Genomic DNA, 57,671 nt, shown 5'->3' with positions numbered 1-57,671 from the left:
CGATCAACCCTTTGTGCAGCTTTCGCATTCGTTAATAGCAGACGTTTATTCGTTGGAGATCATGACCTTGAGCGCTTTATTCATTGCCGCATTTTTGAATACGTCATAAGCCTTCTCAATCTCATTGAACGTGAAATGATGCGTGATCAACTGCTGCGGTTTGATCTTCCCGGAAGTGACGGTCTTCAGAAGCATAGGCGTCGAATTGGTGCCGACGAGTCCCGTCGTGATGGTGATGTTGCGGATCCACAGTCTATCGAGGTGAAGATCGACGCTCTTTCCATGAACGCCGACATTCGCAATCCGTCCGCCCGCACAAACGATCTCCTGGCAGAGCAGGAAGGTTGACGGAACGCCGACGGCTTCGATTGCCACGTCAACGCCTTTTTGATGGGTAAGTTCCATGATCTTCTCGTACGCTTTGCCATCGGAAGAATTGACTACCTTGGTGGCGCCGAATTTCTTGGCGACTTCCAGGCGATTGTCGTCCAGGTCGACCATGATGATTTCGGCGGGAGAGTAGAACTGGGCAGTGAGCAGTACCGCCATGCCTACGGGGCCGCTGCCGATGATCGCAATCGTATCCCCAGGCTTCACTTTCCCGAACAGCACGCCGATTTCGAAACCGGTAGGCAAAATATCGCTGAGCATGACCATCGCTTCCTCGTCGGCACCTTCCGGAATAGGATACAAACTGTTGTCGGCATGCGGAATCCGTACGTATTCGGCTTGCGTGCCATCGATTAAGTGGCCCAAAATCCATCCGCCGTCTTTGCAGTGGGCGTACAGGCCCTTTTTGCAGTTCTCACATATGCCGCAGGCTGTAACGCAGGAGATCAGCACACGGTCTCCAACTTTGAAATTATTGACGGACGAGCCGACCTCCTCGACAATGCCGATGCCCTCGTGGCCCAGCGTGCGGCCAGCGGTAACGGCCGGAACGTCGCCTGACAGAATATGTAGATCCGATCCGCAAATCGTTGTTTTCGTCATCTTGACGATAACGTCCGTAGGTTTTTGAATAGACGGCTTGTCTTTGTCCACGACTTTTATACTGTTCTTCTCATCAAAAATAAGTGCCTTCATATGATAACCTCCTGGGATGATTAAGAAAATTTTAACAATACAAATTATAGCTTAAATTTAGACAAATCTCAATAAAGCGCTTACAAAATTATCAAAATATCCTCGTATATCTTTGACACATGAGATCGGTACATTAAACGTTTTCAAATTCTGGATTCCATGTAATATAATGAACTGGAACTCGTTATGAATTTTATGGAAACGAGGTATGACCATGATAATCAGAGCAACGGATGACAACGAGTATTACGAATTGACAAGCCCTACGCTTCTACCTAAGGCTTCAGGGTTTCTCTGGAACGAGAAGATGATGATCCATATGAACTGCCGAGGATACGCGGTAGCTCAGTTCATGCAGCCGGAGCCGGCCAAATACTCCCATGCGCCCAATTTGGAGGCTAAGACGTTCATGCAGCCCGAACAGCCGTACTATGCCCATCATCCGGGCCGTTTCGTGTACGTGAAGGACGAGGAGAGCGGCGAAATTTTCTCGGCTCCGTATGAGCCGGTTCGCGTTCCTACGGATCGCTACACGTTTGCCGTCGGCAAGAGCAGGATCGTCTGGAGAGTGGAGCTGAAGGGCATCTTGATTGAAATGAGCCTCAGCCTGCCGAAGGAAGAGCCCATGGAGTTGTGGCGGATCAAGGTGAAGAATCTTTCGCAGAAGAGCCGGAAGCTCAGTATTTATCCATATTTTACGGTGGGCTATATGTCCTGGATGAACCAGTCCGGGCTTTACCGGGAGGATTTGCAGGCCATTGTCTGCTCCAGCGTTACCCCATACCAGAAATACCAGGATTATGACAAGATCAAGGAATTCAGCGACAAGACGTTCCTGATCGCGGAGCGGGCGCCGTTGGCCTGGGAAGTGAACCAGGAAGCCTTCGAAGGGGAAGGTGGCATTATGATGCCTTCTGCGATTCAGTGCGAGGAACTGGCCAAAGGCGATGCGCTGTATGAAACGCCGACCGCTGTCATGCAGTATCGTATCGAGCTTGAGCCTGACGAAGAGGAAGGCTATCGGTTCGCATTCGGTCCGGCCCAGGACGAGGAGCAGATCGCACGAATTCGAGGCAGCTTGTTCTTAAGTCAAAATGCAGCCGGCGAAGATGGCTTCACCCTGGCCGAGCGGGAATACGATGCTTACATTCGGGAGGGCAAGGGCTGCATTGAAATTTCGACACCGGATCGGGATCTCGACAATTTTGTGAATCACTGGCTGCCGCGCCAGATGTACTATCACGGCATAACGAACCGCCTGACGACTGACCCCCAGACCCGCAACTTGCTTCAAGACCACATGGGGATGAGCTATATTAAGCCGCAGACTACTCGCGAGGCTTTCCTGCTCGCGCTAAGCCAGCAGAATGCAAGTGGGGCTATGCCAGACGGCATCATCCTGCATAAGGATGCTGAGCTCAAATACATCAACCAGGTTCCGCATACGGATCACTGCGTCTGGCTGCCGATATGCCTCAGCACTTATCTGGACGAGACGAACGATTATACCATCTTAGAAGAACAGGTACCCTATGCGGACGATTTCAAGACGGAATCCGTCTACGAGCATATTCACCGGGCGATGCATTGGCTGATGAACGACCGCGACGAGCGCGGCCTGAACTTTATTAAGCAGGGCGACTGGTGCGACCCGATGAACATGGTCGGTTACAAGGGCAAAGGCGTCTCCGGATGGCTGACCATCGCCACCGCTTATGCCTTCCGGGTATGGTCCGAAATTTGCGAGAACAGCGGCCGTACGGAAGCGGCCAAAGCGTTTCGGATGGCCGCCGAGGAGACGAACGAGGCGGTCAACAAGCATTTGTGGGACGGCGATTGGTATGCGCGCGGCATCACGGACGAAGGCGTTGCCTTTGGAATCAGCGCGGATCGGGAAGGCCGCATCTTTATCAATCCGCAGGGCTGGTCGATGCTGAGCGGAGCGGCCGACGAGGAGAAGCGCGCAAGGCTGATCCGAGCGGTCGAAGAGCAGCTAGAAACGCCTTATGGCGTGGAGAAGCTGGCACCCTCCTACACCTCGATGCGGGAGGATGTCGGACGTGTCACCCAGAAGCATCCGGGGTCGGCCGAGAACGGCGCGGTCTACAACCATGCCGCCGCCTTCTACATCTACGCGCTTTACGTGGTTGGCGAAAAGGATCGGGCTTACCGTTTGCTTCGGAAAATGCTCCCGGGACCGAGCCTGGAGGATATCATACAGCGGGGCCAGCTTCCGATATTCATCCCGAACTATTATCGGGGGGCATATCGGCAGTTTCCACGCACGGCCGGGCGATCCAGCCACCTGTTCAACACGGGTACAGTGCCGTGGGTATACCGTTGCCTGATCGACGGCCTGTTCGGTGTGCAGGGCACCCCCGAGGGAATCCGGATTGAACCGCAGCTGCCTTCCGATTGGAAGGGGGCTATCGTAAAACGGGACTTCCGCGGAGCCAGACTGCACATTGAAATTAAGCGGGAGATAGGTGTGAACTCCGCCGAGGTATACGTAGACGGGACTCGTCTGGAAGACGGGATTCTTCGAGACGTGCAGTCGGGGACTGAATATCACGTCGTGGTCAAAATCCCAGAATAGGTTAAACAGCCAAGCGGCCTTCGTCCTAATTTTCATCGGACCTAAGGCCGTTTAGCTTTGTTAATAAAATTGTATGGAAAATACTCGCATTGTGTTGTAAAAAGAATAGTATGAGATCAAAATTGAGTCCGACATGGACCTTTTTTTACCCGTTTGTTCAAACGTTTGCACAATCTGATTTTCGAAATGCGGTAGAGGACAAAAGGGAGTTAATCAAGATGATAGAGGGTGTGAAAACTATGTCAGCCAGAAAAAGTTTCTACAAAGCTGCGTACAAAATAGCGGTGCCGGTTACGCTGCAAAGCTTGCTGATGGCACTGCTCAACCTTACTGACCAATTGATGGTCGGACAGCTGGGAGATGTGGCCGTTGCCTCGGTCGGGATCTCAACGAAAATTTACGGAATTATCTCCGTTGTATTGACGGGTTTATCGATGGGAGTATCGATTTATGCCGCCCAGTTCTGGGGAAACAAAGAGACCAAAAGCGTGTCCCAGGTGCTAGGTCTTGGACTGATCGTCGGCTTTGTCTTCTCATTTTTGTTCTCTGCCGCGGTGTTCATGGATTCGCCGCTTTTTCTAAGCATGTTCACGACGGACGCGAATGTGTTGGAGGACGGGGATATTTACTTGCAAATTATGTCGCTTGGTTTTGTACCCGTCATGCTCACGCTGATGTACTCTGCTATCTTGCGCAGTACCGGGCATGCCAAGTGGCCGATGTACGTAAGTTTCATATCTGTCGGATTGAACGTCATTCTGAACTATGTACTTATTTTTGGACATTTCGGCGCCCCTGAGCTTGGTTTGAAGGGTTCAGCCATAGCTACCCTAATTGCCAGAGTGACGGAATGCTTGCTCATTATTGGTGCAGTTTATCGCAATCGTTTGCCGGGAGCTGTGGGACTGAAAAACTTGTTCATCATTCCTAAACCGCTGATTCGCCGTTTTTTTGGAACGACTTATCCGCTTCTGCTGACCGAATTGTTCTGGGTACTCGGCGATACGGCCTACGCGATCATTTATAGCCGCATGGGTACAGTGGAGATGACCGCCATGACCATTACGTTCCCACTGCAAGGGATTTGTATCGGTTTGTTATCCGGTCTGGCCAGTGCAGCCGGGGTCATGGTCGGCAACCGTCTAGGAGCGAACGAAACCGATCTGGCACTCGATCACGCCAAACGCTTTATTCGCTTGGGAATTGTGGTTTCTCTAATCGTTGGGGGTGTTATTGCGGCAGGCTCGTGGCTTTATGTCTCCATGTTTAACATCTCCGCGGATGCTAAACAAATGGGCATTGATCTCGTCATCGTATTCGCCGGATTTCTATGGGTCAAAGTCTCCAATATGATTATGGCCGGCGGGATCTTGAACAGCGGGGGAGATAGCAAATTCGTGTTCGGCATGGAATCGACCGCAACGTGGCTAATCGGCGTCCCGTCCGGACTACTGCTGTCGTTCCTTTGGAAACAGCCTATTTTTCTGGTCTATCTCGTCATATCGCTTGAAGAGGTTGTCCGCTTTGCCTTCGGTTATGCCCGTATTCGCTCTCGCAAGTGGATGAGAAATCTGGTCAGCGATTTGGCTGCATAAGGCGAGTCGAGCAAGTGTGGATACATTGCTTGGAAAACAGAAGAAACCGGACTCTTTTGGCAAAAAGAGAGCAGCAAAGCCGTCGCGACAAGACCGTAGCGACGGCTTCTTGCGTTTTGGGTCCGGCCATACGGTCTAAGAGGTACGCCGGGCAAAGGACAGCACGATATCTTGCGGATGATCGCCGAAACCGCTGCCGAACAAGTTCAGCCCGCGCTTGTTTACGGCATCCTCCCGCACCTCGAAGCGGACGCGAATCGGCTGGTTGAATGCGAGCTGGAGCGCGGCGATCGAGACCGTGGAGGCAGGGAGCCCGTTAACGAAGCTTCCGTCCCGGGTTACGCGCCATTCGGTAAGCTGCCCGTATTCGGTGCCGTTTTTCCACTTTTCAGGCGTCAGCTTGCCTTTCCGATCACCGAAATCGGCGGGGCTCGTCCAGGTCCCGACCGCCAGGCCGTTGATGCTTACCGTGATGTCGGACGGCCATGCTTCCTGAAATCCCGGTGCTTCGGAGCAAACTTCGGCCCGGATGCTAAGCTCCTCAAGCTCGACGCTCGGCGGCAGCGGATTGGCGAAGCAATACTCGACGTATCCAGTATCGGCGAACCATAACAGCTCGGCCTCCGCACGCTCGGGCATATAAAAAACCCGCGGATCGTCCTGGGAGCCGATCAAGCTGCCGTCGCGGCCAACCATGCCGCAGGGGGGCTGCACTGAACTGATCGAATACATGCCGATCGGCATATGGATCTCTTCAATTTGGTGCAGTCCCTCGCCCGGCTGCGTCGGCAGCTCAAGCAGGATGGAGCGGCAGGTGACGGAGCAGATTTTTTCCCGGTTCGCTCCTTGGACGGATACGACCAGGCCGGCTTGCTCCAGCGTCTGCACATTGATGGAGATAGTCGGCTGAGCGGCGCCAAGCGCTTCGGCCAACTGGTTGATGCTCATCGGCTGTTTGCCGAGAGCTTCGAGAATGCGGAGGCGAATGTCGCCGGACAGCGCTTTGGCCACATCCAGAATCCGGGAGGCGGGATAACGTATCGTTTCCTGACGATGAGGTTCACTCATGATAAAAATCCTTTCTAAAAGCGGGATGAAACCTGAGTTCAGTGTACACTAAAACCTTTATATTGTAAATTTATAATATACATTGAGATAACACAATATATATGCTATGATGGGGGCGAAATCAACCAGCTCTTAAAGAAAAGGTGGCAAATGAATATGTTGAATCAAGCCTTAACAGCGGAGACGGTAACGGTTCCTCGCCCGGAGTTTCCCCGTCCCGATTGGCAGCGGGCAGATTGGTTTAACCTGAATGGAACCTGGTCGTTCCGTTTCGATCCGAACGACGAGGGAATTGGCCTGTCTTGGCAGAGCCATGAGGAAGCGGCATACAGCGGCAACATCCAGGTGCCGTTTTCCTGGTCGAGCCCTTTGTCGGGGATCGGTAAAAACGAAGCGGGAATCGGATGGTACCGCCGTGCATTGACGTGGCGGCCGTCTTACGCAGGGGCGCGAATTTTTCTGCGGTTTGGCGCCGTTGACTACAATTGTGATGTCTGGGTGAACGGCGTCCATGCCGGTTCGCACCAAGGGGGATATGGCAGCTTCGAATTTGAGGTGACGGATAGCTGGAACCCCGAAGGCGAAAACGTGATCGTCGTCCGCACGGAGGACAACGATCACGATTATCAGGCGCGCGGCAAGCAAGGGTACGGCGAGATTCGCGGCATCTGGCAGCCGGTATGGCTGGAGGCGCGGCCTGTAAACTATGTGCAGGATACGAAGTTCCGTACGTATATCGACGGTCGGGTTGAAGTCACGGCACGCATCGTTGCCGGTGGTGAGGGCTCGGCGGAGTTGTCCTTCCGATTTGCCGAAGGCGGCGTAATGCATACGGAACCGCTGAAGCTCACGGCCGGCGAGAACACCGTGCACACCGCCTTTACGGTGGCGAACCCCCGGCTCTGGAGCCCAGAAACGCCATATCTATACGAAGGAGAGCTGCGGCTCACGGGTGCGTTCGGAACGGATATCATCCGTACTTATTTCGGGATACGGGAAATCGGCGCTGCTTGCTTCGGAGAACGGAATTACCGCTGGGTGACACTGAACGGGAAGCCGGTTTACCTGAACGGCACACTGGATCAATCCTTCCATCGGACCGGTTTTTTCACTTACCCGACCGACGAAGAAATGCGTGATGAAATTTATCTCATGAAGCGGCTGGGGCTGAATTTCGTGCGCATTCATATCAAGCCGGATGAGCCGCGCAAGCTGTATTGGGCCGATAAGCTTGGCCTGCTTGTCATGGAGGATATGCCCAGCTTCTGGGGCGCGCCGGATGAGCGGGCAAGATCTTCCTACGAAAGTGAAATCCGTGAAGTGATTGCCCGGGATTACAATCATCCTTCGATTTTTTCCTGGGTGATGTTTAATGAGACGTGGGGGCTGAAATCGGGGAAGGCCGCTGGCAGCTTGACCGGTGATGCATTCGGTAATATGAATTATTTGCCGGATACCCAGGAATGGGTGCGGCAGATGTACCGCTGGGCCAAGGAAACCGACCCGACGCGTCTTATCGAGGACAATTCCGCCTGCAACTGGGACCATGTGGAAACGGACCTGAATACGTGGCATTTTTACATCAATGGTTATGAACAGATTCGGGAGCATGTAAGCGAAGTGGTGGCGAAAACTTATCCCGGGTCCGAGTTCAATTATATCGGAGGAAACGTGCAGGCGGATGCGCCGCTAATGAACAGTGAATGCGGCAACGTGTGGGGCATTGAACACGGAGCGGGCGACAGCGATCTGGCCTGGCATTACCGGTACATGCTGAACGAATTCCGCCGTCATGACAAGATGTGCGGCTTTGTATTTACGGAATTCCGCGATGTGATCAATGAGTTCAACGGCTACTACCGATTGGACGGGACGGATAAGGATTTCGGCTACGGCGATATGGTGCCCGGTATGACAATAGCCGATTTGCATTCGCCGGATTTTATCGTGATTGATGCGCCTCCAGCCCAAACGGTTTGCTCCGGTGAAAAGGTTGCCGTCCCACTGCTCCGTTCCAGCTACTCAGACCGTTACCACGGTCGAACGATGAAGCTGGACTGGGAGCTGTGGTACGACAAGCTGGGCGTCCGTACTGTGGCCGACAGCGGTGCTGCCGCTATCGCCTGGGACGGCTACGGCGTTGCGCCGCTGACGCCGCTTAGCGTCACCATGCCCAAGCAGGATGCCGTGGCTGTGCTGGCCGTGCGGCTGCTGGATGAAGCGGGGGACGTGGTGACCCGTAACTTCATCGCTTTTGATGTGCGCGGCGGAGCGGCGGATAGCGGTGTGCACAGCGACGTTTCCACCGGCGGTGCCCGCACGGTCAGCATCCCGGTGGCTGGCTTCGCGCAGCATTCTTTTGCGTACCAATGGGAGGCGATTCAAGGAGCCAAGGTGAACGGCGCGGGCAGCGGCGCATTCGCCTATCAGGTTCAGCTCCCGGATCGCGCGGAGCAGGAGTTGATCGGCGAAATTGAAATCGTGTTTGAAGCGAGCGCCAAAAGGGTGCTGGCCCGTAACATCGAAGGCGTAAAGGCTCGCGAGACGGGCATCCACTTTATGCACGGCGCTGCTGCCGATGTGGAATACAACCCGAATACCTACTACATGACGGACGAAGAGCGACACGAGTCACAGGTGACCGTAATCGTTGACGGAGAGATGGTCGGAACGGTCCGCCTGCCCGATGACCCGGCCGATAGCCGCGGTGTCCTGTCCTGGCATTATCAGCCGGTAGCCAACCGCCTGGATGAAGCGGGGTCGTACGGCTATTTGTGCAAGGTGAGGCTGCCGGGGCGTATCGCCGCCAAGCTGGACCGCAGCCGGAGTTTTCGGCTGGAACTACAGGCCAGCGAAGGCGGGCTGGCCCTGTACGGCCGCAATGCCGGGCGTTATCCGCTGGACATTTTGGTGCGCTGCCGTTAATAAACTATGACGTATTTTTGAAGGAAAGACGCAAGTTAAATAATTGAACGTATATAAGTATTACAAATTATTGTAAAACGGATGTAGTTGTTGTATAGATTTCATATGCATCCAAGGTGAGGCCTCTCATTTTCCGTGCTGAAAAAGAGAGGTCTATTTTTAGTACATACTGTAATTTAAGGACAGGAGGCAAAATGATGGAATGGATCGAAAGATTGAATCGGGCCATCAATTATATTGAAGAACATATTTGCGAGGAAATTAATCTGGATGAAGCAGCTAAGATTGCTTGTTGCAGTGTGTATCATTTTCAACGGATGTTTGCTTATATGGCCAATATTCCGTTATCGGAATATGTGAGACGGAGAAGAATGTCCCTTGCCGCTGTAGATTTACAGAGCGGAGATAAGGTAATTGAGGTTGCCTTGAAATATGGCTATGATTCGCCGACTGCATTTAACCGGGCTTTTCAAAGCGTTCATGGAATTGTTCCGTCTTTAGCTAGACAGGGTGGCATTATACTCAAAGCATTTCCGTCAATTTGTTTCCAATTAACAGTTAAAGGGGATGTGGAAATGAATTATAGGATTGAAAAAAGAAATTCTTTTAAAATTATAGGCGTGAAAGAGCACTATGAAATAAACATTAAAGAAAATTTTGCAGATGTACCGCTGTTTTGGCAAAAAACGGCTCAAAGCGGAATGATACCTAAAATATGCTCTTTCATGGACAGTGAGCCCAAAGGCATTTTAGGTGTAAGCACCTGTATGAACGGAAAGGATTTCGACTACTATATAGCCGCTGCATCGAACAGGGAAACGCCTGCTGATCTGGTAGAGTATACGGTTCCTGAATGCACTTGGGCCATTTTCGAGTGTGTGGGAGCTATGCCAATTGCATTACAAAATCTCCAAAAAAGAATTGTATCGGAATGGCTGCCTACATCCGGTTATGAGTATGCAAATGCCCCTGATATTGAGGTGTATTTTGAAGGGGATCAGCAAGCTGACGATTACCATTGCGAGGTGTGGTTGCCTGTTGTGAAAAAGAGTAATTAGGATCGTCGATGAGGGAAGAGTACAATCTTGCGGCATAAGAAATGCCCATGCCAAGTTCAGGTTTAAGGTGGAATATATCATGGCCCTATGGAATCCGTGGCGTGGCTGCCACAAATACAGCGAGGGATGCAAATATTGCTATATTCATAAAGGAGATAATAAGCGTGGAATAGATACAAACGTTATCGTAAAGACGGCTGACTTTTATGCACCTATAGCGAAAAACAAAAAGGGCGAATACAAAATAAAAGCAGGACAAATCGTATATTTATGCTTTTCAACAGATTTTTTAATTGAAGAAGCTGATGAATGGCGTACGGAATGTTGGGACATGATGCGTGAGCGATCTGATTTAACTTTTATCTTTCTTACTAAAAGAATAGAAAGGTTTACGCAGTGTATTCCGGACAATTGGAACGATGGATACGAAAATGTGGTCGTAGGCTGTACGGTGGAGAATCATTCGATGGCGGAATACAGACTTTCTATATTCAACAACCTCCCGATAAAGCACAAGAACATTATTTGTCAGCCACTTATCGAACAAATCGACATTTCAAGGTATTTGGATGATGTTGAACTGGTTGTTGTCGGAGGAGAGTCTGATCACAATGGAAGACCTTTGAATTATGATTGGGTATTGTCAGTCCGGGAGCAATGTCAAATCAAAAATACCCATTTTCAATTCAGACAATGTGGAACCCATTTTATTAAGGACGGTAAGGAATATACTCTACATGTAAGAGAATTAAGTAATCAGGCAAAAAAAGCTAATATTAATTTTTGATCAGAATATAAACGCGATTATATCGACGAATGAACTAACAAGTGCTGCAAAGTAACAAAATATGAGTACAAATATAAATATTTTATTTTTAAAAATAATGGGGGCTTTCTTTGCTTTGATTTTTAGATAGTCGGTTATAGCCAAAGATAGCATTCCAAGACAACCAAAAAAGTACAAGCATAGCTTAATCAGTTCTATCATAGCACCCTATCCTTATGAATTATTTTACACAAAATCAGGAAAATTTTATCAGTTTAGAATAGATTTATCAAGTAAGGGAAGATAGATTTTTTCAGTGAATTTAAAAAAAGGAGCCGAGAGCGGCTCCCCTTTTGCATTCTGATGATATTAAAACAACAAGTCCTTCGCGTAATTCTCTCCAGCAATCATATCGTACTGAACCAGCTCATAATCCTTCAGGAGCTCTTGTTGCGCGGAAGTCAGCTCTTCCTTCTTCATCACGCCGTTAGCGTTTGTCAGCACATTTTTGCTCAAGCCCTGAATCTCGGATTTGACCTTGGCCAGTAGCTTATAATAGGTCGGCATAGGTTGCCCCGAGAGCTCAAAAATCGTCGGCCCGATAAAGGCGGGACTCATCGTTCCGACAGGCGTATGTCCAATATCAAAATTGGCGAGAAAGAGCAGCTTCGTCTCATGCTTCAATCGGGGATTGTTGTCAAAGTCGGCTCCTGTGTAAATACCTGCGGCCAGAGCAGGCAGATGATCGCCCCAGAAAGCAACAACCGTTGGCCGTTGAATCGTCTTCAGCTGTTCGCTCAGATATTGCAGCGCTTCGTCGGTCAGCTTCGTGTCCTGAACGTAGGTCTCCAGCTCATCTTTATATTCCTGCTGTACTCCCTCTACCGTGATGGTATTCGGACCATTGGGTCCCTTTGTAAAAGGAAAATGGTTCTGCATGGTTACCAGATGAAAGAACGTGGGCTGATCCCCGGATTGTTTGAGCTCCCGAATAAGTTCACCGAAGGCCGATTTATCGGAGATGTAGCCTTCGGGCGTCATTCGCTCAGGAGATGTCAAATCTTTCTCCCCGGTGAACCGATCGAATCCTAGCATAGGATAGACACGGTTCCGATTATAAAACGTTTTGTCAAAAGGATGCAGTGCCAGCGTCTGATACCCTCGGTCTTTAAGAATGCTGACTATCGAAGGCAAGAAGGACATTTTGGTGAGCTTCTGCTGAAAAGGAATCGAACCGTCCTTCATAAAATACATCGACTGCCCGGTTAGGGCTTCGAATTCGACATTGGCGGTATTTCCTCCGAACTCAGGGGAGAGAAGGAACCCGGAGGGTGTATTGGTTTCGGCGCTATGGATAAACTTCAAAGGATCTTCGCTAAACTTGTAGCCTGGCAGGCGAGTCGGATCGAAAAAAGCCTCGTCCATAATGTATACAATATTCGGTTTGTCTACGGCGGCTTTGGCGGCAGATGGATCTGGCAGACTGGCGTATTTTTTGGCAATTTCAGCGATTCTATCTTTGCTGTAGCCGTCAGGCTTCTCTATCAATTTCTGTTTCAGGTTGCCTGTGAAAGCAAAAAGAAACCCGTTCTGGGTATAGTTTACCTTCTGATTCCAAAAGATATTCTGGTAGTGAATCGAAGCCGCAAGCTTAGGTGGGTTGCTAACCAGATTCACGAATCCGAAGATCATGATACAAGATACTATGGCAAACACGGCTCGAAGCGGCCACTGGATTTTCACTTTAGGAAGCTTGATCACAAGGAGCACTAAGGCTGCAATGATAACGACCGTTAGAACTATCGCTAGAGGGGAGATCATTCCCTTGGTGATCCGGCCCATCTCTTGGGCGTTTTTGATTTGAAGGAGGTCCCAAGGGAAAAGTGGCTCTCCTGTCGTAGCCAGCTTTTTATAATCCGCAATCCCGGTGACGATCCAGATGATCATGGCTATGAGTGCTCCCGAGTATACATTAGGCAAAATCGAGGCACAGACCAGCAGCGTAAAGAAGAAAAACAGGCTTCCGAACAAGTACAGCAGGTAATATTTCGAAATCCAGTTCAGTACGCTAGCAAAATCCATATTCAGCGAGGCAGCCTGCATAAAGAAATTCAGCGCAAAGCCACCGATCAATAAATAGAGCAGCAGAAAGACTGTCCGCTTGCTGGGCAACAACATTCGACGCATACTAGTTCACTCCAATCTGTTCAAAAAAATAGTATACGTCATATTTTTAAAAATAGCTTAACAAAACGATGGATTTAAAGGATATTTTTTAACATTGTGTAAAAATAGACGGGATGCTTCCATTGCGGGTGCTGATATTCACCATAAAAATCAACAGCAGATAGAAAACGGAAAGAAGTATAAAAATGATTCGCGTTAGATCATCTATACTAAGCTTGGCGGGAACATCCAAAATGAAGAGGCTTGGCTGGTCTTCCGTGCCCACAAAATTAATGAAGAAGCAGCACGGAAGACAATTGGTAAAGGTCGTTATATCTGGTACAATGAAACATGGAAAAAATGATCGAGCTAACGATGAGCCCGAACGTTTTCCCTTTATATTTGGCTAAATACTGAAGTAAAACTCCCCTAAAGAATACTTCTTCGCACACACCTGCAAAAAAAGCTCTGATAAACAGGCTGATTATAAAAAGTAAAACGACGGTTGCATGATGGTATTGGAAACCAAAGCCTTCAAAAACGCCAATTTTCGAGGCGAATACCGTTATGTATATAAGCACAATGCCTGCAAGCCCTATGAAACTTCCAACAAGAGCATGCCTTACACCATTTCTTTTACGACGCAGACCTATGGATTCCAGCCGTTTTCCTTGACTATACTTGTTTAGGATGCCTATTTGGACCCCGAAAATCGTAGCTTCCAAGAGCACATTTCCCACCAGACTATCCGCTAAAAGATGCAGGCCGAGTCCTCTTGCAAATGACAGCAGCAATTCCAAGGCAACGATGGCCACCAAGGTGAAGACCAAAGATTTGATGACGATAACCAAGTTTTGACTCATACCTATGCTCTTTTTCATTATGTACCGCCTTTATTGATAGGGATTTTATGGAAGGGCGCTCCTTATTCTATCGGCTATTTTTGAACAGAGCTAGGACATATATCAAATGAGAAAAGGAGGCGAAATGTATTCAGTCATCCATATTAAAAAATAAATCTTTTGTATTTGTTTGGCTTGGAAATGCTATTTCAGAATTGGGCGGGGCCTTCGGAACCTTCAGCAATTCCGTACTGGTTTACCAGCTGACGGGTTCCTCCCTAGCGTTAGGCAGCATGTGGATGCTTTATTTTATCCCCTCGCTGCTCCTTCAATTGTTTATCGGACCGTTTATTGATCGTTGGAGCCGCAAATGGGTAATGATAATCTCTCAGTGGACAAGAGGCATTGTCTTCCTTATTCCACTTATTGCAATATATACGGAAACTCTTTTGCCCTGGCACATATACCTAGTTCAGATCGTAGTCGGCTTAATTACGCCACTGTATGTTCCCGCAAACCAAGCCATTACGCCTACTCTCGTGTCAAAAGAGCACCTACAGACCGCAAATGCCTACATCGATGGAACGGTTCGACTCATGACTTTTATGGCACCGATCGTAGGCGGTCTCGTGGTTGAATATATTGGTGTAACACTAACCATTTCCCTGGTCAGCATCCTGCTTGGGATCAGCGGTTTTGCACTTCTTTTTATTCAAGAATCACGTACGATTCAAAACATCAGAAAATCATGGCTAAAGGAATTTGGCGAAGGGATTTCCTACTTCTTTACACAGCCAGTGGTTGTTTGGTTAGGCGTGTTTTTGGCGTTTGTGCAATTTGGGGTGGGTGTTACCATGGTTACAACCCTCCCATATATTACGGGGGAATTAAAGGGGAGTTATGCGGAATACGGGTATTTTATGGCAGGGTTCCCTATTGGGTATATTTTAGGTGTTTTTCTGGTTGGCAAAATAGTCTACAAAAGTCGCAGAGTGCTTATGCTGGGGGCATTGTTCATCGGCGGCCTGACCTTTATTACCTTGTTTTTTAATACCAGTATTGCTTTAGGGATTGCAACGGAAATCGTAGGTGGGGTAGTGATGGCCGTGTTTGGTGTACACAATACGACAATATGCCAGCAAACGGTGCCCAATCATTTGATGGGCAAGGTAGTCTCTGTTCGACTGCTAATCATCAGAGGAGTTATGCCTTTAGGGGTCCTGGTTGGAGGGCTTCTAAGTGATATGTGGGGCGTGCGCCCATTGTACCTATTCATAGGCACTATCATATGTACAGTTTCTTTGTTGGGGATTATGCTTCCGTATTTTAAATTTATAGACGGGAAAACGGTCATTGTAGAGCGGAATATGGTAAATAGATGATTGGTCGCATTTTATATATTTATTTTGACGTTTTTTCCGGGATGGGGAGAAGTAAATGTAAAAAGTGCATCTAAATGGACCAAGTAGACCGATAAACACGATATAGGCTGCTTTTAAATGTACTTTCTGCAGTTAATCTGGAAGAATTGGCGGTATTGAGCAAAATAGCTGCACTTAATACATTTAGACGCTGTGCAAGCAAGTTGGTTGGACGGCGAGATGGTGCTGTTGTTTGCAGAGAAAGGTGGACTAACCCATGGAAACGAAGAAATCATTCAAAATCGCTCTAGTACAAATGAAAAGCGAAAAAGCGGCGATTGACCAAAATGTGCAGTTGATGCGGGAGTATATTGCGGAAGCCGCTCGTGATCACGGGGCAGACATCGTCTGTTTTCCCGAAATGAACATCACCGGGTACATCGATCCCGGAAAATTTCCGCAGGCGGTCATAACTATGGATCACGCAGCGGTGAGTCAGGTAATTGAATTAAGCGGGAGATATTCCACTTGTGTGATCGCCGGATTTGTGGAGCATAACCCGGAGGGTAAGCCCTACATTAATCAGTTTGTAGCTCACAACGGGAAACTGCTTGGATTTTACCGGAAAAAGACGATCCATGACGGGGAGGAAGAGTGGTTCTCCCCCGGTGACCGGCAGCCGTTATTTTCGATTCCCGGTTTGACCTTCGGCTTATCGGTTTGTGCAGACATTGACGATCCGGCCATTTTTGCGGAATATGCGGACAAAGGTGCTGTCATTGTACTGGAGAGCGCGGCTCCCGGATTGTATGGAGAGCAGGAGACTCGAAACTGGTCCTCCGGTTTTGAGTGGTGGCGGGGCAACTGCAGAGACAAATTAGGAAAATACGCGGCCAATTATAGGGTATACATCGGTGTGGCTACACAGGCTGGGCGAACGGTCGATGAGGATTTCCCCGGCGGGGGATATCTGTTTGATCCAAGCGGCGCAAGTACGGCCGAAACGCCGGACTGGAGCGAAGGCGTTCTGTACGTGGAAATTGACACTTGATCGGATATGTGGTGAATAAATACTTTAAAGTAATGGAATTATGGAATAAAATAGTCTAACAGCACGGATTTACATACAGAAACGAGGAATCATAACATTGCGAACTAAGACGATTTTTTTCGATATTGACGGAACGTTGTATGATCATGAGAAGCAAGTACCGGCTTCAACCAAAGAGGCCATTCGGAAATTACAAGAGCTCGGCCATCAAGTAGCCATTGCGACCGGGAGAGCCCCGTTTATGTTTGAAGATCTTCGCCGGGAGTTAGGGATTGATTCATATGTTTCTTTAAATGGGCAGTACGTAGTTTATGAGGGGAACGTTATTTACCAAAATCCGATCGACCGTAGCACATTGAAAAACCTAACCCTGTTTGCGGAGAGCAAGGATCATCCGGTAGCTTATATGGATGACAAAGCGATGAAGCTGAATATAGAGCATCATGTTGATGTAGAAACCAGCATGGGGACCTTGAAATTTGATGTGCCGGAGCATGATCCGGAATATTACCTGGGTCACGACATATATCAGGCGATGGTTTTTTGCGCGGAAGAATATGAAGAGGCCTACCGAAAAGAATATCCTGCTTTACGGTTCGTTCGGTGGCATGTTGTATGTATGGACGTCATGCCGGGGATCGGCTCGAAGGCCCACGGAATCGCCCAAATGCTAAACTTGGTAGGAGTCGACAAGGCGGATACCTATGCGTTCGGGGACGGACTGAATGACATTGAAATGCTGCAATATGTAGGTCATGGCATCGCGATGGGCAATGCCCACGAAGAGGTGAAACGATCGGCGTCCTTTGTGACAAAAAACGTGGATGACAACGGAATACAATTTGGTCTGCAACATATGGGCTTGTTGTAAAACAAAAGGCTGCTACCGCTGGCGGGTTCAATCCTGCTCGGCGTGTATGCAGCCTTATTTGTGATGAATGTACAGGGTGAAAAGCAAACTCTATTTTAAAATAAACCGGTACAATATACTGCCTTCCATATTGATGGAAACGCAGAAAATCGCATCTCCATCCGGACTCCATTTCACAGAGTCTAGATTTCGCAGTCCGCCGTAAATCAGCCGATCGCCTTCCAGCTTCCCATCCCGCAGCCAAGCGGCGTGCAGTTCCCATACTCCGCTGCCGTTTTGCAGCGCGTAGGCCACCTTGTTGTTGCTGGGAGCAACATCAAACGACGACATCACTCCTTTTCGCAGCAGGACATGCTGATGGTTTGTCCAGTCGAAGGCATAGATGCCTTCAGTTTCGTTTCGGCTGCTAAGGTACAGAAGCATTCGTTCGTTTAACGGGATAAAGTCGTTGATATTGTCGCCTTCCATGATTTTGCTGGTTCTGGTCTTATTTTGTCGGCGGAGATTGTAGCGGTATATTTCCTCGCTTCCGTCAGTGCTTTGGGTCATGAGGTAAAATTGGTTCGGAGTTCCTGCCGATTTCAGACTACGCCACCATTTACCATCAACTTTGAGAGAAGACATACTGACCACAGGATTGGCATTCGATATATCCTGTATCGTAAAGGTATCGGCTGTAAAACCCATGATCGTATCTTGGTCGATAAATAGATTGGCAAAGCTCTCTGTATCAAACCGTTGCAGCGTTTCCCCTGAAGCAAGCTTGAGCACCAGCGTTTCCAGTTTGCTGGATTCGTGACCAAAAGCGGAGTACAACAGCAGACTTCGGTCAGGGGAAAGGGCCACACTTTCCGGTATGATATTTGTATTCAGAAAGGTAGTATGATCGTCGTTGACGTTCATTACCCCGATTCTGGCGCGCTCTATCGACATCCACTCCGGAGTTGTCGATTGTTCATCCTCGGCCAACCGCTTGGATAACAAGCTTAAATTCGTCTGATTGTCCGTAAAAACAAAGCGATCACGATCGACCGGCATCAGATTATATACGGGATAACCGACATTACGCTTAATGACCTGTTCAATTTGGAAGCCGTCGGCACCGCTGCCCTCACCCGAAGGAGCCTGATCAAGCGTCACGGTCTCCCCATCTGTCAATCCGAACGGGGAGAACCGTTCCAGGGCATAGAAACCGAGGAGAAAGAACGCCAGCAAGACAAACGGAACCAGTGAATTTCTCAGTATGGTCTTTAGAGCTCGTTTATTCACGATTCTTCCCCTTTAATCGCAAAGTAACCTTCGTTCCTTCATGAACCTTGCTCGTCACGTTGACCGTCCCTCCATGCTTCTCCATAATGCTCCTTACAATGGCCAGCCCGAGACCTGCGCTCTCACGATCTCTCGACGCACACATGGGCGCACGATAGAAGGGCTCAAACAAGCGCTCCAGATATTGCTCCGGTATCCCTTCTCCCCGGTCGGTCACAGTAACCATAACCGATCCATGATCATCGGTAGCAGCCTCGACCAGGACGTCCGAGCGGACTGAGGCATATTTAATCGAATTATCGATTACGTTGATCAGTGCTTCTTTGAGCTTATGTCGATCCCCGTTCACATAAATCGCGTCCTCCACCTGTTCGCTGTTGATTCGGATGTGGTATCGTCTGCCTCTGACGTTCATTTCCTCGCATGTTTCTCGAATCAGTTCCGACAGGTTCACTTGCTCAAACCGGTAGGTGAATTCGGCAGAGGAGGCTTTGGACAGCTCCAGGATATCCATGACCAGACGGTTCAGCCGCTTACTCTCGTTCATGATATAAGCTGTTCCTTTATCGAAGAAAGCCGGGTCTGAAAACCCGTTCTCCCGCATCATCTGGGCATATCCGAGAATGGTAGTGAGCGGGGTTTTCAACTCGTGGGTCACGTGGTCGAAAAACGCTTTGCTTTCTTCCTGTGAGGCTTGGAGCGCATCTCGGTCTCTTTTGATAATGCCAATCTGCTCCTTAATCCTATCCACCATTTGCTGAAAACGGTCGGCAAGCTCGCCGATTTCGTCGCGGGAACGAATATCGACGTCCAGGTCGAAGTCTCCCTCGGCTACCTTCTCCGAATATACGGTAAGTCGCCGGATCGGCTTGGTGATTTGTCTAGCCAGTACAAGAGAAGTCACAAAGATCAAGGCAAAAATCCCGGCGGCACAAGCAGTAATGAGCTCATTGAAATTTCTAGAATTCTTGTATGCCCCGGTGTAGTCGCTCGTAAACCGGTAAATGCCAACAGCTTGTCCGTCCGATAAAATCGGCCCGGTCAGGATAACATGGACAGTTCCTCCCGACTTTTCGACCGTATATGAGCTTTCCCCGGCAGCCGCCTTGGAGAAGTCTCCGCTAAGCGGTTGTTTCCAAGAGGCTCCCGATAGTAATCTGCCGTCCAAGCTGTAAATTTCAATGGGATTCCCGATTTCGGCGGCCAGCTCGGCGGCTACGCTATTTGCCTCCACTTCAAGCATGGAGGTCGTATTCCTCGTATTGCGAATTAGAAAATATTGCTTCACGTATAAATCCACATTTTTTGCGGTTTCCAGCATGTCTCTGTGAACCGTCCGGTTAAAGCTGCTTTCTGTGAGGCTGTAAGCGGCATATAGCAGCAAAGAGAGTCCCATAAAGAGAATGATAGAGAAGGATATCAGGATTTTCTGCTGAATCGAAATCCGGATTGTCCTGGTTGCCCGGCTACGCAAGCTTGTAGCCAATTCCAAATACGGTTTCAATAAAGGCCACTCCCCCGTCTTCGTCGAGCTTCTTGCGCAGCCGCTGCACGTGGATGTCTACGGTCCGAGTGTCCCCGGCGAACTCAAAGCCCCATACCTTGTCCAACAAATCCGCACGCGAGAAAACCCTGCCTCTGTTCTCCGCCATAAACAGCAGCAGTTCATATTCTTTATTCGTTAAATCGATCCGTTTGCCATCCTTCAGCACTTCCCGTCTCGACTTGCAAATCGTGATGTCATGACCTGCAGAAAGCGTCTCATCCGCTTCCGCCAATTCCAATGCCTCTGATGTTAGCTCAATTCGCCGGAAAATGGCCTTGATTCGGACGGTCACTTCCCGGAGATCAAACGGTTTTGTTATGAAATCGTCGGCTCCCAATTCGATGCCGAGAATTCGATCCACAATATCTGACTTTGCCGTTAACATCACGATCGGAATGGCGGTGTCTCTCGAAACGGCTCGGCAAATATCGTAGCCGCTCCCGTCCGGCAGCATAAGATCGAGCAGAATCAATTCCGGCTTGAATTCGGAAACGAGCCGCATACCTTGTTCCTCTGTTCCCGCCGTGCGCACCTCGAAGCCTTCCTTTTGAAGGGAATAAGCTAGTAAATCGGCAATGGATGCCTCATCCTCGATAATCAGTATTTTTCTCGATTGCATCAGGGAGCATCTCTCTTCCAGAGTATGGTTTATTTTTTCATTCTAGCATTTTTCCGCTTCCTTAAAAGCGAAAAAGACGTCTATGCGCAAAATGTTACAAGTTGGATACATCTCCCCTAAGGTTTGAAACATCTGTTGATTATACTGGGTTTCGAACGGGTTCAAGTCGGTTGAGGCAGTCTCAGCCGGAAGGGAAGGAGGAACTATGAAGCTTCGAATGTACCATCGAAAGGACGCCTTTTCAGCCCTTTGGTTTCTTGCGCCAAGCCTCATCGGGTTCGCGATTTTTTATGTCGTTCCCTTTGCCGAAGGAATGTACTATTCCTTTCTGGATGCGCCGATGCATGGTTCATTTGTCGGGCTTGCCAACTACAAGGAACTGTTTCAAAGTGATTCCTTTCGCAAAGCGGCTTTAAATACGCTTCTTTTTACGGCGGTCAGTGTCCCGCTCATGCTGCTGCTTTCTTTGTTGCTTGCGCTTCTGCTAAATCAGAACGCCTATTTCCGGAAGTGGATGAGGACGGCGTATGTGATGCCGCTTGTGGTGCCTGTCGCCTCCATCGTATTGATCTGGCAAGCCCTGTTCGATTGGAACGGAGCTGTGAACGCCTGGTTTGTCGATCTAGGCTGGGCCCGAATTGACTGGATGAAATCCGAGTGGGCTTTCGGTGTATTGGTTGTCGTCTATTTGTGGAAAAACATCGGGTACAACATCATTTTATTTTTGGCGGGGCTGCAAAGCATTCCGAAGGACTACTACGAAACCGCTTATTTGGAGGGGGCCGGACCGCTGCGAAGGTTTACCTCGATCACTCTGGTCTATTTGACACCGACGATGTTCTTCGTTGTCCTCATGTCCGTGCTCAATTCCTTTAAAGTGTTCAGGGAAACGCACCTCATCGCAGGCGATTATCCGCATGACAGCATTTATATGCTGCAGCATTACATGAACAACGGGTTTCAGTCGCTTGACCTGCAAAAGCTGTCATCGGCTGCGGTGGTGATGGTTGCATGCATCTTGCTGGGGGTGAGCGTCTTCTTTTGGCTAGAACACCGGTTTCGGCAATTTATGGAGTGAGATAGGAGGATGGGGAGTATGGGAAATCGCAAAATGTGGCGCAAGCTTCCCTTAACCTGCCTTATGCTGTTGATCGCGCTAGTCATCCTTTTTCCGATTGGGATAACGATCGTCAATTCCCTGATGACGGAGAAGGAAATCGTGAGCAATTACGGAATGATCGGCCAAATGGACAATGTGGAGGAAGGACGGAACGAATTCGTCAATCTGAAACTCATCCCCGACTGGGTGTCCTTAGAGCAATATAATCGAATCTTGATTGAGACGCCTAAATATATGCTGCTGTTCTGGAACTCGGTACGCATGGTCGTGCCGATTCTGATCGGGCAGACAGCGGTGGCGGCTCTGGCAGCCTATGCTCTGGCTATTCTGCGGTTCCCGGGACGGGATAAGCTGTTTGTACTTTACCTGCTGACCATGCTGATGCCGTTTCAGGTGACCCTGGTACCCAATTATATGATGGCTGACCGGCTCGGCTTGATTGGCAGTGAGAGTTCGATTGTGCTGCCGGGAATCTTTTCAGCGTTTGGGGTGTTTTTGCTAAGACAGTTTATGCTGCATATTCCCTATGCATATATCGAAGCGGCGAAAATCGATGGGGCGGGGCAGTTTCGGATTTTCTCCCAAATCGTCATTCCTTTGGTCAAGCCGGGATTGGCTGCCTTGCAGGTACTGCTGTTTGTGGATTATTGGAATATGGTCGAACAGCCGTTGATCTTTCTGGATGAGATGTATAAACAGCCGCTTTCGGTCTTTCTGCAGACCATTAACGAAGGGGATAAAGGCGTGGCTTTTGCTGCATCCGTGCTGTATATGACGCCGATGGTGCTCTTGTTTCTGGATGCGGAATCTTATCTGATTGAGGGCGTTCAGCTGTCAGGCGTGAAAGGTTAGGGGGTGAGACGGTGGAAATTCAGATCGAGGAACGCATGGATGCGAGGAGAAAGAAAAGGATTCGGCTGGCTGCCGGTATATTTGCCGGATTGCTTATTATTCTGACTCTCTTTAGCAATACCATCATGACGATGAAATTGCCTAAAGTGCGAACGGAACAGCCGCAGGACGGGCAGTTTACGCAAACGATCAAAGGCAGCGGCGTGCTGCAGCCCAAGCAATCCGTTCGTATGACCAATCCGGCAGGCTGGAGAGTGAAGAAGGTTTATGTGAAGAAGGGAGACAAGGTGAAAAAGGGGCAGGTTGTGGCTACCTTTGATACCAGCGCTGCAGCTCGAAATATTGAGGATGAGCAGGACCGGCTCGCCCAGCTCCGGCTTACTCTGCAGCAGACGCAGGACCAGTTTATTTCCTCCCAGCGCGAGGGAGATGAGTTGGCTCTACGTCAGGTGAAACGGGATATGGAAAACGCTAGGCTGAATATTGACGTTCAGGAACACCGTATACAGAGCTTGCAGGAGGAGTTGGAACGGGGAAGAGAGATCAAGGCTCCCTTTAGCGGGATGATCCTGGAGGCAAACGATCCGGAAGGACTCACTGGTGAGGCAGGGGAAGTTGTGGCGATTGTTTCCAACCGGAGCAAAGGATTTGAGTTTTCATTTAGCGTATCCTCTGACCTCGCTTCCCTGCTGAAAATAGGCGAAAAGCTGTCGCTCGACATAAATGGCGGTGAAGTGCCGAAGGCCGAGGGGAGAATTGTGGAAATCGGGGAATCGACCGGTGGAACGGCCGACGCCTCATCTGCTGCCGGGGCTGCATCCGCGGGCTCCGACGCTGCAGCTGAAGGGTCCGATGCTCAGGCGGCCGCCAATGCTGCTTTTCAGAGAAGGGTTGTCGTTTCGGTCCATGACGCGGGGCTAAAGGGAGGTGAGGAAGCAAAGGTTTTGGTGGAGAAGCCTGCGGAGCAGGAGTCGGTTCTCATTTCCAACGTAGCTATTCACGAGGACCGTTCGGGAAAGTACGTCTTTGTGCTTAAAGAAAGCAGAGGTCCCCTTGGCAATACCTATACTGTACGGAAAACCGCAGTTACGACAGGAGGCTCCAACGGGAAGGAAACCGCAGTCCTCCAAGGACTGACTGTTGCCGATCTGGCGATTGTGGAAAGCGGCGAGCCATTGCAGGAAGGCGACCGGGTGCGAATTCAGTAATCCTGACAAAGATAGAGAGGAAGAAGCGATATGAAGAAGCTGATGTTAATTTTGATGTGCGTCGTCATCGTAATGTCAGGGACAGCTTGCAGTAAGGAAGAAAGCAAACCGGGTTCGTCCCTGAATCTGTCCCAATCTAACGGTGCCGGCGAGGCCCATACGAAGAAGCCGGGCAATACGCCAAAACCTGTCAAGACGAAAGAGGGCAAAACGCTTGTGACGTTTTCCCTCGTCGTCGCTGATCCTTATACCGTGGAGGCAGTGCAAAAGTTTGAGGCGGCGAATCCGGACATCGATATTGAATTAAAGCCTCTTGTGGAGTCGCAATCGATATCAGACATTGAGATGACGAAATACTACAATCAGATGAGAACGGAGCTGCTTTCGGGTAAAGGCGCCGATTTGTACCAAGCGGAAGGCGACCTAATCGGGCCAATGGCCAATAAGAAGCTGCTGGCCAATCTAAGTGAGCTGATGGCTGCAGACTCTACCTTCGACAAGAGCCAATTTTTTGACAATATTCTGGAAGGATCAAAAATGAACGGAAATCTGTATGGCATTCCAATGTCATTTAGTTTCTCTTCGCTCCTGTTGGGGGATGAGGATGCCATTCAGGCAGCCGGGATTGACATCGATGACAGAACATGGACCTGGGAGCAATTCTGGGACTACGCGGGCAAGCTGGTGAAAAATAATAAGGGAAGCTCCAGGTACGCGCTGAGAGGTTTTCCGCCGGAACAGATGCTGACGAACAGCGTGCATGGGAGCTATCAAAATTGGGTGGATGAGAGCAGCCATAAGGCGAATTTTGAATCGGATGCTTTCAAATCTTTGATGGAACAAATCAAAAATATGTATACGAATAAAATCCTGACCAGCAAAAAAACAAAACGTGGCGATGCGTTCTTTCTTCCGTCTCCCGTCTCACGGCCCAAAGACTACTTCAACCGGAATGCGTGGTTTAAAAAAGGAAAGCTGTACCTTGCACCTCATGCTGCCGGGGAAAAGGTGGTCATCCCTTTTAATGCGTATTCGATGATGGTCATCAACGAGAAGTCCCCCGCCAAAGAGGCAGCGTGGAAATTTATTCATTTTCTCATGTCGGAGGCGATGCAGTCCTCCCCTAATAATTACGGATTCCCCATCAATAAGGCCGCCTATAAGAAACAGGTCGACGAACTGCGAAAGTCCGTCAAGAACGGTTGGCTTACTATAGAGCAGGATGTATTTATGATGGACGATGATGGTGAAATAAAGCAGCCTGAAAGCGTCAAGGTGACGGATCAGGATTTTGACAATCTGGATAAGCTGGTTGCCGGAGCAAACGATCTTGCGGTAAGCAACAGCAAGGTAGAAGATATCGTGTACGAGGAAGCTAAAGCGTACTTCAGCGGGCAGAAGTCAGCTGATGAGGTGGCGAAGCTCATCCAGAACCGGGTAATGACCTATTTGAACGAATAGCTGTGTCACGCGTTACGTAATGATTCGGGCTAGATTATTGTAGACCAAAGGCTGCTACCGCTAGCGGGTTAGATCCTGCTGGGGAGAGCAGCCTTTTTCGCGATGTACAGGGCTACAGGGCGGCAGAATCCGATTTATAATAATTGGCGAATTGCACATCGGACATTGCACATCGGACATCCCGCAGTCCAAGGGAACGCGGGGCTTCCTTTCACCCTTCTGAGAGTGCTGGTGCCTGTGCCGTTACTGGTTCGTTGGCGCGACGGGGGAATAGTTGCATTTCATACATTTAATTTGGCCTCTTTCTAGGTTCTTGGGCAAGTAAATGCAAAAAGTGCAGCTAAATGCGCCTTTTAGACCCTTTGTCACGGCATGGCCCGTTTTTAAATGTACATTATGCAGCTAATCCGAAAGTTTTGGCGATAGATCAAAATAGTTGCACAAATTACATTTACTTGATTACTTCTGGACTACAGGAATCCAGACTTCGCTATAGTAGTTTCCGTTCCCGCAATCCCCATAAATTTCGATGTCGGGCCCGTCTAATTTGTCATATCCCGATGCAGACAGCCATTCGGAATATACCCGCTTCCACAACTGGCTTGTCATGGCTCCAATCTGATCGTATCCATGCTCCTCGGATGTGAAGATGGCCCAGGTGTGAGCAGGGATAGAAACTCGCGTATAGCCCAGTGGGTCGCTCTGTTCCGTAAGAAATGCAAACAGCATGTACGGGTATGTCGAGTTCCCGGTATTGCGGTAATTTAATGCTCCGTGAATCGCACACATTCCGCTATAGGTTTCGCCCCGTCTACGGAAATTAGCGGCATCGAAGAGTTCCTCATAGGCGCCGTTTTCATGGCATTCTTGCCAGAATTCCGGCACGCTTTTATGGGCCGGGTCATAGACGGAGGAAAAAACCTCTTCAATCCCAAAAATCTCAAATGGTGCTTTGTCCACAATAGTGTAACGCATTTCTTGATCGCCCCTTACGGAAATGTGAAAGGAGACGCGGGGATACGATCGGAGTATAACCCCCCGGTCGCGAGCCCGAGAGGGGGTAACTCCATGCATTTTTTGGAATGCCCGGGTGAACGAGTCATGAGACTCATAGCCGTATTTCATCGCCAGATCGACGATCTTGATGTCGCTATGCTGAAGCTCGAGCGCAGCCAGAGTCAACCGTCTGCGTCTCACGTATTCCGATAGCGGGATATCCATGATATAGGAGAACATCCGTTGAAAATTATACAAGGAGCAGCAGGCGATTCTCGCAGCTTCTTCATAATCAAGGCTCCCATCAAGATGGTTCTCCATATAATCGACAGCATGGTTCAACCGTTCCAAAAAATCCATTCCCTTACCTCCTTTTCGCCTTAAGAATACCGCAATACAGGGTGGCGTTCTCGACTATTGATGCCGCTTTTTGCCGATATTCAATACAATATTAATTATCTTATCAGACAGTGGATGGAAGAAGCTATTTGATGATACATTATTGCCAGAATAATGACATCCTACAGGAAGGGGTGGATAGAATGAACATCAAACCATCTACGGCTATTCGACACGATTATAACGGGTTTTCTAAGTACTGCCATGAAATAGACGAGCCGGTTATACTTACACGTAACGGAGAAGCTGACTTGGTTGTTATGAGCCATGAGGCATACAGACGTATGGAGGCTCGGATCAAGTTGCAATCCAAGCTATTGGTTGCGGAAAAGCAGGTTACTGAAGGGGCCGAATTGCTTGACCATATCTCGCAAGATAATATGTCTGCAGCAGAGAACCTGCTCGGAAAGCTAGATCAACAAATTAAAGGGCTATCAAGTTTTCCAAATATAGGGGCTGTATTATCCGATGATGAATACACACTTGTCCAGAGCGGATATCGCTTTATTGTTGTCCATCCTTATTTTGGTATTTTACAGAATCATTGATGATGCTGTAGTTATTTATCGGATTCTGCATGGACGTCGGGACTATCTTCGTGACTTGTTTGGATGAAGGTGAAGGCTATTCTAATTCTCTTTAGAATGGTCTTTTGTTTTTTTTATAGGACAGGAAAAAGTTGCTTGATTTTGAAACGGTCTTCTGCTATCTTTGATATTAACAAAATGTTATTATCATAAATTTACTAAGTCCGCTTAGAAATTAATGATAGATGAAAGTGGTGAAGCTTATGGACCTGTTGGATCGCGACGGATTAACGGAGCGTGAATTTTTGGAGCGGTATCAGCCGGGGGACTATGAGCGGCCTTCGGTAGCGGCAGACATGGTTATTTTTACGGTGACGGATGCAGAGGCGGATAGTTACCGTAAGCTCCCGGAGAAAGAGCTTAGGGTTCTGCTCATCCGGCGGGGCGGTCATCCTTTCCTTGGCAAATGGGCGCTACCGGGCGGTTTTGTGCGGCCGGACGAGACGACGGAGCAGGCTGCGGCGAGGGAATTGCGCGAGGAAACCGGCGTGGAGGACGTATATCTGGAGCAGCTATATACGTTTAGCGACGTTGGTCGTGACCCCCGGACTTGGGTAATGAGCTGCAGTTACATGGCGCTGATTAACAGCGATCAAGTGAAGCTGCAGGCGGGGGACGATGCGGCGGATGCTGCCTGGTTCAAGGTGACGTACCGCCTTATGCGGGAGAGTAAGGAACTGACTGGGGACGGATATATCAAAACGCTGCAGTATGAGCTGAAGCTGATTTCCGAGGATGCCGAGCTGACTGCGGTCGTGGAAAAAACGATCACCGTCAAACCGAGTTCCACAGCAACCGCCTATGCTGTCGTCTCCAATGATGGGCTGGCTTTCGATCATGCGAAGATGATCGCTTTAGCCATCGAGCGCTTGCGGGGAAAGGTGAATTATACCGATATCGCGCTGCATTTGATGCCGGGCCTGTTTACGTTAACGGAGCTGCAGCAGGTGTACGAGGTCATTTTGGATAAAGAGCTACTCAAGGCCGCCTTCCGGCGGAAAGTGGCTGATCTCGTCACGGAAACGGATCATTACACCGAAAATGCGGGCCACCGCCCATCACGGCTTTTTCGGAGAAAGATGGAGGAATAAAGGATGATTTACAGTATTGAAGAGTTGCGAAAAGCGTATAACGCAGGAAAAACGTTCAAGTTTGTATTTTTTTGGGGCCATACCCCGTCCAGTGACGGAAGCGTAACGAAAAGCTGCTTCAGCCAGTGGTGGATGAGCCCGTTCGTCATAGAGGGGACAAAATACTCCTGCGCCGAGCAATATATGATGGCGGAAAAGGCGCGGCTGTTTGGGGACGAGGAAATGTTGGCGTCGATCCTTGACGCCAAGCATCCTAAGGAAATGAAGGCGTACGGGCGTGCGGTCCGTAATTTTGACAAGGATGTCTGGGACCGGGAATGCTACAGCATCGTGAAGCGGGCCAGCTTGGCCAAATTCTCGCAAAACCCGGAGCTGGGCGATTTTCTCAAGTCGACCAAAAACCGCATTCTCGTAGAAGCGAGTCCGCGGGACCGCATTTGGGGGATCGGCATGGGAGGGTCCAATCCCGACGCGGAGAATCCCGTAAAGTGGCGGGGCAGAAACCTGCTAGGGTTTGCTTTAACTGAAGCGAGGGACGAATTGCTGCTGAAGGAAAGAAATTGAACGAAGGAAATTGAAAGAAGGCGAAAAGCTGATGATGAATCGAAAAGAAATTGCTCAAGAGACTTTGCGTATACAGCAGCAGGGTCATTATGAATACGAGGGGCGCCGAGTGGATTTTGCTGCGGCTCAAAAACATTCGAAGGAGAACAGCGCGCTAATTACTCCTGAGCAGGGGGTGGAGCTAGTACGAGAAAGTCCTGCCCTACTGCGCCTCCAGCAGTCGGCTGCCTGCTCCGTTGCCAATGAAGCTACCGTAAAGGCCGTCTTGGATTTTGCGGGAGCCGGGAAAGAACGAGTTGGCGTGCTGAATTTTGCCAGCGCGAAAAATCCGGGAGGCGGCTTCCTGAATGGAGCCATGGCCCAGGAGGAAAGCTTGGCAGCCTCCAGCGGACTCTACTCGACGCAACTGCGCAACGAAGGCTACTATAGGGCCAATCGTGCCTGCCGCTCCATGATGTATACCGACCATGCTATTTACTCGCCGGACGTGGTATTTTTCCGGGACGAGAGATTTAGCCTGCTAAACCAACCGGTTACGGCTTCGGTGTTGACGTTGCCTGCTGTGAACTATGGACAGGTGCTGCTTAAGGGGGAAGATCCTCAGAAGGCGGAGCAGGTCATGAAAGACCGCATGCGGCTCGCTTTGGCGATTTTTGCGCATAAAGGTGATCAGAATCTGATCCTTGGGGCTTACGGCTGCGGCGTTTTCCGTAACGATCCGGTGAAGGTGGCCGAATGGTGGCGGGAACTACTTAATAACGAGGGCTACGGGCTGCTATTTTCGGAAATCCGATTTGCAGTGCTCAATACTTCGAAAGGCGGGACCAGCATTCGTGCTTTTGAGAAGGTATTTGGATGATCAGGCTTTTGAATTTCACTTATCTTCAATCCGGCGCTCGTTCCACGAATCTCTATGTGTTCACCGTCCACCACTAAATGTATTTAATACAGCTATTTCTGGGGAAAATGTGGGTTTTCGGATTTTAACAGCAAATTGTGCATCTAAAATGGACTAATCTGTATCGGTAGGGTTATTTCGTTACTTTTAGATGCACTTTTTGCATTTAAATGCTCAATACTGCCAAAAGGGCAAGATTTAACTGTACTAAATACATTTAGTAAGTTTAAGGTAACGATGGGTTCTGCGGTAACATTGGATTCAATGATAACAGTGAGTTCAACGATACCCGTTCTTCACGCGTAGATCGTAGGATCAAATTTAAGATTGACGCATATCCCCCCGGGGGGGATAATCAGTAGAGAGGAGGGATTAGATTGACCACGGAATACCACCACTCACATGAACATGAAAGCACACAAGCGGTTATTAATCGTCTTTCCAGGGCTATTGGGCACTTGGAGTCTGTTAAAAAAATGGTGGAGGACGGAAAGGACTGCAGCGAGGTTCTAATTCAAATTGCTGCTGTCAAATCAGCCGTTAATAATATTGGAAAAATCATTTTGCAGGATCATATCAAACATTGTGTGGCCGATGCGGTAACAACCGGTGACAACAAGGTGCTAAACGATTTGTCTGTAGCTATAGATAAGTTCATGAAATAGGGGGGATCACATTGAAAACAACGAAAAGTGCCGCCATTCTCTGGGCTGTTTTAGCGGCCGCTCTATATGCGATCAGTGCGCCTCTTTCCAAAGTGCTGTTAAATGAAATTCCACCTACTATGATGGCAGCCCTATTGTATCTCGGTGCAGGGCTGGGAATGTCCGTCATTGGCTTGTTCCGTAATAAGGCAGGGCGCTTAAAGCAGGAGTTGAAATTAACGAGAAAAGAAATGCCTTTTACCGTAGGGATGGTTGCTTTGGACATTGCGGCGCCTGTTCTACTGATGATCGGGCTGACCACGACCACTCCCGCGACGGTTTCACTGCTGAACAACTTTGAAATTGTGGCGACTTCTTTGATCGCTTTGATCATCTTCAAAGAGGTCATCAACAGAAGACTATGGATTGCGATTGGCTTGATAACTTTGGCAAGTGTCATTCTCTCCGTTGAGGATATCGGCAGCGTCTCTTTTTCTTTGGGTTCGATTTTTGTATTGCTTGCTGCAGTTTGCTGGGGACTTGAGAATAACTTCACCCGCATGTTATCGGACAAAGACCCTTTGCAGATTGTCGTTATTAAAGGCTTTGGCTCGGGGCTGGGCTCGTTGCTCATTTCTTTTATCATTGGGGAGAGCGGAGATACCGGTAATGTGATTTACATATTGGCCACACTTTTGCTAGGCTTCGTTGCCTACGGATTGAGCATTTATCTGTACGTTTACGCGCAGCGGTATCTTGGAGCGGCGAAAACAAGCGCTTATTACGCGATTTCGCCGTTTATCGGTGCAGGGCTATCTTTTGCTATTTTTCTAAAAACACCAACCATTTCATTTATCGTTGCCTTGTTTTTCATGATTATTGGAACGTATTTTGCATCTACAGAGGGCAAAGCCAGTGAGAAAAATAATAGCTTTGAACAATAAGGTTGGAGGTGGATGTGTGGGGTATCCGGTAGAATATCGTTTTGAAAAGGGATATTTTCTGATCTATTACTCAGCTACGAAGCATCGAGACGGGGATATTGCCGTTGTGAGATTACTAGACCGACCCTTTAAAGATAGGATTGAAATGATAATAAACAGTAAATTTTACGCATGTCCTACTCGTGAGGAGTTTTTGGCATTTGATCCGACAACCAATGAGAGGCCTGAACTGCTTGCAGCAGGTCATTCCATGGAACGAAGTGAGTTCAATCGGATGTGGGATACGCTGAACAGTTATTTTGACAAGTGACACTTAAAACTCAGGCCTTTTATGCGCGAAATCTCATTGACGGGAAACATCTGCTCGAGTAAGGATAGATAGCAAGTAAGCAAATGATTCCAGTATACTTCATACTCGGCCGATCAACTCAGAGGTGACATTATGAAAATAAAACGCTACTTGCAGCTATCCCTTCTCCTCATGCTCATCTTAACGGAAACCGCGGCTGCCTCACCCTTGCCGTATCCCTCCCACCAGGCACTTTTTCAAAAATTCGATCAATTAAATACCGAGCAGGTCATCCGAGTTACCGTCGATCATATGAAAGATTTTCAAGGCAAATTGAGTGTGTTTGAAAAGGGTGACGGGGGTTGGACCGTGATACTGAGCAATATCCCTGTGGTCCTCGGCAAAAATGGCATCGGTAAGCAAAAAGAAGGCGACGGCAAGACGCCGCTTGGCACGTATACGCTCGGGCCTGCATTTGGCTACGGCCAAGAACCTCCAGATTTAAAAGTGGATTATGCTCCAGTAACCGAGCAGGATTATTGGATCGATGACGTGAACTCTGCGGATTACAATACATGGGTCAATTTCAGCGGGAATGCGGATGAAGCGTGGAATTCCTATGAGAAGCTGTACACTCCGCTATATAAATATGCGATGGTGATTAACTATAACGTAAGTCCAATTATCCCAGGTAAAGGGAGTGCGATTTTTCTGCACATCTGGAGAAGCTCGGCTAAACCAACCAATGGCTGCATCGCTCTATCGGAACCTAATCTGTTAAAAGTGTTAAGCGTGGTGGACCCGTCAAAATCCCCCAAAGTCCGCATCAGCTTGAGCAGTTCGATATAAGAGCTACGATGAGTGCAAGGTCGCTCTCTTCGCTCAGCTCCCCAATGGCAGCTCGATATTGATTTCGAGCATTCCATCCTGCAGCGCTGCGCTGGTACGGCCTCCGAGCTGTTCCGCGAGCAGCTTCACGATGGATAAGCCTAGCCCGCCGCTACGGCTCCGCGCCTTATCTCCGGTATAAAAACGGTCAAAGAGCTGGCTTGGATCAATGACGGTATTTGGTTTCACCGGGTTTTTGAAGGACAACACGGCTTGATCGGCGGCCTGGGCGGTCTCCAGCTTAACTTCAATATCGCCGTAAGCATGCTGTACGGAGTTGCGAATTAAGTTCTGAATCATCCGGTTCACCAGCTCTTTATCCGCCAAGACAAAGATCGGCGGGGCCTCCTTCAGATGCAAAGCAAGGTGATTTTCCTCCAATAAGGAGACAGAGGCCGCCAGGCATTCCGCTACAAAATTGGTAAGGTTAATTCGCTCAAGGTGAAGCTTAGGTTCAGCGTTCAACAAATAGGCATACTCGAAAAAATGCTCAATAAGCCGCCCCAATTCATCCGCGTGCTTTTGGGCAATCTGCAGCTTCTTTCGCTGATCTTCAGTCAAGTCGCTGCCGCTCATGAGCTGCTGGTACCCTTTGATCGCCGTAAGCGGAGTCCGCAAGTCATGCGAAATGTTGGCGATCAGCTCTTTGAACTGCTTTTCCTCCCGAATGCCTTTAAGACGGAGGTTTTCCTCCGCCTTGAGACACTTATTAATATTGATCGTCAGTTTACTAAGCTCCTTGCTGAATATTTGCAAATGTATCGGTTGGCGGGTATGCTCACTTAGCCGCTTGTCCAACTGCCGGTTGATGCTGCGCATTTGCTGTTGAAGATAAGTGATATAAAGAATTAAAGCAACAACAAGAACCACTAACCCGCTGACGGCAAGGACCAATACCTTCACGACCTTTCTTACTTGATCTCTGTTTTTCTGAACAAGCTGTAAGAGAGCGCAGCCATGACCCCGATAAATATCAAGCTAACGACAATGGCCTTAACCACGGTTCCTGCTCCTGCATCCAGCGTCATTAAGACATAGCTCCCTCCAAAGGGCGTAAAGGAGCAAATACGTTCAACGATCGGATGGTTACTCGCTATAGTCAACAGCTGCCCTGTAAGGAAAGAGAAAGCATAGCAAATCACAATTACGAGAATTGGCTTTTTGACTAAAAAGGCAATCGGAATGCTGATGCTTAGCTGCGCCACGTATAAGATGAGTAAGGTCAGCATGACAGCCAGCAGTTTCAAAACATCCGGCGTGGTGAAGGCTTTGGCGCTCTCTGAAGTCAGCAGATGTAGAAAACCTACAGCAACGGCGCCCATATCAAACTTGGAACCTGTACCGAGTGCAATCCCGGTAATAACGGCATAAGGTAGCAGGATCACGACCAGGGCGAGCCCCAGTACAACTGCCTTGCTAAAAATGATAGTGCTCCGGCTATTGCCGCTGGCTATGGAATCTTGAATCGTCTTGTTATCGAAATCCGCGCAGATCAACATGCCTGCGATCAAACCGCCCAGGATGCTGATGACGTTCACGTCGGAGAACATGAACCCAACTCCCGTCAGGCTGGCGTCGAGCTTGCCCGTAGATATAAAGTATGCCATCATGGTCATGGCTACTGCGCATAAGGTAGTGATGGCGAGTAGAACTTTCATCGTAATCGACTTGCGCAGCTTAAAAACATCCGCCCGAATTAAATTAAGCATTTCGATTCCCCCCTATTACCGATAAGAAGTAATTCTCCAGCGTATCTCCTTCGACCGAAAGCTTGGTAGCGACAATCCCGTTCTCGAAAATTCGCTTGGCCACCATATCCGTATCATTCAAGTAATCAAACAGCTTGATGGACTTATCCGGCATCACCTTGTATTTGGTGGTGTTTAGCTGCGTTTCGAGCACGCCTGCCAGCTTTTCCGGCTGATCGCAGTGAATAACGATGTGGTGCTGGCACGCTGCTTCCAGCTCCTCCTGGGTCAGGGTTTGCTTAATTTCTCCATGATGGATGATGATATAATTCGTAACGGTTTGGTAGAGCTCCGGCAAGTTATGGCTGGAGATTAAAACGGTCATATGCCGCTCCTCGCATAACCGTTTTACCAGATTGCGAACCTCAACGACGCCCAAAGGGTCGAGTCCGTTCGTCGGCTCATCCAAAATGAGCAGCTCCGGGCTCCCTACAAGAGCAATGGCTATCCCTAACCGCTGCTTCATGCCCAGAGAGAAGTTCTTGACCTTCTTTTTTCCCGTATCTGAAAGCCCCACCAATTCGAGCAATTCATCTTCGATTTCCGGATTGGGTATGCCGCGTACCATTCTGTGGTACTTTAGATTTTCCTTTGCCGTCAAATAAGGAACAAATCCAGGATGCTCGATCATGCAGCCCATCCGTTTTCTCTCCTGCTGCAGCGCGCGTTCCCCTTGGTGGCCAAAGAGCTCAATGCTCCCGCTTTGGGGAAAAGACAGCCCCGCCAAAAGACGCATCAGCGTGGTTTTCCCGGCGCCGTTCTGTCCGATTAATCCGTATATTTTTCCGGGCGCCATCGTTAGCGATACATCACGCAGCGCGGTTGAACCATGGTAGCTCTTCGTCAGGTGGTCTGTTTTCACAACGTACTGTTTCATTTTGCTCACCTTTCCTCTCTGTCTTCAGGTTATCTCGCAATCGTTTAGAAAAGGTTAAGGGCAGCATGAAAATCGTTAAGAAACAGATAATTCATTCCTTGTACAGGCGGTAACCGAGTCCCCAGACCGTTTCGATATATTCCTCATTCGGACTTGCCTTCTTTAGCTTCGTGCGCAAATTGCTGATATGGGTTTTTACGGCGTTATCATCGCCGAGATATTCCTCGTTCCAGATCGATTCGTAAAGATTCGCTTTCGTAAAAACCTTCCCGTTGTTCTTCACCAGCAGCTCGAGAATCATAAATTCCGTAGCTGTTAAATCCAGCTCTGCTGTATCGACCGTCACATGCTTGGTATTGTCGTCCAGGGATAGATTTTTGTAGCGGTAAACTTTACTCTGTTGGTTTTGTCTATGGGCCCGCCGAAGATTCGACTCAACGCGCGCGACGACCTCTCCCAAATCGAACGGCTTCGTAATATAGTCGTCGGCACCCAGCTTCAGCATATCGATTTTCGTGCCGACCATATCTTTGGCGGAAATGATAATGACCGGGGTTTCCCCCATCGCGCGCGTTTCCTTTAAAATTTCGTCCCCGCTTTTATAGGGAAGCATGATATCGAGGAGAATCAAATCATAAGGGTGCAATTGGATCTCCTTGATCCCGTCCAGTCCGGTATAGCATGATTTCACCTTATAGCCTGCATTCGCCAAGGCTTCGGCCAGCATCAGGTTGACATCCTCCTGATCCTCGACAATTAAAATGGTTTCCACAAGGATCACCTTCTTTTTCGTGGTTGAATCGGCCTTGCTTTCGGTTCCATTATGACGCAGACCGCGCCGGGAGGGAATAACAAACTTCTCCTGGTGCAAAAAACCACCCCCGCCTCGCTAGGAGACAGGGGTGGTTTGGCGTGCTTGTTGCTTCATTAGGTGCTTCATCATGTCGTGTGGCTAAACCAACCAAGTCATAACATTCGGCCTGGCATCGGTTTATCCCCATGCGGCCATTCACCTGGTCTGGCCAAACTGGTAAAAATCGAATAGTTGCACTTTGTGCAGCTATTTCAGGCACATCCACCCTTTCCCAAGTTTTAGTTGTAAAACCTGCATCTAAACCGGGGCAAACAGCAGGCAGTTGCTCCATTTCTCCCGATTAGATGCACTTTTTGCAGCTACTCGCTCGGTTAATGCGTTTTCGTTCGATTTAACTGCACAAAGTGCAACTAAAGGTGGCGGTGTTGCCCTAGTGCAGGAAGATATGTGCGTCAGCGTTTGTGTGTAACATCCCATTTTCGCTATTCAAGCCCCCCTGGCTGGACAAGGCCAGGAGGGCTTGTTATGTATCCACTTGGAAGCCCTCTACCCGTTAAAGGTAGCGCCTTCATGATTTGTTGTAACTGTCCTTGCCGTAGGCTGGACACAGCTCTTGCTAAGCACCCGGTTCATTTCATCCGTAGGCAGCGGTCTGTAGAAATAGTAGCCTTGAATCCAGTTGCAGCCGTTCTCCTGCAGGAAGCGGAACTGCTCCTCTGTCTCGACGCCCTCGGCGATGACCGTTAATTTCAGGCTGTCGGCCATCGCCAGGATGGCCTTGACGATCGGAGCTTTGTCCGGATCGCTGGACACTTCAAAAATAAAGGTTTGTGCAATTTTAAGAATATCGATCTGCAATTGCTTGATGTAAGCCAGTGAGGAGTAGCCTGTCCCAAAGTCGTCCATAGCGATATGTACGCCGAGCTGTTTGAGCTGGATCAGCTTCTCGGTGGTTTTGCCCTCATCCAGAATCGCGATCCCTTCTGTCACCTCAAGGACCAACAGCCTCGGAGGGAGACCGGTCTTCTCCAGTACGGAAGCGACAATGTCCACGAAATTCGCTTCATAAAACTGCCGAGGAGAGACATTAACCGAGATGTGGAAGTCTGAAGCGCCCTCATCTATCCACTGCTTCGCCTTCCTGCAGGCCGTGCGCAGCACCCACTCCCCAATGGGAACGATCATACCGGTCTCCTCGGCAAGCGGGATAAACTCGGCCGGGGATACCATGACACCCGGTGCTTTCTGCCAGCGAACCAGTGCCTCGGCTCCGGTCAGCTTTTCGGTGGCGGCATCCACTTGAGGCTGATAATACAGAATGAGTTCATTTTGGGCCAGTGCCCTCCGCAGTTCCTTTTCCATCGCTACCTTTCCCGATAACGTTTGGTTGAAATCTTCGCGATAGAAAACGGCCCGGTTTTTGCCCGTGGTCTTGGCTTCATGCAAGGCAATATCTGCATGCTTCAGCAGAGTAGAAATGTTCATTCCATCTTTGGGATACATGGAAATACCAATACTGGCTGAGGTGCAAAATTCGCCCTGCTCGAGATGGACGGGCCTACTGATCTCTTCAATAATGAGCTTGGCCAGCGCCAACAGCTCGTTTTCGGAGCGAACCTCCTTGCAGAGCATCGTAAACTCGTCGCCCCCCATGCGAGCTACAAAATGGCGCCCATCCGCAAGCTTTATCAGCCGTGAGGAAACCGCCTCAATCAAGGCATCACCCGTACTGTGCCCATAGCTGTCATTCACGTATTTAAAGCGGTCAAGGTCCATAAACAGAACGCCCATCATGGGCTCCTTGCCTTCGTCGCAGCCTGCCTTCCCGATATCCTCCGTCGCTTTCATTTCGAACAGCCGGCGATTCGGCAGCCCGGACAGCTGGTCGTATAAGGCTAGAAATTCAGCTTTGCTCAGCATTTCCTGCAAGCTATGCATGAGCTTGTCATTTTCCAGCAGTACCGTCACTTGGCGGATCGTAATAAGCACGACGGTCAAGATAAAGGCTATAAATATAGCGTCTAATTTTTCCGTAAGCACCCGATAGGTGGTAAATGAGAGCAGCAGGATGACGAGGCTGTACAGTAGAAAATACCGAATTTTTGCAGCCGTCCCATCCGTAACCAGAAGCATTTCTTTCTTTGGCTTCGTTTTCACGGAGGCCAGCCCTGCTACCACTAGGAGCAAGACGGAGGCGCTGTACATCGGATCAATCCATCCACCAACTTTATATGTACCTGAAGCAACCTGGGCTAAATATATCGTATCGGTGACGACGTAGACGATAAATCCCGATGAGAACGGGATGAGTACACTTTTCGAAAAAGGAAAGCGATTGGTGTAGTAGAGTAAAAACAAACAGATGAATATGACCAGATCGGTCACAGGATATGAGAAGTTCGCGGCCACGCCCCACCAGTTTGTTCGTTCCAGCAAGTTTGCAAAACGCGGAAGAATGAGATACTCCCAGCTCACCGCACTAACGATGATGAAAATAATTGCCGTATCGAACAAGAAGCGAATACCTTGGTATATGCTCTTCTCCTTCGCGAGCAAGCGGATCAAGGCGAACATATAGATTGCGTTCTGCAAATTCCAGAATAAATCCCCGATGCTAAGCACCGGCGCCTCAATGCCCAACACCAAATCATAGACGATCCAAGACAGCAGACCTAGCGAATAACAAATTTCTCCCAAGGATAAGGTGTTCCAAAACTGGCGGTAATGCCCGTGGTGCTTCTTGGCAACATAATGGAATACGAATGCGGACAGGACATATGGAAGCGCTTCAATAAAAAGGATCAGGCTTTCCGAGTCGCTCAAGACAGGAAACAGCGTGTATTGTAAAAGAATATATGCTGAAAAAATGATAAGCAGCCATTTGCAGTCCAAAAATTTGGCCATTTCCTGTCCTCTCCTTGCGCAGCTGAGTGGTTTTCTAGGTAAGTTAAACGGAGCGAGGAAACAATATTTTACTTTTTTGTTGGGTATTTAGAACCATACATTTATAAGTCTTATTTCCTGATTATAAGGCAGACAAAAAAGGCTGTAAATGAAAAAGAACCAGACTCCCATGTTAGGAATCTGGTTCGTGTAAAGCTATTTTAAGCGAGTCTCATTTTAAAATCGTCATAACCGAATTCGCGAACGACTTCGCAATCGCCGTCTTGTTTCTTAATGGCGATCGCCGGAAGCGGCATCCCGTTAAAGGTGGTGTTCTTTACCATCGAGTAGATCGCCATATCGCCGAATACCAAGCGGTCACCGCTCTTCAGCGGCTGATCGAACGAATAATCTCCGATGACATCGCCAGTAAGGCATGTTTTTCCGCCAAGTCGGTACAAGTAAGGCTTCTCTCCAACTTCTCCGGAGTCGAACAACGGCGGACGATATGGCATTTCCAGCACATCCGGCATGTGGCAGGAAGCGGACGTATCCAGAATGGCGATATCAATGCCGTTTTGCGTCGTATCCAGCACGGTAGTTACCATATAGCCTGCATTGAGAGCCACGGCTTCTCCCGGCTCAAGATATACTTCGAGCCCGTATTTCTCCTGCATCCGTTTAATGCATTTTTCCAGCCGTGGGATGTCGTAATCTTCCCGGGTGATGTGGTGGCCACCGCCAAAGTTGATCCATTCCATTTGGGACAGCCACGGTCCGAACTTTTCCTCTACGGCGTCAAGCGTCGTCTCCAGATCATCCGAGTTTTGCTGGCACAGGGTATGGAAATGCAGCCCTGAAATGCCGTCCAGCAGGTCGGGACGGAAATGCTCCAGCGTCACGCCAAACCGTGAGCCAGGCGAGCACGGATCATAAATGGCATGCCCTTCTTGGGTGGAACATTCGGGATTGATACGCAGTCCGGCTTTTTTGCCGGCCGCAAGCACCCTACCCTTAAATTTCTCCACTTGAGAGAAGGAATTGAAAATAATATGGTCACAAATGGTGACGAGTTGATCCATTTCATTCTCGCCGTAGGCCGGGGAGAACACATGATTCTCTTTGCCCATTTCCTCATATCCCAGACGGGCCTCATAGAGGCCGCTGGCTGTCGCGCCGCTCAGGTACTTCCCGATGAGCGGATACAGCGTGGACATGGAAAACGCTTTTTGAGCCAAAACAATTTTGCATCCTGTACGCTGCATCACGCCATTCAGGATTTCAAGATTTTTTATGAGCAGACCTTCATCGACGACGTAACAAGGGGTTGGGAGATCCTCAAACCGCATCTTACTTAACGAACTCCGGCTCTGATTTTTTGGCAGGCTCGCCATCAACAAGCACTGGATTGAAGTTTTCTTGCCAAGGGAGACCCCATTTGTTCAGTGCTTCCATGAATGGATCCGGATCGAATTCTTCGATGTTGTACACGCCCGGTTTGTTCCAGGTGCCGTTCATCAGCATCATGGCGCCGATCATGGCAGGAACGCCTGTTGTGTAGGCTACGGCTTGTGAGCCTACTTCCTTGTAGCACTCTTCGTGGTCGCAAACATTGTAAACGTAGTAAGTTTTATCTTTGCCGTCTTTTTTGCCTTGGAAAATACAACCGATATTCGTTTTCCCTTTCGTGCGAGGACCGAGGGAAGCCGGATCCGGCAGTACAGCTTTCAGGAACTGCAACGGAATGATTTGTTTGCCTTCGTATTCGATCGGCTCGATCGAAGTCATCCCTACGTTCTCCAGGCATTTCAGGTGTGTCAGATAGCTTTGACCAAAGGTCATGAAGAAACGGATCCGTTTGATCCCCGGAATGTTTAATGCGAGAGATTCGATTTCTTCATGATGCAGCAAATACATATCCTTTTGACCAACTTCGGCGAAGTTGTAGACGCGTTTGATTTCCATCGGCTCAGTTTCGATCCATTCGCCGTTTTCCCAGTAGCTTCCCTTAGCGGAAACTTCACGAATGTTGATTTCCGGGTTGAAGTTGGTAGCGAATGGGTAGCCGTGGTCTCCCCCGTTGCAGTCCAAAATGTCGATATATTCGATTTCATCAAAATGGTGCTTCAAGGCGTGAGCGGAGAATACGCCGGTTACGCCTGGGTCAAAGCCGCTGCCGAGAAGCGCGGTGATGCCGGCTTTTTCGAAACGCTCGCGGTAGTCCCATTGCCATTTGTATTCAAATTTCGCCGTATCTTCCGGCTCGTAGTTTGCTGTATCCATGTAGTTGGTTTTAGTAGCCAGGCAGGCATCCATAATCGTCAAATCTTGATAAGGCAGAGCCAGATTCATAACGATGTCTGGTTTTACTTCATTGATCAAAGCGACCAGCTCATCGACATTGTTGGCATCGACCTGAGCAGTCGTAATTTTCGTTTTGCCGCCGTCCAGCTTCGCTTTCAGCGCGTCGCATTTCGACTTCGTCCGGCTTGCGATGCAAATTTCTTCAAATACTTCGTGGTTTTGAACGCATTTGTGGATGGCTACGGAGGCTACGCCGCCACAACCGATGATTAGAGCTTTTCCCATTTTTCTTATCTCCCTGCTTCGTGGATTTTTTGATATTTACAGTTCGTGTTCATTGCGCCTATGACGACAGCAAAAAAGCAAGTGCCAAGCGCATCATTTGCGCACAACACTTGCTTAGATATACAACGTTAATATTAAAAGTTATGTACATGAGCAAGCGATAAGGGCCGCATCACATACATCCACCGTAAAGCTTCTTGGACATTTACAGTAGAAAGCTCTTTAATATTCGAAATATATCAATTGGGATCAGAGTCTATATAGCAAATAATCGCCTTTACCACTCTTATTGACCGTTTCACAAGTTGATGTGCATATGCACTGGTTGTAAAGTAACCAACTTATAAAATTTGAGCTTTTAACTCAATCAATAAGGCAACAAAAGTTGCCAATCGGCATTTGACCCGGCTGTCCGTATGGCCTTAACTTTCTTTAGGAAAGTGGTCAAAAATTATCTGCTTGGAAAGACTCGTTCAGGATATATTGAATATTAGCTTTCCAAAAAACAATACTCCTCTATATTATCAGGATCTAGGTGAAACGGCAATAGAAAAATTTGAAATTAAAATATTACACGCCACGCCGCGGGGATTTGCGACATTTTTTCTGATCACACATAGCCCAAGCATCTCGCATATTTTGGGGATGAGTGCAATTCTATTCGAAAGGTGATCGATAAAAATGGATCTTCAACCAATGCAGCAGCAGGTGATTTATCAAGCTGATCCCACAGCCATGCAAAACATGCAAACCGTTAGAAGCAAAATCAATGATCTGGGAAAAAAGCATCTAAACCGCTACGTCTCCGTGCAGACCATGGATGGCCACACTTATCAAGGAGTTATCCTCGGCGTTGAAAGCGGCATTTTTTATTTGGGGGTTCAGCAAACGCCGGGATATCGCCAGTATTATGATGCTATTCTGCCGCTTGTTCTGTACGAATTGCTGGTGATTACACTTCTGTACACTTAGGCAACGTACCTACGCCACAAGGTATATTATGCATTTATCACGCTTTGTCATGGATGTTTACCCAGATCCCGGGCATAAATTTTAAGGGTGAAATCCCGGTCAAACCCAATTTATAAGGAGTGAATTCATATGGCATTTATGCCGCCGCAACAAGGAGCTCAAGGATTACAAGGTCCCACATCCCCTCCCCCTCAATTTACGCCCCAGCAGCCGCAAGCCACAACTTTTGCCGTTGATCCGGGAGCGATCGCCGGATGCCGACTGCGGTTCACGTATGTATGGCTCAGAAACGGGGACAGCTTTTGGTTCTACCCTACTTTTGTAGGACGGACATCGGTCGCGGGTTATAGATGGAACGGATTCTTTTGGATGTACGCAGGCCTGGATTTGAGGCAAATTACTTCGTTTACTTGTTTTTGATCGGGCTGATGACTGACTAGAATAACGCGGGAACAAAGCTCTCCGGACGATGGATTCGTCACGACGTTCGGATGGCTGCACCATTTCTTACAACAAAGCTGCGATAAAAGCAGGCCGTTGGCAGTATAGGCAGTGGTCTGCTTTTGTCCATTTGACGAAATGCGTGTTCCGTAATATGTTGAAGGTAGAAATGTCCAAATATGGGCCAAAGCTTGGCCATCCCATTAACGATAAGAGGCAGGCCCTGTACCAGAGGGCGGACACTGCCTCTTTTTTGCATTGTTTAGGAAGCTGTATGAACTCTATTACGAAAATGATAGGAGCACGAAGCATGAATGAAGAGCTGATCAAGGAGCTTATTGCTTTTCGGGAGGAGCGAAATTGGGGACAGTTCCATAACCCTAAGGATTTAGCGATTTCCCTAAGCCTGGAGGCCTCCGAGCTGTTGGAGAACTTTCAATGGAAAACGTCCGAGGAGGCCGTTTCGCAAAAAAGAGCGGACATCGCCGATGAATTGGCCGACGTATTGATTTATGCTATTTACTTGGCCCAGGCCATGGACCTCGACATTAAGGACATTGTCCGGGATAAAATGCGAAAAAACGAAGCCAAGTATCCGGTGGACAAAGCCTATGGGAAAATGACCAAATATACGGAGCTATAGGGGGAGGGTCAGGCAGCATGATTATTTATAGCAGTAATGCGATGCAAAACTAAACCTCGTAATACCCATAGGCACGGCAATCTTGTGTTTTTCTATTAAATACCCAAACCATCAGCCTTTTAATAAAAGGAGGGTGGTTTTCTTTTAAATTCGTGCTGGACGCCAAAAAGCCGTGGATAGCTCCGTACGTAGAAAAATTGATTTGCTCCACAAACAAGTTAAAGTGTGTCTCATGGTTTGCCCGATTTACTAATTGTCGCATGAGAGGTGGTAAATCGTGCTGCTGAAAATCATAGGCAAACGGATCAAGCAATTGAGAAAAGAACAGGGACTTACGCAAGAAGAACTCGCTTAAAAAGCTGGAGTAAACGCATCATACATAGGAACAGTAGAACGTGGAGTCCGCAATATCTCCATCGAGACGTTGGAGAAAATTATTCAGGGGCTGGACGTGCCATTAGCGGTGATGTTTCAGTTTCATGAAGTGAAGAACGTGGACTCATGGAAGGATAAGGCCGAGGTTTTGGAGGTAATAAATTCACTGCTTTATAGCCGTTCGTTGGAAGAGAATAAGCTTATATTTCGCGTGATTAAGGATATATTGGATACGACGGATAACCAGAGTAAAAAGGTATAGAACGGGTTATTAATTTGCCGGAGATCATCATTTTATGACCAACCCGGTTTGCTGCATACGCTAATCCGTTCTACATTAAGAAACGCTTTCGACTACTTTAAATTGCATAATTTATGCTTTCTCCCCACAATGGCTGACACTTAGGTGTCAGCCATTGTGCTTTATAGTTGAAGTAAACGAAAAATTCCAATACAAAATGGGAGGAATAGGCATGGATATCACCAAGGCAAAACTCAAAGAGGACCTGCAAAGAATTAAAAAGGAGCAATACCAGCTTCGCGAAGGCGAGCGGCACCAGGAGTTCGTCACGCAGATGGTGCAATATATTGGTGATCCGGACCCGGAGCTGCGGGATGAGCTGATCTATTCGACCTTCTATCATTGGATTCATCTACAGGGCTTTTTCACGGAGATGGAGCTTCGCAGCCTACTGGCCGTATTGCTGGATGAGCAGCACCTGTTCTACCAAATCGGCAGCGAAGGTGATGAGACTGTATTTACTCGGGCTTTTTCGGTTCTGCCCATCGCGTTGATTATGGAACGCCACCGAAAGCAGCCTTTCCTGGAGCCGGCGGAGTTCCTGCATCTTAAGCAGTCGTTGCTCCGTTATTACCGGGAGGAAAATGACCTGCGCGGTTATTTGTCCGAGGGAGGATGGGCGCACAGCGCCGCTCATGGAGCGGATGCGCTCGATGAACTGGCACAGTGCCCGGAGAGCGATGCCGCAGTGCAGCGGGAGATCCTTGTCGTGATCCAAGGGAAGCTGCAGAACGGGAAGCATGTTTTTAACAATGAGGAAGATGAGCGGATCGCCAATATCGTGGATACAATGAGCCGCAAGACTTTGCTTCCTGCTGCAGAGCTTGCCAGCTGGCTCGCTGGTTTGGCGGTGTGCGACGGTGGGCCGGGAAACCGCAGTCAGTACATTTCACGAATCAACTGTAAAAATTTTATCCGCTGCCTTTATTTCCGAGGAGGACATGATCAGCAGGAGGAGTCGATTCAAGCTGCCCTATTCACCGCCGAAGCTGCACTCAATAGGTTCCGATAAGGCGAAAAATGCCCTCTAATCCTCAAAATTGACGCAAAGGTATCACTACTCGCTAACTTCAAAAAGGGGTAGAATGATATTGATCGCGAAGAATGTCAAAAGCGCTCCCGACTTATGTTAATATAGATGAAGCGATTGACTAGAATGAGGCTGTAAAGGAGCAAAACATGGCGCAGTTATTATATAAACAAATTATCGATGACCTGAAAGAGAAAATATTCGCCGGTCGCTTCGACAATATGAGATTACCCGATGAGCGCAGTCTGAGCGAAACCTACCAGGTGAGCCGCAGTTCGATCAAACGCGCACTGACGAAAATGGAGAACGACGGCATTATTTTCAAAAAGCGCGGGTCCGGTACCTTCATCAACCCTTTATATATAAAAAACGAATCCGTTTTTAATTACGAAGGCTCCAACCTGGGCGTCACCGACAACTTCCACATGGATGGCAAAAAGCCCAAGATCAAGGTGCTGAGCTTCGAGGTCATTCCGCCAACGGAGGAGTTGCAGCGGGACCTGTTCCTGGAGCCCCATGATTTTGTGTATAAAATCATCCGCCTGCGCCTGTTTGACGATGAGCCGTTTATGATTGAGACGGGCTACATTCCGATCAAGATCGTCCAGAATCTGAACCAAACGATTATCGAGGGTTCGATTTTCAATTATTTGCAAGATGCGCACAACCTGGCCGTAACCAAGTCGTTCTTGTCCATTTTTGCGGAACCGTCCAACGGTGAGGATCGAGAGCTGCTGCACCTGAAAGAAAACGAGCCGGTGGGAATAATGGAAGGTATTTTCTTTTTGGATAACGGAACGCCGTTCGAATTCTCACATATGCGGCTCCACTACAAATATTTGAAATTCAATACGTTCGTCTCGGTGCAATCCTGATAAGACTGAAAAGAAATTTTCGGTCTTATTTTTTTTGCCCATATTCTAAGTATGTCGGAGATTCTAACGAATCTAATAAGCGCTATTGCATTAAAAACAGCAGATTTGGTTGGCTAACGAACTCCAGCGTTCCTATTTGCCAATAAAGGTGGCTCAAAACGCCAATTTGACTGCAATAAACGCTACTGAGTTCGTTAGATTAGCAAAATGAGTGAAATCAGGGAATTAGCGCTTATTGAGTTCGTTAGACGGAATCGCGTACATCCGCATAACCGGTGCATACATCCGCATTCATGGGAGCATACATAATGCTGACCATAAAATGTGTGACAAGGGCAAACTTGCAGTGTGAAATGCTGCCATATGTTTATCTAATTACAAAATAATGGATTAAATTCAGACTAGACCTGACCAATTTTCATATTATGTTCACTATTTAACAAAATTGGACCGTATCAATTTGGTGAAAAAGTCGTTATGATATATACATAGGTGAAAATATTCACAAACGATAAAGAGACAAAATTAAGGAGTGGATGAGAAATGGTATTTCCGGCTACGCAAGTTGACTATTCCTCGAAAACATATTTGGCTAAGCTTGACGCTTACTGGCGGGCAACGAACTACATCTCGGTAGGACAGCTTTATTTGAAGGATAACCCTTTGCTTCGCGAACCGCTTAAGGATTCTGATATCAAAGTAAAACCGATCGGTCACTGGGGCACCATTCCAGGCCAAAACTTCATTTATGCACACTTGAATCGCGTTATCACGAAATATGATTTGGATATGTTCTATATTGAAGGCCCTGGTCACGGCGGCCAAGTTATGGTTTCGAACTCCTATCTGGACGGAACCTACACAGAAATCTATCCGCAAATTACGCAAGACCTGCAAGGGATGAAGAAATTGTTCAAGCAATTCTCCTTCCCGGGCGGAGTCGCTTCTCATGCTGCTCCTGAAACTCCAGGATCGATCCATGAAGGCGGCGAGCTGGGTTACTCCCTGTCTCACGGCGTAGGCGCTATTTTGGATAAACCGAATTTGATCTCCGCTGTTGTTGTAGGGGATGGCGAGGCAGAAACCGGTCCTTTAGCAGCTTCTTGGTTCTCCAACCGCTTCATTAACCCGATCACAGACGGCGCCGTATTGCCGATTCTGCACTTGAACGGATTTAAAATCAGCAACCCAACGATTTTGTCCCGTCAAACTCACGAAGAAATGACGGAGTACTTTAGAGGCTTGGGCTGGGAGCCATTCTTTGTCGAAGGCGAAGAAGCTGAACTGATGCACCCAGAGATGGCAAAAACGCTCGATACGATCATCGAGAAAATTGCTGCGATCCAAAAGAATGCACGCGAAAACAACGATGCTACTCGCCCAGTATGGCCGATGCTCGTATTCCGTTCTCCAAAAGGCTGGACGGGTCCAAAGGAATGGGACGGCGTACCAAACGAAGGCTCTTTCCGTGCCCATCAGGTGCCGATTCCAGTGGACCAAAAACATATGGAGCACGCACCTGCTCTGCTCGAATGGCTGAACAGTTACAGACCGGAGGAATTGTTCGACGAGAACGGCCGTCTGCTGCCGGAAATCGCTGAAATTCTGCCTACAGGCAACAGAAGAATGGGTATGAACCCGGTTACTAACGCAGGAAGCCTGATCAAAGACCTGAAACTGCCGGACTTCCGCAAATATGCGCTGGATAACTCCGAGCAAGGTAAAGTAGTTGCACAAGACATGGCTGTTTTGGGCAAATACGTTAGAGACGTCATCGAAATGAACGAAGACAACCGTAACTTCCGCGTATTCGGACCGGACGAAACGATGTCCAACCGCCTGGCTCCGGTATTTGAAGTGACTAAACGTCAATGGGTGGAAAAAATTAAAGAGCCTAACGATGAATTCCTGGCTTCTTATGGCCGTATCATTGATTCCCAACTGTCCGAGCACCAAGCGGAAGGTTTGCTGGAAGGCTATGTTTTAACAGGCCGTCACGGTTTCTTTGCAAGTTATGAAGCGTTCCTGCGCGTCGTTGACTCGATGATTACACAGCACTTCAAATGGCTGCGCAAAGCAACTGAGCAAAGCTGGCGTACAGACATTCCTTCGCTGAACGTTGTAGCAACATCTACGGTGTTCCAGCAAGACCATAACGGTTATACGCACCAAGATCCAGGTCTCCTTGGCCACTTGGCTGACAAAAAACCGGAATTCATTCGCGAATATTTGCCGTCCGATGCCAACTCTTTACTGGCTGTGTTCGACACTGTTTTGAATGACCGTCAAAAGATCAACCTGATCGTATCGTCCAAACATCCGCGTCCGCAATGGTTCAGCGCTGACGAAGCGAAAGAGCTCGTGGACAAAGGTTTGAAAATCATCGACTGGGCAAGCACGGATAAAGGCGGAGAGCCGGACCTTGTTATCGCTTCGGCAGGAACAGAGCCAACGATGGAAAGCCTTGCGGCCATCTCCATGCTGCATGAGAAATTGCCTGAGCTGAAAATTCGCTACATCAACGTGGTTGACTTGCTGAGACTGAGAAGCCAAAAATTAGACCCACGCGGCTTGTCCGACGAAGAGTTCGACCAATTCTTTACCAAAGACAAACCGGTCATCTTCGCATTCCATGGCTATGAAGGCCTCATCAAAGACCTGTTCTTTGACCGCCATAACCACAACCTGCATGTGCACGGCTACCGCGAAAACGGCGATATCACGACACCGTTTGATATGCGTGTCCTGAACCAAATGGACCGTTTCGACCTGGTGAAGGAAGCCGTTCTGAGCCTGCCGAATGCCGGCCAATACGCAGCCATCGCAAGCGAAATGGACGCTATGGTGCAAAAACACCATGACTACATCCGTGAAGAAGGCGTCGACCTGCCAGAAGTGGAAAACTGGGTATGGAAAGCGTTGAAATAAGGAATTTGGGGTAACTGAACGACAGTAAAATAGAGAACCCCCATCTCCAGGGTAACCTGGGGGTGGGGGTTCTTTTGTCGTTAAGTTATTTTGTGGCGAGGCAATTTGCTGCTATTGAGTTCGTTAGCACATGGCGAAACCAGCGATAGCGCTTATTGAATTCGTTAGACTAGCTTAAGCTCTAACGAATCTAATAAGCGCTAATATGGCGAAAACAGCAGATTTAGTCGGCTAACGAACCTCAGCGTTCTTATTTGGCTGAAAAGATGGCCCCAAACGCCACTTTGCCTCAAATAAGCGCTACTGAGTTTGTTAGATCAGCAAAACCGGCGAAAACAGGCAAATAGCGTTTACTGAGTTCGTTAGCTCGGAGAGACTAGTGAAATCCGGTAAATAGTGCTGAGTGAGTTCACCCCCTGAAATGTATGATAAAGGTAAATTAGTAAATTTATGATTGACAATCCGTGTCAGGCTCGATTACGATAGGACTAATATGAAAACGCTTTAATGAAATAGCCCCTCCAATTTAATCGTGGAACCGCGTTTACAGCTGCATCCCCACCTTGCGGTTTCCGCCAAGACGACCCCAACAAAATCTCGTATTGCCTTATGTTCCCGGTAGCCGAGGCGTCAATGCCTTGTCTATATTCAATGAACCTGCAAAGAAGGAAGGTGATGATTCCGGTAAGTAATTGGCTCCAAATTGGCTCCAGTTAGTAACAACTTCCAGATGAGGTTTAAAAAGCTGGATTATGCGGTTTATAAAGCCGGGCAAATAGGCATCATGTCGGTCATTCCGTTTACGAACTATTGGGATGATTTTGGCGGGCATGAACCAGTATGCGAAATGGTTTAATGCAGGACGCAAGGAAGCTTTTTATACACATCCGCAGATCAAGCAGACCTACAAAGACTACATCTCTCACATGCTTAACCGCGTGAACACATACACCGGGGTGAAATGCAAGGATGATCCGGTGATCATGACTCGTACGATCCCACCAAAACGGCATACACGGACTGGAATAAAGTGACGCTTTATCAAAACGGGGTGCTGATCTGGGGGATCGAGCCGGTGCTGCAGCAAATCAATCAAGAGCAGGAGGAATGGTGATGGAAAAAAGGTTTCTGCGAAAAACGCTAGGCATGTTCTTGATGGTATGTTTGATGGGCGGGCTCTTTCAGGTGTTAGCGGTGCCGTCCGCCCATGCGGCGAATACGGTCCTTAAGCAAAGCAACTTTGAAGACGGCACCACTCAGGGCTGGACCGGCCGGAGTACGGCAGAGACGGTAACCGCCACAACCGAGGCGGCCCGCAGCGGGTCATATGGGCTCAAGGTCAGCGATCGCAGCCAAAGCTGGCACGGGGTGACGCTGGACATTACCGCAAACGTGGAATTTGGAAAAACGTACGTGCTTTCCGGATGGATCAAGCTGCCGGAGGGCTCTGGTGACAACCGGGTGTACATGTCAATGCAGCGAGGGGCGGGGACAGATACTTTTTATGAACAAATCGCCTATGATACTGCCTCTGCGAACCGCTGGGTCGAGATCAAAACCGAATATAAGCTGCGCGAGCCAGCGGATCAATTGTCCATTTACTTTGAAATTCCGGGGCTGGAGACGCAGCCGTTTTATCTCGACGATTTTGTGATGGAAAAGAAGCCGGATCAAGACCCGATCGTGATCGAAGAGGGGATTCCGTCGCTCAAAGCCGTATTTGGGGATCAGTTCCTCTTCGGTGCAGCCTTTGAAAATTTTGAGCTGCTGCAGGAGGCAGACCGGAAACTGCTGGCGAAGCACTTCAATAGCGTCACGCCGGGCAATGTGCTGAAATGGGATACCCTCCAGCGGCAGGAAGGGGTGTTTGACTTCACGGGTGCGGACGCCGCCGTTCAGTTCGCTGTAGATAATGGGCAGCAGGTGCGTGGCCATACGCTCGTTTGGCACAACCAGACGCCGGATTGGGTATTCCGTGATGCGAGCGGAAATCTGGTCAGCAAGGACGTGCTGTTCCAGCGGATGGAAAACCACATCAAGACGGTAGTAGGCCGCTATAAGGACCATATCTATGCCTGGGATGTGGCGAACGAGGTGATCGATGCCGGGCAGCCCGACGGACTGCGACGCAGCTTGTGGTATCAGATCGCCGGGGAAGAGTATATTGAAAAAGCGTTCATTTACGCGCATGAAGCGGACCCGGACGCCGTGCTGTTCATCAATGACTACAACACGCACGAGCCAGCTAAAAGCCAGGCCTTATATAATCTGATCCAGAGACTGCAGGCCAAAGGCATTCCGATTCATGGGGTTGGTCATCAAACACACATGAATATCGATTATCCGTCCATGAGTGAGATCGAAAATTCAATCGTCAAATTCGCCGCGCTCGGCTTGAAGACGGAGATTACGGAGCTTGATATCGATGTGTACTCCAATTCTTCGCAGCGTTATGATACCCTGCCGGATAACATCGCTCAAAAGCAAACAACCCGATACAAGCAGCTCTTTGATATTTTCAAAAAACACAGTGCCTTGATCGACAACGTTACAGTGTGGGGAAAAGATGACGGAAATACCTGGCTGCGCAAATTTCCGGTGAGCCGCAACAACTGGCCGCTGCTGTTCAATGAGCGGCTGCAGTCCAAGCCGGCCTATTGGGCCATTGTAAACGCCGCGCAGCCGCAAGCTCCGGCGGCCCCGGCGAACGTGAAGGCCGTGGCCGGCAACACGCAGGTTGCGCTGAGCTGGGACGCGGTCCAAGGGGCGACCGGCTACAGCGTGAAGCGCGCGACCGCAAGCGGCGGGCCGTTCACGACGGTGGCCAGCAGTGTGACTGCGGCAGTTTATACCGATACCGGATTGGTGAACGGCACGAAATATTTTTACACCGTCAGCGCTATTAATAACGTAGGGGAGAGTCCAAGCTCGGCGCAGGTAAGCGCAACTCCGCAGGAGACGCCGCTACCTGCGACTGGGGATCAGGTGGTTCAGTACCGGGTAGGTGATTCAAATGCTGGCGACAACCAGCTCAAACCGCACCTCCGCATTGCCAACCGCGGGGACGATGCGGTGCCGCTCAGTGAGCTGACGCTGCGGTACTGGTACACCGTGGACGGCGACAAGACCCAGCAGTTCAATTGCGATTGGGCGCAGCTTGGCTGCTCGAACCTGAGCGGCAGTCTGGTGAAGATGGCGGAGGCCAAGCCGGGCGCGGACTACTATATTGAAGTGAAGTTCTCGGCGGCAGCGGGCAGCCTCGCAGCTGGAGGCAACAGCGGCGACATCCAGCTTCGCATCCACAAAACGGACTGGACGAACTACAGCGAGGAGGGCGACCATTCCTTCGACGGCACGAAAAAGTCGTTCGCCGATTGGGAGCGCGTTACGCTGTACCGGAACGGCACTCTGGTCTGGGGAACGGAGCCCGGGATGTAAACGGCTGAAAGATACGGATGCAGATGCAAATACCGGTGGACCCAATGCCGTTTTCTCAAGCATGAGCCGCTTCAATCGCTCAGCGTTCAACAAAAGGAGGGTACCTTCTTCGGCGAAGGACCCTCCTTTTTCACTCTACTAACTGTATTTCGTACATCTATTTTCTCGCCCTACCAGGGTTAAAGTATCTGATATACAATAGCCCAGTATATTTCAATGTTTCTCGTTGTAGAGTGTATCCTTGCCCAGCGTTCAAGGGAAGAGATACCCCTCTGTCACAAAATGCCCTCCGATCTCGTTCTATTGCAAACGAAGTCAAAGGAGTGAGTATCATGGGTAGATTAACCTGTGCAGTTGTTGGTGGAGGGTATGCGGGCATTCATGCGGTGAAAGCAATTCGTGAACAATTTCAGGGAGAGGAACTCGCAGAGCGTGAGCTTCGACTGATTCTAATCGACCAAAACCCCTATCATCTTCGGAAGGTGCTGCTATTTAAACCGGCTGCTGCAGATGAGGATATTACGGTACCTTTTAGCCGCTTGTTTGCCGAAGGCGTTGAAGTGATTCAAGGCGAGGTATCGAAGGTCAGAGCTAGGGAGCGGCAACTGATATACAAGGATATGGCAGGGCAGGATCGAGAGCTGGTTTACGATATTCTTATTTTCGCCGCAGGCAGTATCGTTCGGCAGCCGGAGCCTCGCCAAGGAGGGACGACGCTGAATGGCTTGGACTCGGCGAAGGAAATAAGGGAAGTCTGGTGCAGCAATTTGCGCAAGGCCGTTTATGATAAGCGTGCTGATGAACGGTCCCGGCTGATGACGCTTGTTGTAGCGGGTGCCGGGATCAGCGGGATTGAAACCTCTGCGGAGCTTGCCTATCACGTACGTGCGGATGCCAAAGTGTTGGGGATCGAGCCAAATGAGGTCAGAGTGATTCTTGTAAACACGCACAATCGGCTGTTTCCGGAAGGTCCGGACAAGGTTGGGCGCAGGCTGGAGCATGCATTGACTGAGAGAGGCGTGGAGGTGATTCATAGCTGCAGGGTGCAGGAAGAGAAGGAAGGGCTGGTCAGGCTGTCAAACGGTCAGACCCTGCCCGCAGGTTTATGCGTTTGGACATTGGGATTACTGCCTCATCCTATGCTGGAGAGCATGGGTCTACCAGTCACGCAGGAGGGTTATGTGGCGGTAGACGAAAGCTACCGGGTTCAAGGGCTGGATGGTATATACTGTATTGGAGACTGCGCTCATATCGTAAGCCCGTCATGCGGCCGGGCAGACGGGAAGACGTGCAAAGAAGCGATCGCCCAGGCCTCGCGCTTAGGAAAGGTTTTGGTGGCCGACTTGAAGGGGCGCCCGGCTCCAAAGCATCAAAGTCATTTTGACTTTTTCTGCTTCGGCCTGGGTCCCGGTCAAGGTATGGTATGGACACGCAAATGGGGCCTGGATATTATATTATCGGGCAAGCTGGGCTGGCGAGTACGAAAATGGATATGGGATATCGCGAGTTTTCAAACGCCTTGAGGTGTAAGAATCGTCTAGTTGTGAAAGGAAGAGGAGCCATGCAGGAACTATATGAGCGGTATCATCGGCTGCTTTTTACGCTTGCTTATCAAATGACGGGATCGGTTTCCGACGCCGAGGATACGGTTCAGGATGTATTCTTGAAATTAGCGGATGTTCATCCGGACAAACTAGCCGAACCAAAAGCCTACTTGTGTAAAATGGCCACAAACCGCTGTATGGACTTGCTGAAGTCGGCCCGCAGGAAGCGGGAACAATACTTTGGACAATGGCTTCCCGAACCGGTGCGAACCGGAAATGACGAACCTTTTGAAGCGGTGGCCCGGCAACAAATGTTATCCTATGCCATGCTGGTGCTTTTGGAGCAGCTAACCCCTGCGGAACGAGCCGCATTCGTACTGCGCGAAGCGCTTGATTTGGATTACGCGGTGATTGCCGATTTGATAGAGCGAAGCGAGGCGAATTGCCGTAAGCTTGTCAGCCGGGCAAGAGGGAAGGTCGGGGGTGCCCGAAGGGAGGCAGAAACGGCCTGCTCCTATGAACTGAGCCAAGATTGGATACATCGATTTCTCTCTGCTCTCAAGCTGGAAAATACGAAACAATTAGTCTCCCTGCTTGCCGAGGACGTCGCCGTTATCTCAGACGGGGGCGGTAAAGTGACAGCGGCTGTCCAGCCTATTGAATCCCGTGATCGGGTCGTCCAGTTTCTCTTTGGTCTTTTTCGGAAGGCTTCTCACTCTACGGAAACGGACGCTCACATAGAGATCGCCGAGTTGAATGGCCAACCGGGGCTCATTTATATGGTAGGTACGAGAATTGACACCGCTGTGCTCATGGACACGGAAAATCACAGGATTCGAAATTTATTTTTCATGAGGAATCCGGACAAAATACGGCATTTGGCGGGAAGGTAGGACGTTCCAGTAACGTACGCAAAATATGAGATCAGATCGGCTTCTATCTATCGTCATTATCATTTCGCAAAAGGGTCTGGTCACAGGGAAAGAGCTGGCCAACCATTTCGAGGTGTCGCTGCGGACGATATATCGGGATATTGAGAAAATCAGCGAGGCAGGAATTCCAATAGCCGCTACCGGGGGAACGGGTGGGGGTTATTACCTCATGGAGAACTTCAGTTTGAACAATCTTTTTCTTAACAAGAAGGAAATTGGCCCTCTCATGGCCGTTATGGAGAACCTAAAGTTCCTGTTCGGGAAAAACCAGCAGTTCAACGATCTCGTACTCAAGTTTGAATCCCTCCACAACAGGGAGCAGGAGCATAAGGAAAATCTCACGATCAACATGTCCCATTTCAGCATGGAGCAGGAGCTGCGGGAGTATCTGTTTTTGATCAACGAGGCGATTGAAGAGCAGCGAACCTTGGAATTTGACTATATCAATCGAAAAATGGACTATGCCAAGCGGGTGGCCGAGCCGATCCAGATCGTTTTTACGAGTGGACAGTGGTATGTTACGGCCTTTTGCCGAGCAAGGGATGACTACAGAAGGTTTAAGCTGGTTAGGGTGCGGAATCTCCGGCTAGGAGAGCCTTTTGCGAAAAGGTCTGACTCCTTGCAGGAAATCAAGAAAAATTTTCACGACAGTTATGAAAAAAATTGCGTCTGCGTCGTGTTAAAGTTTACGAATCGAATTGGCGAGCAGCTAAGCGAGTATTTCTCCAAGGAGACCATCAGGCCTCAAGAGGATGGCACTTATTTGGTGGAGGACCTTTTTCCGGACGATGAAGGCTTGAAGAAATTCATTTTAGGTTTTGGAGATGAATGTGAGGTCGTCGCTCCTGAATCGTTAAGAACGGGCATGGTGGAGTATATAAAAAAAATATACGCGAAGTATAATGGCTGACACACAGGTGTCAGTCATCGCTTTTTATAATGGGGGTGCAAGGTGAAAATATATAGAGATCAAGAAAGAGGTTAGAAAAATGAACGTATGCTGCTTGTATTATGATGAATTTTGCGAGTTTGAAGTGGTGCTTGCCATGAACCAGTTTAGAGGAAGCCATTTTGCGGTTGCTTTAGAGGATCGTGCCTATTTAAGCGAGGAAGGACAGAAGTTTTTGCCGGATCGGATGATTCAGGACGTAAACCCGGATGAGATAGATCTTCTGATTATTCCGGGAGGAGATCCGTCGTATCTGTACGATAACGCTCCTTTGCGAGAGTTCATTACTGCCTTGCACGAAAAAAACAAGCTGATCGCAGGAATTTGCGGCGGGGTGGAGCTGATGGCCAAGTTCGGGGTGCTTGATCATAAGAAGTGTACGGGCGACGGTCGAGGAATTGTGCTGAATGACAACAATCGCGAGATCTTTAAGCATGTCACGATTGTGGATGAGGACGTTGTGCGGGACGGAAACTGTATTACCTCCAAAGGTCAAGCGTTTATCGAGTTTGCGATCGAGCTCGGGAGGGTCATGAATGTGTTCAAGAACGAGCAGGAGGCTATCGACGATTACAATTGGCTAAAAAATATAAAGTGAACAAATTATCTGACAGCTGGCAGCAAGCGAGGTGCAGCAAGAAATGGTTCCGTCCCTTTGTGGGCGGAGCTTTATCTAGATCTGCTGATGGATTACGGGGAATACTAATCTGCCATTGCTCCCATTCCTTGCAGGCGATCAACAAATGCGTCGATCAACAAGTGAAAAGTGGGTATCGTAGGACTTGCTGTTACCGTAAACTAACTGTTGCCGTAACTTACTAGATGCATTATTTACAGTTAAACATCGCTTTATTGGAAGTATTGAGCATTTAATTGCAAAAAGTGCACGCCTGTTGATTAACTAAATTATGGAATAAAGAACCACGTCATTAGCCAAATACCTTCTCCACTCCGGTGGCAAAGATTGCAAAGTAAATAATCGGTCGAACTCGGCAAATGTCAGTGTGGCGCTCGGATGAACCTTAGCATTGCCTTGATCGAACAGGAATTTCAGCAGGACGTAAACTATTAAAGCTGTGTACAACTGCCCATACACTGCGTTAGGAGTCGTTCCAAATAATTTAGGAATGTTCAAATGCTGCTTAATCCAGCGAAAAAACACTTCAATCTGCCACCGTTTCTTGTAGATCTCCGCAATCTTTTCTGCGGAATGCCAATGTAGATTGGTCGCCAAAATAACGGGGTTATCATTGGGATCTTTCAGGATCACGACCCGAAATCGATGCTGGGAAAGGGATTTGTTCTTCCCCAATTGGCAAGTGAAATCCTGTTCTAGCGTTCCGGTAAACGGCTGATTGCGTTCCCTTGGGATTGGCTCATAAAAGGTGGTATTATCATGGAGCCTGATCACAAAAGACTGATTTTGCTCCAGGTATTCGTCAAATCGCTTATGCTTGCCGTACGCTCGGTCAGCCACGAGAATAAACTTCGGATCCAAAACATCTGCACAACTATGCAGGTCCGGCGAGTTTCCTGTGGTCTCTGTCACCTTTTGAAGGTGGCCTTGATCGG

At 48.8% G+C, this 57,671-nt stretch carries 47 protein-coding genes and 2 pseudogenes; 33 read left to right on the top strand and 16 right to left on the bottom strand.

From position 1 onward, the window contains the following. Nucleotides 1-45: 45 nt before the first annotated feature. Nucleotides 46-1,086, bottom strand: coding sequence for a zinc-dependent alcohol dehydrogenase family protein (locus ACFQ3W_RS08805; protein WP_379318755.1), 1,041 nt, complete (start codon nt 1,084-1,086; stop codon nt 46-48). Between the two features lie 217 nt (nt 1,087-1,303). Here ACFQ3W_RS08805 and ACFQ3W_RS08800 point away from each other — a divergent pair, with 217 nt between their 5' ends. Together ACFQ3W_RS08800 and ACFQ3W_RS08795 are read left to right on the top strand one after the other, a co-directional pair. Next, on the top strand, nt 1,304-3,682 hold the full coding sequence (locus ACFQ3W_RS08800) for a GH36-type glycosyl hydrolase domain-containing protein (protein WP_379319056.1): 2,379 nt from the start codon (nt 1,304-1,306) through the stop codon (nt 3,680-3,682). A 239-nt stretch (nt 3,683-3,921) separates the two neighbouring features. Then, a complete protein-coding gene (locus ACFQ3W_RS08795) occupies nt 3,922-5,277 on the top strand; it encodes an MATE family efflux transporter (protein WP_379318753.1) in 1,356 nt (451 codons plus the stop codon). Between the two features lie 135 nt (nt 5,278-5,412). Here the strand turns inward: ACFQ3W_RS08795 and ACFQ3W_RS08790 are convergent, their stop codons facing one another. Continuing rightward, nucleotides 5,413-6,345 carry an ArsR/SmtB family transcription factor gene (locus ACFQ3W_RS08790; RefSeq protein ID WP_379318751.1) on the bottom strand — a complete coding sequence of 311 codons (933 nt, stop codon included), beginning with the start codon at nt 6,343-6,345 and terminating at the stop codon, nt 5,413-5,415. Between the two features lie 156 nt (nt 6,346-6,501). Here ACFQ3W_RS08790 and ACFQ3W_RS08785 point away from each other — a divergent pair, with 156 nt between their 5' ends. From ACFQ3W_RS08785 to ACFQ3W_RS08775, 3 genes are all read left to right on the top strand, one after another. Further along, nucleotides 6,502-9,270, top strand: a complete 2,769-nt coding sequence (locus ACFQ3W_RS08785) for a glycoside hydrolase family 2 protein (RefSeq protein ID WP_379318749.1) — start codon at nt 6,502-6,504, stop codon at nt 9,268-9,270. Between the two features lie 194 nt (nt 9,271-9,464). Beyond that, nucleotides 9,465-10,328, top strand: a complete 864-nt coding sequence (locus tag ACFQ3W_RS08780; protein WP_379318747.1) for an AraC family transcriptional regulator — start codon at nt 9,465-9,467, stop codon at nt 10,326-10,328. Between the two features lie 67 nt (nt 10,329-10,395). Further along, entirely contained in the window at nt 10,396-11,115 is a 720-nt protein-coding gene (locus ACFQ3W_RS08775) for a DUF5131 family protein (protein ID WP_379318745.1), read from the top strand. Between the two features lie 348 nt (nt 11,116-11,463). Here ACFQ3W_RS08775 and ACFQ3W_RS08770 read toward each other — a convergent pair whose 3' ends face one another. Continuing rightward, nucleotides 11,464-13,281, bottom strand: coding sequence for an LTA synthase family protein (locus tag ACFQ3W_RS08770; RefSeq protein ID WP_379318743.1), 1,818 nt, complete (start codon nt 13,279-13,281; stop codon nt 11,464-11,466). 269 nt (nt 13,282-13,550) lie between these two features. Beyond that, entirely contained in the window at nt 13,551-14,123 is a 573-nt protein-coding gene (locus tag ACFQ3W_RS08765; protein ID WP_379318741.1) for a CPBP family intramembrane glutamic endopeptidase, read from the bottom strand. 128 nt (nt 14,124-14,251) lie between these two features. On the opposite strand from ACFQ3W_RS08765, the gene ACFQ3W_RS08760 reads away from it, so the two are divergent. The 3 genes from ACFQ3W_RS08760 (at nt 14,252) to ACFQ3W_RS08750 (ending at nt 17,385) form a co-directional block, all read left to right on the top strand. Continuing rightward, entirely contained in the window at nt 14,252-15,484 is a 1,233-nt protein-coding gene (locus ACFQ3W_RS08760; RefSeq protein ID WP_379319055.1) for an MFS transporter, read from the top strand. A 256-nt stretch (nt 15,485-15,740) separates the two neighbouring features. Further along, on the top strand, nt 15,741-16,514 hold the full coding sequence (locus ACFQ3W_RS08755) for a carbon-nitrogen hydrolase family protein (RefSeq protein ID WP_379318739.1): 774 nt from the start codon (nt 15,741-15,743) through the stop codon (nt 16,512-16,514). 97 nt (nt 16,515-16,611) lie between these two features. After that, nucleotides 16,612-17,385, top strand: a complete 774-nt coding sequence (locus tag ACFQ3W_RS08750; protein ID WP_379318737.1) for a Cof-type HAD-IIB family hydrolase — start codon at nt 16,612-16,614, stop codon at nt 17,383-17,385. 90 nt (nt 17,386-17,475) lie between these two features. Here ACFQ3W_RS08750 and ACFQ3W_RS08745 read toward each other — a convergent pair whose 3' ends face one another. Genes ACFQ3W_RS08745 through ACFQ3W_RS08735 form a run of 3 tightly spaced genes read right to left on the bottom strand, consistent with a single transcriptional unit; the run spans nt 17,476 to nt 20,819 of the window. Further along, complete coding sequence (locus ACFQ3W_RS08745; protein ID WP_379318735.1) at nt 17,476-18,654, bottom strand: hypothetical protein; 1,179 nt, start codon at nt 18,652-18,654, stop codon at nt 17,476-17,478. Continuing rightward, nucleotides 18,647-20,158: a sensor histidine kinase gene (locus tag ACFQ3W_RS08740; RefSeq protein ID WP_379318733.1), complete on the bottom strand. Its 1,512-nt coding sequence runs from the start codon at nt 20,156-20,158 to the stop codon at nt 18,647-18,649. The genes ACFQ3W_RS08745 and ACFQ3W_RS08740 overlap by 8 nt, the downstream gene beginning before the upstream one ends. Further along, nucleotides 20,121-20,819, bottom strand: a complete 699-nt coding sequence (locus ACFQ3W_RS08735) for a response regulator transcription factor (protein WP_379318731.1) — start codon at nt 20,817-20,819, stop codon at nt 20,121-20,123. Before ACFQ3W_RS08735 ends, ACFQ3W_RS08740 begins: the two co-directional genes overlap by 38 nt. A gap of 205 nt (nt 20,820-21,024) precedes the next feature. Between ACFQ3W_RS08735 and ACFQ3W_RS08730 the strand changes: the two genes are divergently transcribed. Genes ACFQ3W_RS08730 through ACFQ3W_RS08715 form a run of 4 tightly spaced genes read left to right on the top strand, consistent with a single transcriptional unit; the run spans nt 21,025 to nt 25,460 of the window. Next, nucleotides 21,025-21,897: a carbohydrate ABC transporter permease gene (locus tag ACFQ3W_RS08730; protein WP_379318729.1), complete on the top strand. Its 873-nt coding sequence runs from the start codon at nt 21,025-21,027 to the stop codon at nt 21,895-21,897. An 18-nt stretch (nt 21,898-21,915) separates the two neighbouring features. Beyond that, a complete protein-coding gene (locus ACFQ3W_RS08725; RefSeq protein ID WP_379318727.1) occupies nt 21,916-22,791 on the top strand; it encodes a carbohydrate ABC transporter permease in 876 nt (291 codons plus the stop codon). Nucleotides 22,792-22,802: 11 nt separating this feature from the next. Beyond that, complete coding sequence (locus ACFQ3W_RS08720) at nt 22,803-23,999, top strand: efflux RND transporter periplasmic adaptor subunit (RefSeq protein WP_379318725.1); 1,197 nt, start codon at nt 22,803-22,805, stop codon at nt 23,997-23,999. A 30-nt stretch (nt 24,000-24,029) separates the two neighbouring features. After that, complete coding sequence (locus ACFQ3W_RS08715; RefSeq protein ID WP_379318722.1) at nt 24,030-25,460, top strand: ABC transporter substrate-binding protein; 1,431 nt, start codon at nt 24,030-24,032, stop codon at nt 25,458-25,460. A gap of 459 nt (nt 25,461-25,919) precedes the next feature. Here ACFQ3W_RS08715 and ACFQ3W_RS08710 read toward each other — a convergent pair whose 3' ends face one another. Further along, the gene (locus tag ACFQ3W_RS08710) at nt 25,920-26,816 is read right to left on the bottom strand and encodes an AraC family transcriptional regulator (RefSeq protein WP_379318720.1); all 897 of its coding nucleotides are present in this window, start codon (nt 26,814-26,816) and stop codon (nt 25,920-25,922) included. Between the two features lie 182 nt (nt 26,817-26,998). Between ACFQ3W_RS08710 and ACFQ3W_RS08705 the strand changes: the two genes are divergently transcribed. The 8 genes from ACFQ3W_RS08705 (at nt 26,999) to ACFQ3W_RS08670 (ending at nt 32,721) form a co-directional block, all read left to right on the top strand. Next, complete coding sequence (locus ACFQ3W_RS08705) at nt 26,999-27,403, top strand: type II toxin-antitoxin system Phd/YefM family antitoxin (RefSeq protein ID WP_379318718.1); 405 nt, start codon at nt 26,999-27,001, stop codon at nt 27,401-27,403. 242 nt (nt 27,404-27,645) lie between these two features. Next, on the top strand, nt 27,646-28,533 hold the full coding sequence (locus tag ACFQ3W_RS08700) for an NUDIX hydrolase (protein ID WP_379319054.1): 888 nt from the start codon (nt 27,646-27,648) through the stop codon (nt 28,531-28,533). A gap of 3 nt (nt 28,534-28,536) precedes the next feature. Next, nucleotides 28,537-29,097: an NADAR family protein gene (locus tag ACFQ3W_RS08695; protein ID WP_379318716.1), complete on the top strand. Its 561-nt coding sequence runs from the start codon at nt 28,537-28,539 to the stop codon at nt 29,095-29,097. A 34-nt stretch (nt 29,098-29,131) separates the two neighbouring features. Continuing rightward, entirely contained in the window at nt 29,132-29,956 is an 825-nt protein-coding gene (locus ACFQ3W_RS08690) for a TIGR02452 family protein (RefSeq protein ID WP_379319053.1), read from the top strand. Between the two features lie 416 nt (nt 29,957-30,372). Continuing rightward, nucleotides 30,373-30,660 (top strand): metal-sensing transcriptional repressor, encoded by a 288-nt coding sequence (locus ACFQ3W_RS08685; RefSeq protein WP_379318714.1) that lies wholly within the window; start codon nt 30,373-30,375, stop codon nt 30,658-30,660. 11 nt (nt 30,661-30,671) lie between these two features. Then, nucleotides 30,672-31,583 carry a DMT family transporter gene (locus ACFQ3W_RS08680; protein WP_379318712.1) on the top strand — a complete coding sequence of 304 codons (912 nt, stop codon included), beginning with the start codon at nt 30,672-30,674 and terminating at the stop codon, nt 31,581-31,583. 16 nt (nt 31,584-31,599) lie between these two features. Then, nucleotides 31,600-31,893, top strand: a complete 294-nt coding sequence (locus ACFQ3W_RS08675; RefSeq protein ID WP_379318710.1) for a hypothetical protein — start codon at nt 31,600-31,602, stop codon at nt 31,891-31,893. Nucleotides 31,894-32,025: 132 nt separating this feature from the next. Then, nucleotides 32,026-32,721 carry a L,D-transpeptidase family protein gene (locus ACFQ3W_RS08670; RefSeq protein WP_379318708.1) on the top strand — a complete coding sequence of 232 codons (696 nt, stop codon included), beginning with the start codon at nt 32,026-32,028 and terminating at the stop codon, nt 32,719-32,721. A gap of 33 nt (nt 32,722-32,754) precedes the next feature. Here ACFQ3W_RS08670 and ACFQ3W_RS08665 read toward each other — a convergent pair whose 3' ends face one another. The 7 genes from ACFQ3W_RS08665 to ACFQ3W_RS08635 form a co-directional block, all read right to left on the bottom strand. After that, a complete protein-coding gene (locus ACFQ3W_RS08665) occupies nt 32,755-33,663 on the bottom strand; it encodes a sensor histidine kinase (RefSeq protein ID WP_379318706.1) in 909 nt (302 codons plus the stop codon). An 8-nt stretch (nt 33,664-33,671) separates the two neighbouring features. Then, the gene (locus ACFQ3W_RS08660) at nt 33,672-34,469 is read right to left on the bottom strand and encodes an ABC transporter permease (protein WP_379318704.1); all 798 of its coding nucleotides are present in this window, start codon (nt 34,467-34,469) and stop codon (nt 33,672-33,674) included. Continuing rightward, on the bottom strand, nt 34,462-35,370 hold the full coding sequence (locus ACFQ3W_RS08655) for an ABC transporter ATP-binding protein (RefSeq protein ID WP_379318702.1): 909 nt from the start codon (nt 35,368-35,370) through the stop codon (nt 34,462-34,464). The genes ACFQ3W_RS08660 and ACFQ3W_RS08655 overlap by 8 nt, the downstream gene beginning before the upstream one ends. Before the next feature lie 106 nt (nt 35,371-35,476). Next, on the bottom strand, nt 35,477-36,256 hold the full coding sequence (locus ACFQ3W_RS08650; RefSeq protein ID WP_379318700.1) for a response regulator transcription factor: 780 nt from the start codon (nt 36,254-36,256) through the stop codon (nt 35,477-35,479). Between the two features lie 489 nt (nt 36,257-36,745). Continuing rightward, nucleotides 36,746-39,103, bottom strand: a complete 2,358-nt coding sequence (locus tag ACFQ3W_RS08645; RefSeq protein ID WP_379318698.1) for a putative bifunctional diguanylate cyclase/phosphodiesterase — start codon at nt 39,101-39,103, stop codon at nt 36,746-36,748. Nucleotides 39,104-39,303: 200 nt separating this feature from the next. Beyond that, the gene (gene nspC / locus ACFQ3W_RS08640) at nt 39,304-40,431 is read right to left on the bottom strand and encodes a carboxynorspermidine decarboxylase (RefSeq protein WP_379318696.1); all 1,128 of its coding nucleotides are present in this window, start codon (nt 40,429-40,431) and stop codon (nt 39,304-39,306) included. A gap of 1 nt (nt 40,432) precedes the next feature. Next, entirely contained in the window at nt 40,433-41,671 is a 1,239-nt protein-coding gene (locus tag ACFQ3W_RS08635) for a saccharopine dehydrogenase family protein (protein ID WP_379318694.1), read from the bottom strand. A gap of 681 nt (nt 41,672-42,352) precedes the next feature. Between ACFQ3W_RS08635 and ACFQ3W_RS08630 the strand changes: the two genes are divergently transcribed. The 13 genes and pseudogenes from ACFQ3W_RS08630 to ACFQ3W_RS08570 all read left to right on the top strand — a co-directional run bounded on the left by ACFQ3W_RS08630 (nt 42,353) and on the right by ACFQ3W_RS08570 (nt 56,697). Beyond that, complete coding sequence (locus ACFQ3W_RS08630; RefSeq protein WP_379318692.1) at nt 42,353-42,643, top strand: hypothetical protein; 291 nt, start codon at nt 42,353-42,355, stop codon at nt 42,641-42,643. Between the two features lie 129 nt (nt 42,644-42,772). After that, the gene (locus tag ACFQ3W_RS08625; RefSeq protein WP_379318690.1) at nt 42,773-43,063 is read left to right on the top strand and encodes a transporter; all 291 of its coding nucleotides are present in this window, start codon (nt 42,773-42,775) and stop codon (nt 43,061-43,063) included. A gap of 331 nt (nt 43,064-43,394) precedes the next feature. Continuing rightward, a complete protein-coding gene (locus tag ACFQ3W_RS08620) occupies nt 43,395-43,727 on the top strand; it encodes a nucleotide pyrophosphohydrolase (protein WP_379319052.1) in 333 nt (110 codons plus the stop codon). 367 nt (nt 43,728-44,094) lie between these two features. Next, a pseudogene (locus ACFQ3W_RS08615) lies at nt 44,095-44,364 on the top strand (helix-turn-helix domain-containing protein); the annotation flags it as partial. Nucleotides 44,365-44,575: 211 nt separating this feature from the next. After that, nucleotides 44,576-45,415, top strand: a complete 840-nt coding sequence (locus ACFQ3W_RS08610) for a DUF2785 domain-containing protein (RefSeq protein WP_379318688.1) — start codon at nt 44,576-44,578, stop codon at nt 45,413-45,415. Between the two features lie 167 nt (nt 45,416-45,582). Further along, the gene (locus tag ACFQ3W_RS08605) at nt 45,583-46,308 is read left to right on the top strand and encodes a GntR family transcriptional regulator (protein ID WP_379318686.1); all 726 of its coding nucleotides are present in this window, start codon (nt 45,583-45,585) and stop codon (nt 46,306-46,308) included. Between the two features lie 543 nt (nt 46,309-46,851). After that, nucleotides 46,852-49,236, top strand: coding sequence for a phosphoketolase family protein (locus ACFQ3W_RS08600; protein ID WP_379318684.1), 2,385 nt, complete (start codon nt 46,852-46,854; stop codon nt 49,234-49,236). A gap of 736 nt (nt 49,237-49,972) precedes the next feature. Next, nucleotides 49,973-50,225 (top strand): annotated as a pseudogene (locus ACFQ3W_RS08595) (glycoside hydrolase); the annotation flags it as partial. Between the two features lie 124 nt (nt 50,226-50,349). Next, nucleotides 50,350-52,674: an endo-1,4-beta-xylanase gene (locus tag ACFQ3W_RS08590; RefSeq protein WP_379318682.1), complete on the top strand. Its 2,325-nt coding sequence runs from the start codon at nt 50,350-50,352 to the stop codon at nt 52,672-52,674. 332 nt (nt 52,675-53,006) lie between these two features. Then, a complete protein-coding gene (locus ACFQ3W_RS08585) occupies nt 53,007-54,197 on the top strand; it encodes an NAD(P)/FAD-dependent oxidoreductase (protein WP_379318680.1) in 1,191 nt (396 codons plus the stop codon). Between the two features lie 38 nt (nt 54,198-54,235). After that, nucleotides 54,236-55,111: an RNA polymerase sigma-70 factor gene (locus ACFQ3W_RS08580; RefSeq protein ID WP_379318678.1), complete on the top strand. Its 876-nt coding sequence runs from the start codon at nt 54,236-54,238 to the stop codon at nt 55,109-55,111. A 25-nt stretch (nt 55,112-55,136) separates the two neighbouring features. Continuing rightward, the gene (locus tag ACFQ3W_RS08575; protein WP_379318676.1) at nt 55,137-56,060 is read left to right on the top strand and encodes a helix-turn-helix transcriptional regulator; all 924 of its coding nucleotides are present in this window, start codon (nt 55,137-55,139) and stop codon (nt 56,058-56,060) included. Between the two features lie 79 nt (nt 56,061-56,139). Beyond that, a complete protein-coding gene (locus ACFQ3W_RS08570) occupies nt 56,140-56,697 on the top strand; it encodes a DJ-1/PfpI family protein (protein WP_379318674.1) in 558 nt (185 codons plus the stop codon). Between the two features lie 303 nt (nt 56,698-57,000). Here the strand turns inward: ACFQ3W_RS08570 and ACFQ3W_RS08565 are convergent. Next, nucleotides 57,001-57,671: IS4 family transposase (locus ACFQ3W_RS08565; RefSeq protein ID WP_379318672.1), on the bottom strand; the 671-nt coding region annotated here is incomplete at its 5' end.

Origin of the sequence: Paenibacillus puldeungensis, from assembly GCF_042678945.1 — a bacterium.
Lineage (GTDB): Bacteria > Bacillota > Bacilli > Paenibacillales > Paenibacillaceae > Fontibacillus > Fontibacillus puldeungensis.
The sequence above is the reverse complement of the archived record's forward strand: the minus strand, read 5'-3'. Positions and strand labels throughout refer to the sequence as shown.

Coding starts and splice junctions, on each gene's coding strand:
- ACFQ3W_RS08805 (WP_379318755.1), bottom strand. CDS start 1,086: ATGAAGGCACTTATTTTTGATGAGAAGAACAGTATAAAAGTCGTGGAC.
- ACFQ3W_RS08795 (WP_379318753.1), top strand. CDS start 3,922: ATGTCAGCCAGAAAAAGTTTCTACAAAGCTGCGTACAAAATAGCGGTG.
- ACFQ3W_RS08790 (WP_379318751.1), bottom strand. CDS start 6,345: ATGAGTGAACCTCATCGTCAGGAAACGATACGTTATCCCGCCTCCCGG.
- ACFQ3W_RS08785 (WP_379318749.1), top strand. CDS start 6,502: ATGTTGAATCAAGCCTTAACAGCGGAGACGGTAACGGTTCCTCGCCCG.
- ACFQ3W_RS08780 (WP_379318747.1), top strand. CDS start 9,465: ATGATGGAATGGATCGAAAGATTGAATCGGGCCATCAATTATATTGAA.
- ACFQ3W_RS08770 (WP_379318743.1), bottom strand. CDS start 13,281: ATGCGTCGAATGTTGTTGCCCAGCAAGCGGACAGTCTTTCTGCTGCTC.
- ACFQ3W_RS08765 (WP_379318741.1), bottom strand. CDS start 14,123: ATGAGTCAAAACTTGGTTATCGTCATCAAATCTTTGGTCTTCACCTTG.
- ACFQ3W_RS08755 (WP_379318739.1), top strand. CDS start 15,741: ATGGAAACGAAGAAATCATTCAAAATCGCTCTAGTACAAATGAAAAGC.
- ACFQ3W_RS08735 (WP_379318731.1), bottom strand. CDS start 20,819: ATGCAATCGAGAAAAATACTGATTATCGAGGATGAGGCATCCATTGCC.
- ACFQ3W_RS08730 (WP_379318729.1), top strand. CDS start 21,025: ATGAAGCTTCGAATGTACCATCGAAAGGACGCCTTTTCAGCCCTTTGG.
- ACFQ3W_RS08725 (WP_379318727.1), top strand. CDS start 21,916: ATGGGAAATCGCAAAATGTGGCGCAAGCTTCCCTTAACCTGCCTTATG.
- ACFQ3W_RS08715 (WP_379318722.1), top strand. CDS start 24,030: ATGAAGAAGCTGATGTTAATTTTGATGTGCGTCGTCATCGTAATGTCA.
- ACFQ3W_RS08710 (WP_379318720.1), bottom strand. CDS start 26,816: ATGGATTTTTTGGAACGGTTGAACCATGCTGTCGATTATATGGAGAAC.
- ACFQ3W_RS08705 (WP_379318718.1), top strand. CDS start 26,999: ATGAACATCAAACCATCTACGGCTATTCGACACGATTATAACGGGTTT.
- ACFQ3W_RS08700 (WP_379319054.1), top strand. CDS start 27,646: ATGGACCTGTTGGATCGCGACGGATTAACGGAGCGTGAATTTTTGGAG.
- ACFQ3W_RS08695 (WP_379318716.1), top strand. CDS start 28,537: ATGATTTACAGTATTGAAGAGTTGCGAAAAGCGTATAACGCAGGAAAA.
- ACFQ3W_RS08690 (WP_379319053.1), top strand. CDS start 29,132: ATGAATCGAAAAGAAATTGCTCAAGAGACTTTGCGTATACAGCAGCAG.
- ACFQ3W_RS08670 (WP_379318708.1), top strand. CDS start 32,026: ATGAAAATAAAACGCTACTTGCAGCTATCCCTTCTCCTCATGCTCATC.
- ACFQ3W_RS08660 (WP_379318704.1), bottom strand. CDS start 34,469: ATGCTTAATTTAATTCGGGCGGATGTTTTTAAGCTGCGCAAGTCGATT.
- ACFQ3W_RS08645 (WP_379318698.1), bottom strand. CDS start 39,103: ATGGCCAAATTTTTGGACTGCAAATGGCTGCTTATCATTTTTTCAGCA.
- nspC (WP_379318696.1), bottom strand. CDS start 40,431: ATGCGGTTTGAGGATCTCCCAACCCCTTGTTACGTCGTCGATGAAGGT.
- ACFQ3W_RS08635 (WP_379318694.1), bottom strand. CDS start 41,671: ATGGGAAAAGCTCTAATCATCGGTTGTGGCGGCGTAGCCTCCGTAGCC.
- ACFQ3W_RS08630 (WP_379318692.1), top strand. CDS start 42,353: ATGGATCTTCAACCAATGCAGCAGCAGGTGATTTATCAAGCTGATCCC.
- ACFQ3W_RS08625 (WP_379318690.1), top strand. CDS start 42,773: ATGGCATTTATGCCGCCGCAACAAGGAGCTCAAGGATTACAAGGTCCC.
- ACFQ3W_RS08620 (WP_379319052.1), top strand. CDS start 43,395: ATGAATGAAGAGCTGATCAAGGAGCTTATTGCTTTTCGGGAGGAGCGA.
- ACFQ3W_RS08610 (WP_379318688.1), top strand. CDS start 44,576: ATGGATATCACCAAGGCAAAACTCAAAGAGGACCTGCAAAGAATTAAA.
- ACFQ3W_RS08605 (WP_379318686.1), top strand. CDS start 45,583: ATGGCGCAGTTATTATATAAACAAATTATCGATGACCTGAAAGAGAAA.
- ACFQ3W_RS08600 (WP_379318684.1), top strand. CDS start 46,852: ATGGTATTTCCGGCTACGCAAGTTGACTATTCCTCGAAAACATATTTG.
- ACFQ3W_RS08590 (WP_379318682.1), top strand. CDS start 50,350: ATGGAAAAAAGGTTTCTGCGAAAAACGCTAGGCATGTTCTTGATGGTA.
- ACFQ3W_RS08585 (WP_379318680.1), top strand. CDS start 53,007: ATGGGTAGATTAACCTGTGCAGTTGTTGGTGGAGGGTATGCGGGCATT.
- ACFQ3W_RS08580 (WP_379318678.1), top strand. CDS start 54,236: ATGCAGGAACTATATGAGCGGTATCATCGGCTGCTTTTTACGCTTGCT.
- ACFQ3W_RS08575 (WP_379318676.1), top strand. CDS start 55,137: ATGAGATCAGATCGGCTTCTATCTATCGTCATTATCATTTCGCAAAAG.
- ACFQ3W_RS08570 (WP_379318674.1), top strand. CDS start 56,140: ATGAACGTATGCTGCTTGTATTATGATGAATTTTGCGAGTTTGAAGTG.